The 56339-nt window shown below is 59.1% G+C and carries 55 protein-coding genes (1 of these 55 running past the window's edge); 31 read left to right on the top strand and 24 right to left on the bottom strand.

The features are described from left to right. From phbB to RMR24_RS13235, 4 genes are all read left to right on the top strand, one after another. A protein-coding gene (phbB, locus tag RMR24_RS13250; protein WP_310615554.1) for an acetoacetyl-CoA reductase crosses the window boundary here: on the top strand, nucleotides 1–650 show its 3' portion. The gene continues 88 nt to the left of window position 1, outside the view; 650 of the gene's 738 nt are visible here — the last part of the coding sequence; its start codon lies off the left edge, out of view; the stop codon is at nucleotides 648–650. Nucleotides 651–801: 151 nt separating this feature from the next. Further along, a complete protein-coding gene (locus tag RMR24_RS13245) occupies nucleotides 802–1515 on the top strand; it encodes a class I SAM-dependent methyltransferase (RefSeq protein ID WP_310615553.1) in 714 nt (237 codons plus the stop codon). Further along, a complete protein-coding gene (locus tag RMR24_RS13240; RefSeq protein WP_310615552.1) occupies nucleotides 1515–2414 on the top strand; it encodes an NAD(P)-dependent oxidoreductase in 900 nt (299 codons plus the stop codon). Before RMR24_RS13245 ends, RMR24_RS13240 begins: the two co-directional genes overlap by 1 nt. Then, nucleotides 2411–3718 carry an aminotransferase class III-fold pyridoxal phosphate-dependent enzyme gene (locus tag RMR24_RS13235; RefSeq protein ID WP_310615551.1) on the top strand — a complete coding sequence of 436 codons (1308 nt, stop codon included), beginning with the start codon at nucleotides 2411–2413 and terminating at the stop codon, nucleotides 3716–3718. Before RMR24_RS13240 ends, RMR24_RS13235 begins: the two co-directional genes overlap by 4 nt. 11 nt (nucleotides 3719–3729) lie before the next feature. Here RMR24_RS13235 and hemC read toward each other — a convergent pair whose 3' ends face one another. Genes hemC through hemF form a run of 3 tightly spaced genes read right to left on the bottom strand, consistent with a single transcriptional unit; the run spans nucleotide 3730 to nucleotide 6626 of the window. Continuing rightward, on the bottom strand, nucleotides 3730–4674 hold the full coding sequence (gene hemC, locus RMR24_RS13230) for a hydroxymethylbilane synthase (RefSeq protein ID WP_310615550.1): 945 nt from the start codon (nucleotides 4672–4674) through the stop codon (nucleotides 3730–3732). A gap of 16 nt (nucleotides 4675–4690) precedes the next feature. After that, a complete protein-coding gene (gene hemB, locus RMR24_RS13225) occupies nucleotides 4691–5692 on the bottom strand; it encodes a porphobilinogen synthase (RefSeq protein ID WP_310615549.1) in 1002 nt (333 codons plus the stop codon). Nucleotides 5693–5717: 25 nt separating this feature from the next. Continuing rightward, nucleotides 5718–6626, bottom strand: a complete 909-nt coding sequence (gene hemF / locus RMR24_RS13220) for an oxygen-dependent coproporphyrinogen oxidase (protein WP_310615548.1) — start codon at nucleotides 6624–6626, stop codon at nucleotides 5718–5720. A 241-nt stretch (nucleotides 6627–6867) separates the two neighbouring features. Here hemF and RMR24_RS13215 point away from each other — a divergent pair, with 241 nt between their 5' ends. Continuing rightward, the gene (locus tag RMR24_RS13215; protein ID WP_310615547.1) at nucleotides 6868–8619 is read left to right on the top strand and encodes an ABC transporter transmembrane domain-containing protein; all 1752 of its coding nucleotides are present in this window, start codon (nucleotides 6868–6870) and stop codon (nucleotides 8617–8619) included. Here the strand turns inward: RMR24_RS13215 and RMR24_RS13210 are convergent. After that, nucleotides 8616–8795 carry a hypothetical protein gene (locus RMR24_RS13210; RefSeq protein WP_310615546.1) on the bottom strand — a complete coding sequence of 60 codons (180 nt, stop codon included), beginning with the start codon at nucleotides 8793–8795 and terminating at the stop codon, nucleotides 8616–8618. The genes RMR24_RS13215 and RMR24_RS13210 overlap by 4 nt on opposite strands. A gap of 179 nt (nucleotides 8796–8974) precedes the next feature. Between RMR24_RS13210 and RMR24_RS13205 the strand changes: the two genes are divergently transcribed. From RMR24_RS13205 to RMR24_RS13115, 19 genes are all read left to right on the top strand, one after another. After that, on the top strand, nucleotides 8975–9889 hold the full coding sequence (locus RMR24_RS13205) for a polyprenyl synthetase family protein (protein WP_310615545.1): 915 nt from the start codon (nucleotides 8975–8977) through the stop codon (nucleotides 9887–9889). An 11-nt stretch (nucleotides 9890–9900) separates the two neighbouring features. Beyond that, nucleotides 9901–11121, top strand: a complete 1221-nt coding sequence (locus tag RMR24_RS13200; RefSeq protein ID WP_310615544.1) for a methyltransferase — start codon at nucleotides 9901–9903, stop codon at nucleotides 11119–11121. 37 nt (nucleotides 11122–11158) lie between these two features. After that, complete coding sequence (gene bchC, locus RMR24_RS13195; RefSeq protein ID WP_310615543.1) at nucleotides 11159–12112, top strand: chlorophyll synthesis pathway protein BchC; 954 nt, start codon at nucleotides 11159–11161, stop codon at nucleotides 12110–12112. Then, nucleotides 12109–13125, top strand: coding sequence for a chlorophyllide a reductase iron protein subunit X (locus RMR24_RS13190; RefSeq protein ID WP_310615542.1), 1017 nt, complete (start codon nucleotides 12109–12111; stop codon nucleotides 13123–13125). Before bchC ends, RMR24_RS13190 begins: the two co-directional genes overlap by 4 nt. A 33-nt stretch (nucleotides 13126–13158) precedes the next feature. Further along, on the top strand, nucleotides 13159–14712 hold the full coding sequence (gene bchY, locus RMR24_RS13185; protein WP_310615541.1) for a chlorophyllide a reductase subunit Y: 1554 nt from the start codon (nucleotides 13159–13161) through the stop codon (nucleotides 14710–14712). Next, a complete protein-coding gene (gene bchZ / locus RMR24_RS13180) occupies nucleotides 14709–16235 on the top strand; it encodes a chlorophyllide a reductase subunit Z (RefSeq protein ID WP_310615540.1) in 1527 nt (508 codons plus the stop codon). Before bchY ends, bchZ begins: the two co-directional genes overlap by 4 nt. A gap of 140 nt (nucleotides 16236–16375) precedes the next feature. Next, nucleotides 16376–16519, top strand: a complete 144-nt coding sequence (gene pufB, locus RMR24_RS13175; protein WP_310615539.1) for a light-harvesting antenna LH1, beta subunit — start codon at nucleotides 16376–16378, stop codon at nucleotides 16517–16519. A gap of 44 nt (nucleotides 16520–16563) precedes the next feature. Then, nucleotides 16564–16788, top strand: coding sequence for a hypothetical protein (locus tag RMR24_RS13170; protein WP_310615538.1), 225 nt, complete (start codon nucleotides 16564–16566; stop codon nucleotides 16786–16788). A gap of 10 nt (nucleotides 16789–16798) precedes the next feature. Further along, entirely contained in the window at nucleotides 16799–17008 is a 210-nt protein-coding gene (gene pufA, locus RMR24_RS13165; RefSeq protein WP_100146164.1) for a light-harvesting antenna LH1, alpha subunit, read from the top strand. 83 nt (nucleotides 17009–17091) lie between these two features. Continuing rightward, entirely contained in the window at nucleotides 17092–17928 is an 837-nt protein-coding gene (gene pufL, locus RMR24_RS13160) for a photosynthetic reaction center subunit L (RefSeq protein WP_310615537.1), read from the top strand. A 48-nt stretch (nucleotides 17929–17976) separates the two neighbouring features. Then, complete coding sequence (pufM, locus tag RMR24_RS13155) at nucleotides 17977–18954, top strand: photosynthetic reaction center subunit M (RefSeq protein WP_310615536.1); 978 nt, start codon at nucleotides 17977–17979, stop codon at nucleotides 18952–18954. Further along, entirely contained in the window at nucleotides 18951–20012 is a 1062-nt protein-coding gene (pufC, locus tag RMR24_RS13150; protein ID WP_310615535.1) for a photosynthetic reaction center cytochrome PufC, read from the top strand. The genes pufM and pufC overlap by 4 nt, the downstream gene beginning before the upstream one ends. Before the next feature lie 31 nt (nucleotides 20013–20043). After that, nucleotides 20044–20871: a hypothetical protein gene (locus RMR24_RS13145; protein WP_310615534.1), complete on the top strand. Its 828-nt coding sequence runs from the start codon at nucleotides 20044–20046 to the stop codon at nucleotides 20869–20871. Next, nucleotides 20864–22396, top strand: coding sequence for a 1-hydroxycarotenoid 3,4-desaturase CrtD (gene crtD, locus RMR24_RS13140; RefSeq protein WP_310615533.1), 1533 nt, complete (start codon nucleotides 20864–20866; stop codon nucleotides 22394–22396). The genes RMR24_RS13145 and crtD overlap by 8 nt, the downstream gene beginning before the upstream one ends. Beyond that, on the top strand, nucleotides 22393–23256 hold the full coding sequence (locus RMR24_RS13135) for a carotenoid 1,2-hydratase (RefSeq protein ID WP_310615532.1): 864 nt from the start codon (nucleotides 22393–22395) through the stop codon (nucleotides 23254–23256). Before crtD ends, RMR24_RS13135 begins: the two co-directional genes overlap by 4 nt. 104 nt (nucleotides 23257–23360) lie before the next feature. Further along, nucleotides 23361–23513, top strand: a complete 153-nt coding sequence (pufB, locus tag RMR24_RS13130; RefSeq protein WP_019429105.1) for a light-harvesting antenna LH1, beta subunit — start codon at nucleotides 23361–23363, stop codon at nucleotides 23511–23513. Between the two features lie 12 nt (nucleotides 23514–23525). Then, the gene (locus tag RMR24_RS13125) at nucleotides 23526–23723 is read left to right on the top strand and encodes a light-harvesting protein (RefSeq protein WP_310615531.1); all 198 of its coding nucleotides are present in this window, start codon (nucleotides 23526–23528) and stop codon (nucleotides 23721–23723) included. A gap of 53 nt (nucleotides 23724–23776) precedes the next feature. Beyond that, complete coding sequence (locus tag RMR24_RS13120; protein WP_310615530.1) at nucleotides 23777–25174, top strand: PucC family protein; 1398 nt, start codon at nucleotides 23777–23779, stop codon at nucleotides 25172–25174. A gap of 203 nt (nucleotides 25175–25377) precedes the next feature. Beyond that, a complete protein-coding gene (locus RMR24_RS13115; protein WP_310615529.1) occupies nucleotides 25378–25506 on the top strand; it encodes a hypothetical protein in 129 nt (42 codons plus the stop codon). Between the two features lie 57 nt (nucleotides 25507–25563). On the opposite strand, the gene RMR24_RS13110 is transcribed toward RMR24_RS13115, so the two are convergent. Genes RMR24_RS13110 through bchF form a run of 15 tightly spaced genes read right to left on the bottom strand, consistent with a single transcriptional unit; the run spans nucleotide 25564 to nucleotide 42913 of the window. Further along, nucleotides 25564–26007, bottom strand: coding sequence for a BLUF domain-containing protein (locus tag RMR24_RS13110; RefSeq protein WP_310615528.1), 444 nt, complete (start codon nucleotides 26005–26007; stop codon nucleotides 25564–25566). 17 nt (nucleotides 26008–26024) lie between these two features. Then, the gene (locus RMR24_RS13105) at nucleotides 26025–27176 is read right to left on the bottom strand and encodes a phytoene/squalene synthase family protein (protein ID WP_310615527.1); all 1152 of its coding nucleotides are present in this window, start codon (nucleotides 27174–27176) and stop codon (nucleotides 26025–26027) included. Further along, on the bottom strand, nucleotides 27163–28740 hold the full coding sequence (locus tag RMR24_RS13100; RefSeq protein WP_310615526.1) for a phytoene desaturase: 1578 nt from the start codon (nucleotides 28738–28740) through the stop codon (nucleotides 27163–27165). The genes RMR24_RS13105 and RMR24_RS13100 overlap by 14 nt, the downstream gene beginning before the upstream one ends. A gap of 8 nt (nucleotides 28741–28748) precedes the next feature. Continuing rightward, on the bottom strand, nucleotides 28749–29531 hold the full coding sequence (gene puhE, locus RMR24_RS13095; RefSeq protein WP_310615525.1) for a putative photosynthetic complex assembly protein PuhE: 783 nt from the start codon (nucleotides 29529–29531) through the stop codon (nucleotides 28749–28751). Further along, nucleotides 29525–30607, bottom strand: a complete 1083-nt coding sequence (acsF, locus tag RMR24_RS13090; protein WP_310615524.1) for a magnesium-protoporphyrin IX monomethyl ester (oxidative) cyclase — start codon at nucleotides 30605–30607, stop codon at nucleotides 29525–29527. The genes puhE and acsF overlap by 7 nt, the downstream gene beginning before the upstream one ends. Before the next feature lie 29 nt (nucleotides 30608–30636). After that, complete coding sequence (gene puhC / locus RMR24_RS13085; RefSeq protein WP_310615523.1) at nucleotides 30637–31116, bottom strand: photosynthetic complex assembly protein PuhC; 480 nt, start codon at nucleotides 31114–31116, stop codon at nucleotides 30637–30639. After that, nucleotides 31113–31805 (bottom strand): photosynthetic complex putative assembly protein PuhB, encoded by a 693-nt coding sequence (puhB, locus tag RMR24_RS13080; protein WP_310615522.1) that lies wholly within the window; start codon nucleotides 31803–31805, stop codon nucleotides 31113–31115. Before puhB ends, puhC begins: the two co-directional genes overlap by 4 nt. After that, a complete protein-coding gene (gene puhA / locus RMR24_RS13075; protein ID WP_310615521.1) occupies nucleotides 31802–32566 on the bottom strand; it encodes a photosynthetic reaction center subunit H in 765 nt (254 codons plus the stop codon). The genes puhB and puhA overlap by 4 nt, the downstream gene beginning before the upstream one ends. Nucleotides 32567–32594: 28 nt before the next feature. Next, the gene (locus RMR24_RS13070) at nucleotides 32595–34055 is read right to left on the bottom strand and encodes a BCD family MFS transporter (RefSeq protein WP_310615520.1); all 1461 of its coding nucleotides are present in this window, start codon (nucleotides 34053–34055) and stop codon (nucleotides 32595–32597) included. Next, the gene (gene bchM, locus RMR24_RS13065) at nucleotides 34052–34759 is read right to left on the bottom strand and encodes a magnesium protoporphyrin IX methyltransferase (RefSeq protein ID WP_310615519.1); all 708 of its coding nucleotides are present in this window, start codon (nucleotides 34757–34759) and stop codon (nucleotides 34052–34054) included. The genes RMR24_RS13070 and bchM overlap by 4 nt, the downstream gene beginning before the upstream one ends. A 33-nt stretch (nucleotides 34760–34792) precedes the next feature. After that, nucleotides 34793–35704: a ferredoxin:protochlorophyllide reductase (ATP-dependent) iron-sulfur ATP-binding protein gene (gene bchL, locus RMR24_RS13060; RefSeq protein WP_019429120.1), complete on the bottom strand. Its 912-nt coding sequence runs from the start codon at nucleotides 35702–35704 to the stop codon at nucleotides 34793–34795. Next, the gene (locus RMR24_RS13055) at nucleotides 35701–39543 is read right to left on the bottom strand and encodes a magnesium chelatase subunit H (RefSeq protein WP_310615518.1); all 3843 of its coding nucleotides are present in this window, start codon (nucleotides 39541–39543) and stop codon (nucleotides 35701–35703) included. Before RMR24_RS13055 ends, bchL begins: the two co-directional genes overlap by 4 nt. Continuing rightward, nucleotides 39518–41101, bottom strand: coding sequence for a ferredoxin:protochlorophyllide reductase (ATP-dependent) subunit B (gene bchB, locus RMR24_RS13050; protein WP_310615517.1), 1584 nt, complete (start codon nucleotides 41099–41101; stop codon nucleotides 39518–39520). Before bchB ends, RMR24_RS13055 begins: the two co-directional genes overlap by 26 nt. A gap of 16 nt (nucleotides 41102–41117) precedes the next feature. Further along, the gene (locus tag RMR24_RS13045; protein ID WP_310615516.1) at nucleotides 41118–42410 is read right to left on the bottom strand and encodes a ferredoxin:protochlorophyllide reductase (ATP-dependent) subunit N; all 1293 of its coding nucleotides are present in this window, start codon (nucleotides 42408–42410) and stop codon (nucleotides 41118–41120) included. Continuing rightward, nucleotides 42407–42913: a 2-vinyl bacteriochlorophyllide hydratase gene (gene bchF, locus RMR24_RS13040; RefSeq protein WP_310615515.1), complete on the bottom strand. Its 507-nt coding sequence runs from the start codon at nucleotides 42911–42913 to the stop codon at nucleotides 42407–42409. The genes RMR24_RS13045 and bchF overlap by 4 nt, the downstream gene beginning before the upstream one ends. A gap of 306 nt (nucleotides 42914–43219) precedes the next feature. On the opposite strand from bchF, the gene RMR24_RS13035 reads away from it, so the two are divergent. The 7 genes from RMR24_RS13035 (at nucleotide 43220) to RMR24_RS13005 (ending at nucleotide 50565) form a co-directional block, all read left to right on the top strand. Next, nucleotides 43220–43978: a cobalamin B12-binding domain-containing protein gene (locus tag RMR24_RS13035; protein WP_310615514.1), complete on the top strand. Its 759-nt coding sequence runs from the start codon at nucleotides 43220–43222 to the stop codon at nucleotides 43976–43978. 117 nt (nucleotides 43979–44095) lie between these two features. Continuing rightward, nucleotides 44096–45487 carry a transcriptional regulator PpsR gene (ppsR, locus tag RMR24_RS13030; RefSeq protein WP_310615513.1) on the top strand — a complete coding sequence of 464 codons (1392 nt, stop codon included), beginning with the start codon at nucleotides 44096–44098 and terminating at the stop codon, nucleotides 45485–45487. A gap of 70 nt (nucleotides 45488–45557) precedes the next feature. Next, a complete protein-coding gene (gene chlG, locus RMR24_RS13025; RefSeq protein ID WP_310615512.1) occupies nucleotides 45558–46505 on the top strand; it encodes a chlorophyll synthase ChlG in 948 nt (315 codons plus the stop codon). Next, nucleotides 46502–47857 (top strand): BCD family MFS transporter, encoded by a 1356-nt coding sequence (locus RMR24_RS13020; protein ID WP_310615511.1) that lies wholly within the window; start codon nucleotides 46502–46504, stop codon nucleotides 47855–47857. The genes chlG and RMR24_RS13020 overlap by 4 nt, the downstream gene beginning before the upstream one ends. Next, nucleotides 47854–49062 (top strand): geranylgeranyl diphosphate reductase, encoded by a 1209-nt coding sequence (locus RMR24_RS13015; RefSeq protein WP_310615510.1) that lies wholly within the window; start codon nucleotides 47854–47856, stop codon nucleotides 49060–49062. The genes RMR24_RS13020 and RMR24_RS13015 overlap by 4 nt, the downstream gene beginning before the upstream one ends. Next, nucleotides 49062–49541: a TspO/MBR family protein gene (locus RMR24_RS13010; protein ID WP_310615509.1), complete on the top strand. Its 480-nt coding sequence runs from the start codon at nucleotides 49062–49064 to the stop codon at nucleotides 49539–49541. Before RMR24_RS13015 ends, RMR24_RS13010 begins: the two co-directional genes overlap by 1 nt. Nucleotides 49542–49731: 190 nt before the next feature. Next, a complete protein-coding gene (locus RMR24_RS13005; RefSeq protein ID WP_310615508.1) occupies nucleotides 49732–50565 on the top strand; it encodes a cobalamin B12-binding domain-containing protein in 834 nt (277 codons plus the stop codon). Nucleotides 50566–50587: 22 nt separating this feature from the next. Here RMR24_RS13005 and bchO read toward each other — a convergent pair whose 3' ends face one another. The 5 genes from bchO to RMR24_RS12980 form a co-directional block, all read right to left on the bottom strand. After that, nucleotides 50588–51490 (bottom strand): alpha/beta fold hydrolase BchO, encoded by a 903-nt coding sequence (bchO, locus tag RMR24_RS13000; RefSeq protein ID WP_310615507.1) that lies wholly within the window; start codon nucleotides 51488–51490, stop codon nucleotides 50588–50590. A gap of 9 nt (nucleotides 51491–51499) precedes the next feature. Beyond that, nucleotides 51500–53410: a magnesium chelatase subunit D gene (locus RMR24_RS12995; protein WP_310615506.1), complete on the bottom strand. Its 1911-nt coding sequence runs from the start codon at nucleotides 53408–53410 to the stop codon at nucleotides 51500–51502. A 15-nt stretch (nucleotides 53411–53425) separates the two neighbouring features. Beyond that, on the bottom strand, nucleotides 53426–54451 hold the full coding sequence (gene bchI, locus RMR24_RS12990; RefSeq protein WP_310615505.1) for a magnesium chelatase ATPase subunit I: 1026 nt from the start codon (nucleotides 54449–54451) through the stop codon (nucleotides 53426–53428). Nucleotides 54452–54516: 65 nt separating this feature from the next. Next, the gene (locus RMR24_RS12985; protein WP_310615504.1) at nucleotides 54517–55761 is read right to left on the bottom strand and encodes a Coenzyme F420 hydrogenase/dehydrogenase, beta subunit C-terminal domain; all 1245 of its coding nucleotides are present in this window, start codon (nucleotides 55759–55761) and stop codon (nucleotides 54517–54519) included. A 9-nt stretch (nucleotides 55762–55770) separates the two neighbouring features. Further along, the coding region (locus tag RMR24_RS12980) for a uroporphyrinogen decarboxylase family protein (RefSeq protein ID WP_310615503.1) at nucleotides 55771–56339 on the bottom strand (569 nt) is incomplete at its 5' end.

Raw genomic sequence — 56339 nt, 5'->3', positions numbered from 1 at the left:
TCATCGCAGGTTGCGGCCCAACCCGTGACTTTGTGAAGTGGTTGGACGAGCAAAAAGCTCTGGGTTACACCTTCTACGCGTCCGTCGGCAACGTGGGCGATTGGGACTCTACGGTCGAAGCTTTCACCAAAGCCAAAGCCGAGCACGGCCCCATCGACGTGTTGGTCAACAACGCCGGTATCACCAAGGACCGTATGTTCTTGAAGATGACACGCGAAGACTGGAGCGCGGTGATGAGCACCAACCTCGACTCCATGTTCAACGTGACCAAGCAAGTGGTGCCAGATATGGTTGAGCGTGGCTGGGGCCGCATCATCAACATCTCGTCGGTGAACGGCGAAAAAGGCCAAGCGGGTCAAACCAACTACTCGGCGGCCAAAGCCGGTATGCACGGTTTCTCCATGGCTTTGGCCCAAGAGCTGGCCACCAAAGGCGTGACAGTCAACACTGTGTCGCCTGGCTATATTGGCACCGACATGGTCAACGCCATTCGTCCTGATGTGTTGGAAAAGATCGTGGCCACCGTACCCGTCAAACGTTTGGGCAAGCCCAGCGAAATCGCCTCCATCATTGCGTGGATGGCCAGCGAAGACGGTGGCTACACCACAGGTGCTGACTTTGCTGTTAACGGTGGTTTGCACATGGGTTAAGGCATCGCGCTATAGGCGTTGTGTTTTTGCTTGAAGGCCGCAGATGCATCTGCGGCCTTTTTGTTTGCCAGTTGGCTAGGTAATAACCCGTCACGCAATTTTGATAAAGTGGCCAAATTAATAACAAATGTGGCATAAGTGCCAGGGAATCATGGGCGATTACACCAACATGGCGGGTTACTACGATGTCATCATGACCTCGGGTTACTACGATTACGCAAAGATTGTGGACAGCTTGGTGGCTCATCACCCTCAGCGCAATGTTTTAGAAATTGGTTGTGGCACGGGCTTGATTTTGGAAGAGTTGGCCAAGCGCCAACCCAAGCTGCCCATCACTGGCATCGATTTGACCGCGCCCATGTTGTCGATTGCGCAAAAGCGTTTGGCCCCGTTTTCAACGGTGTCGCTCTCGCAGCAAAACATCACCGAGTTGGCGTTGGATGAAAAACACGAGTTGGCTTTTTCCTACGGCGGCGTTTGGTACTTTGTGATCGATGGCGACAAAGAGCCTTTCTTGGTCAGTCACATTGCAGACGCGCACGCCAACGAATTGGGGTTTGAGCATTTGGCCAAGCACATCGCCGTGGGCGGAACCTTGTTGTTGGGCATTCAGGGCCCGCACCATGACTACGAAACCGTCATCTCCAACGGCATGACGTATTCGCAAAAAATTGACCCCACCGACATTGGCTTTATCAAGCACTATTACCTGCAAGACGGTGACCACAAAGTGATGGACCAAACCGTGCACTACCGCACTTACACCTTTGCTGATGCCCAAGCGCTCATGGGCGCGTATGGTTTTGAATATGTGGCTGAGAAAGATGCCAACCAACTGTTCTTGCAGTTCAAAAAGGTGAACTGATGAGCGCTGCAAAACCTCGGTTGTTTTTCATTGGCGTGGGCAACATGGGCAACCCCATGGCTGCCAACTTGGTGAAGGCGGGCTACCCCGTCACGGTGTTTGATGTGTCGCGCGCCAAGGCTGAGAACTTGATCGCCTTGGGTGCCACTTGGGTGGGCAGCTTGGCCGAAGGTGCTGTACACGCCGATGTGGTGATGGCGTCCTTGCCAGGTCCTGTGCAAGTGCGCGAGGTGATGTTGGGTGAGCAAGGCGTGTTGGCTCACGTCAAAGCCGGTGCAACGGTGATTGACACCTCCACTAGCGCGGTGGAGTTGGTGCAAGAGTTAGTGGCCTTGGCCAAGAGCAAAGGCGTGGACTTTTTAGAAGCCCCGGTGACCAATGCAGTGGACATGGCAGCACTAGGCCGCTTGTCTATTTTTGTGGGCGGCGACTCAGCCACCTTTGAAAAACACAAACCCATCTTTGACGTCATCGGCGAAAAAATATTCCATGTGGGCGAGCCCGGCAACGGCGCCACCATCAAGCTGCTCACCAACTTGCTGTGGTTTGTCAGCGCTGCTGCGATAGGTGAAGGTTTGATGTTGGGTGCGAAGGCCGGCATTCCGCTGCACACGGTGTGGGAAGCCATCAAGTCGAGTGCAGGCAACAGTTGGGTGGCTGAGCACGATGTGCCGTCGATCTTTGCGGGCCACTACGACCCGAGCTTTTCGCTGGCGCTGTGTTGCAAAGATTTGGGCCTCATCAACGGCATTGCCAAATCACAAGGCTATGACTTGCCCATGGGCGGCATGGCACAACAGTTGTTTCAACAAGCCATGGCCACGTATGGCCCTGAAGCGGCAGAGTTGCATGTGGTGAAACTTTTAGAAGAGCGTGTGGGACACATGCTGCGACCATGACCCATCAATCTCGTTTACTGGCCGAAGCCCATTTGCACATGCCACAAGGCGTGGCGGAGAACTACCGCTATTGGGGCGAAAAAGACACCGTGTTCATCGCCAGCGCCAAAGGCTGCATGCTCACGGATGTGGACGGCAAAACCTATGTGGACTTCCGCTTAGGCTACGGCCCCATCATCTTGGGCTACCGCGACGAGCGTGTAGACAACGCGGTGATTGAGCAAATCACACAACGCGGCACGCTCTCAGGCTTTTCGACAGAGCTCGACACCACGGTGGTCCAGCAAATCAAAGCCATGTGCCCCAACATCGACAAGCTGCGCTTTGCCAACTCGGGCACCGAAGCTGTCATGGGCGCTGTGCGCACCGCACGCGGCTACACCCAACGTGACCGCGTGGCGATTGTGGAAGGCTCTTTCCACGGCTTGTACGACGAGATGATGTGGAAGTCCGACATCGAACATTGGCAGCCAGGCAGCAACGTGGCACCCAAGGTCATCCCGTTCGGTGGCGGCATTCCCGAGCGCAGCCGTGAATTGCTGAGCATCATCAGCCACAACGACTTTGAAGCACTTGAAAACTTGTTTGCCACGCAAGGCGACACCTTGGCCTGCGTGGTGATTGAGCCCATCATTGGCAATGCGGGTAGCGTGGCAGCTAGCCAAGAATGGTTGCAGCGTTTGCGTGACCTGTGCACACAGCACGGCACGGTGCTCATCATTGATGAAGTGAAATCAGGCTTTCGCGTCGCGAAGGGTGGGGCGCAAGAGTTGTATGGCATCCACGGCGACCTCACCACCTATGCCAAAGCCATGGGCAACGGTTACCCCGTCGCCGCCTTTGGTGGCAAAGCCCATGTGATGGATGTGGTGGGGTCACACCCCGGCGGCGTGGTGCACGGCGGCACTTACACCGCTAACTTGGTGGCGCTCAGTGCAGCACACGCCACGCTCAAAATTCTGGCTGAAACCAACGCACAGCAAACCATCAACCTCGCGGGTGAACAAATTCAAGCCGTGCTGGGTCGTGTGTTTACGGCGGCGGGCATTGAGCACGCTTTTGCTGGGCCGCCCGCGATGTTTGGCATTCACTTCAGTGCCACCGTGCCCACCAACTACCGTGATTGGCGCGTGACCAACAGTGAGTTGTATCGCAAGTTTGCGTGGGAGCTGATTGCGCGTGGTGTGATGCTAGAGCCAGACTCGCGCGAGCCTTGGTTCATTTGCGAAGCGCATCAGCACATGGATTTGGGTTGGCTCGAAGAGGTGGCCATGCAGTCCATGCGTGCTGCGCTAGCCAGCTGAGTTGGGATCCCTTATTCATGCGCCCGTTCAAGGGGAACCGCACCTTTGGCGATCAACTTTTGTGCCACCTGCTTGCCCAATTCAGTGGCTTGAGAAAGCACATCGGATGCTGACATATTGAGGGTGCACTGTTGGTGCGCGTGAATTAGCGAAGTCGCTTTGAGCTGTGGGTCTCCCCAGATCGCATGAATGGAAAGTAGCCCTGTTTCCAGCGTGGCATGCGCTGCCAAGGGCATTGAGCAACTGCCCCCCATGGTTCGGCTGACGCCTCTTTCAGCGTACACCTGCACGGCCGTTGGCAGGTGGTTTAAGTTGGAAAGCAGATGGGCAAGGTCAGGACGCTTGTCGCAAATTTCGATGCCGATGGCACCTTGACCCGCAGCAGGCGTCATGGTGTTCAAAGGAAAAGAGTACCGAATCCGATCTTTCAAACCCAGTCTTTTGAGGCCAGCACTGGCTAACACAATGCCCGCATATTGACCTTCGTCCAACTTGCGCAATCGCGTGTCCAAGTTGCCTCTCAAAGGTTCAATCTTGAGGTCGGGCCGCAGAGCTTTGAGCAGCACAGTTCTTCTCAAGCTCGACGTGCCGACTACCGCCCCTGGCGGCAAACTTTCCAGGCTCTCAAAGCGGGGGGACACCCAAGCATCGCGGGGATCTTCTCTTTCAAGAATGCACGCCAGTTCAAAGCCTTCTGGCAAATCCATCGGAACATCTTTGAGCGAGTGCACCGCCAGATGTGCTGAGCCATCGGCCAAGGCGACTTCGAGTTCTTTGATGAACAAGCCTTTGCCGCCAATTTGGCTCAAGGGTTGGTCTAAGATTTGATCGCCCAGGGTGGTCATGCCCAACAGCTCGACTTGATGGCCTTGGCATTCAAGCAGCTCTTTGACGTGATTGGCTTGCCACAAGGCCAGTCGACTTTCGCGCGTGGCAATGATGAGTTGAGAAGTCATCTAGGCTCCAAGAGTTTTAGTTTGTTTTCTTCAGTTGTTTGGCCGCATCGATCGCAAAGTAAGTCAAGATGCCATCAGAGCCTGCCCGTTTGAAGGCCAGCAGACTCTCCATCATGACCGCGTCGTGGTCCAGCCAGCCGTTTTGCGCAGCGGCCTTGAGCATGGCGTATTCGCCAGACACTTGGTAGGCGAAGGTGGGAACGCCAAACTGGTCTTTGACGCGCCGAACAATGTCCAGGTAAGGCATGCCGGGCTTGACCATCACCATGTCAGCACCCTCGGCTATGTCCAGCGCCACTTCGCGCAGGGCTTCGTCTGAATTGCCGGGGTCCATTTGGTAGGTTTTTTTATCGCTGTGACCCAGGTTGGCGGCGGAGCCCACGGCATCGCGGAAGGGGCCATAAAACGCGCTGGCATATTTGGCGCTGTAGGCCATGATGCGCGTGTGGATGTGGCCATGGTTTTCCAAGGCTTGTCGTATGGCGCCCACCCTGCCGTCCATCATGTCGCTGGGCGCCACGATGTCGACGCCTGCACCCGCATGCGCAAGGGCTTGTTGCTGCAGCACCGCCACGGTCTCGTCGTTCAAGATGTAGCCGTTCGCGTCCAGCAAGCCATCTTGGCCATGGCTGGTGTAAGGGTCGAGCGCCAGATCAGTCATGATGCCTAGCGACGGGAAGTGTTTTTTGAGGGTGGTCACTACTTGCGGAATCAAACCCTGCGGGTTGGTGGCTTCTCTGCCATCGGGTGTTTTGAGTGAGGTGCTGATGACGGGAAACAGCGCCATGACGGGAATGCCTAGCGCCACACATTCTTCGGCCACCTTCAACAGCAGATCCAAACTCATTCTGTTGACGCCGGGCATGGAGGCCACAGGCTCTAGCCTGTTGTGACCTTCCAGCACAAAGACGGGGTAAATCAAATCGTTCACGCTCAAGGTGTGTTCACGCACCAGCCTTCGGGTGAAGTCATCACGGCGCAGACGGCGAGGGCGGTTGAGGGGGAAAGGTGTGGCCATATGGGGTGAATCTGTGGAGGGTTGTTTAAAGCCAATCGCGGCGAACAATGAAGCGTTGCATCAAGTCGTGCTCGGGCGTTCCGGGTGCGGCTTCGTGTTGGTAGGACCAGCTCGCCAGAGGGGGCATGGACAACAAGATGGATTCGGTGCGCCCGCCTGACTGCAAGCCAAAGTGGGTGCCACGGTCCCACACCAAATTGAACTCCACATACCGACCGCGCCGGTACAGCTGATGGGCCCGTTCCCGCTCGCCGTAGGGTGTGTGTCTTCTTTGTTCAACCAAAGGCATATAGGCGGTGAGGAAGGCATCGCCCACACTTTTCAAAACCGCAAAACTTTTCTCGCTGCCAAATTCTGAAAAGTCATCGAAAAAAATACCGCCAATGCCGCGTTGCTCGTTGCGATGCTTCAAGCAGAAATAGTCATCGCACCAGGTTTTGAACCGGGGATACAAATCCGCACCATGGGGTGCGAGCGCATCGCGGCAGGTTTGATGGAAATGGATGGCGTCTTCTTCAAACCCGTAATACGGTGTCAAGTCCATGCCGCCCCCAAACCAAGCCACTGTCTGGCCATCTGGCGCTTGGGCAGACAGCATGCGCACATTCATGTGAACGGTTGGTGCGTAAGGGTTGCGCGGATGAAAAACCAAGGACACACCCATGGCCTCGAACGGTGCGCCCGACAGCTCGGGCCTAGCGTGTGTGGCCGATGGCGGCAGCTGTGGCCCCGTGACATGTGAGAACCCGCAGCCCGCACGTTCAAACACTTGCCCATTTTCTAGAATTTGGGTGATGCCTTGGCCTTGCAGTGGCTCGCCCTGCGGTTTTTCCCAAGCGTCCGAAAGAAAGCGGCCCCCATCCATGCGTGCAACCGCCGTTGTGATGCGGTCTTGCAAGCCGATGAGGTAGTTTTTGACGGCACCTGTCTCCATGAATCTCCTTTTCATCGCCATTCCCAAAGTAACACCAGATATTTGTCGTCAATTTAAGTTGACAATATCATATGGCTCAATTTCGTGACAATCGGGTTTGGCCCGATACAAAGAAATTGAGCCCAGCCATGGGCATCTGCTGTCGTCGTGCGCGCCTCACCCACAAAGAGGCCAGTTGTAAGATGACCACCCAGATGCCCTTGCAGCATCTCTTTTTTATTGCACACCAACCGGATTGCACATGGCCGCATCTCCTAAATCCCTGACCGGTCTTGTCCCATTTTTAAAACCTTATCGCTTGGCTTTGGTTTTTGCCGCGCTGTTCTTGCTGTTGGCTGCGGGAACCACGCTTGCGTTTCCTTGGGTCTTGCGTCAACTGATTGACCAAGGGCTGTCCTCCGGCGCTTCGGCCGAGCAGTTGACGGGTAGTTTTTTACAGCTCTTTGCTGTTGCTGCCGCTTTGGCTGTGTTTTCTTCGGGGCGTTATTACACCGTGAGCTGGTTGGGTGAACGCATCACCGGTGACTTGCGCAATGCGGTGTATGGCCATGTGCTCAAGCAAAGTCCTGCTTTCTTTGAGAACACGCAATCGGGTGAAGTGTTGTCACGTTTGACCAATGACACGACGCTGGTTCAAACCGTGGTGGGCTCTTCGTTTTCCATGGGTTTGCGTAATTTGCTCATGGGTGCTGGCGCACTGTTGATGTTGGTCTGGACCAACCCCATCCTTATGTTGCAAGTGGTGACGGTCCTGGTGGCCGTGATTTTTCCAAGCGTTTATTTGGGACGCCGCGTGCGCCGACTCTCAAGGGCCAGTCAGGATCGGGTGGCCGATTCCAGCGCCATTGCCTCAGAGGTTCTCAATGCGATTGCGGTGGTGCAAAGCTACACAGCGGAAGGACGCGAGACACGTCGCTTCATCGAATCGACAGCGCGTGCTTTGGGCACGGCCTTAGGGCGCATCCGTGCACGCGCCGTCTTGGTGGGATTCATCATCATGGCTTCCAGCGCGGTCTTGTTGTGGGGCTTGTACATGGGCACCTTGGCTGTGCGCGCAGGCACCAGCACGGCGGGCCAATTGGGCGAGACGGTGATGTATGTGATCTTGCTGGCCAGTGCGTTTGCCGTGTTGGGCGAAGTCTATGGTGACTTGCTGCGCGCAGCAGGAGCTACAGAGCGCTTGATGGAGCTTTTGCATGCCGAGTCCAATTTGAAAATTGCGGCTCAGCCTCAAACAGCGCCGTGGCCTCAAGGGGGTTCGTCCTTGCGCCTCGAGTTGGTCCAGTTCCATTACCCCTCCAGACCCGACACGTGGGCGCTCGATCAACTGAGCGGACAGATCTATCCCGGACAAAAAGTGGCAGTAGTCGGCCCCAGTGGCGCAGGCAAGACCACGCTGTTTGACTTGTTGATGCGATTTCACGACCCGCAGTCGGGGCGCATCGTGCTGGATGGCTTGCCGATTGAACAGATGAGCTTGCATGACCTGCGTGACCACATGGCCATCGTGCCCCAAGAGCCTGTGATTTTCTCGGGAACGGTGATTCAGAACATTCGTTATGGCCGCCCAGAGGCCAGCTTGGAAGAGGTGCATGCCGCCGCACAGGCTGCGTATGCGCAAGAGTTCATTGCCGAGTTGCCCGAAGGTTTTGACACGTATCTTGGCGATCGCGGTGTGCGGCTGTCTGGTGGGCAGCGCCAACGCATTGCGATAGCACGAGCGATTTTGAAAAATCCGCCTCTTTTGTTGCTCGATGAAGCAACCAGCGCACTCGACGCGCAAAGCGAAAAAATGGTGCAAGCCGCTTTAGACAAAGCCATGGTGGGGCGCACCACACTGGTGATTGCACACCGTTTGGCTACGGTGCAGCGTGCCGACGTGATCTGGGTGTTGGAGCGTGGTCGCCTGATGGAGCAGGGGACGCACGCCGAGTTACTTGCCAAAGGTGGGTTGTACGCCAGTTTGGCAGCTTTGCAGTTCAACGTCACTTAAGGCGTCTGGACACTTTCTTCCCTCTTCGCGTCTTTATTTTCAGCGGCCTCTAGGGCCGCTTTTTCTCGCGCCCGCTGCAGGCGCGTCTGTTCTTGCGCCTTGCGCACGTCGTGCATTTGCCAAAAAGCAAACACGAACACCAGCCCAAAAACTCCCAGCTCCAACCAGATTCCCATGATTCGGCTCCTGCCTACTTGAACAGACGAACCATGCTAGCGGGAATTCAACAAACAGGGCCTCTGAGCATCATCCATGGGTATGTGTGTCAATAAAGATTGACAGATCTTTTAATAAGGATATATTTACACACATGCCTGTCAACTTGGGTTGACCGGCCTTCTCCTTTGGAGGTCTTATGAGCCTGATGACACGCGCCGAGCACGCACTGAGTACCCATTTTGAGCAAGCCGCAGGCACGGGTGCGCCCCCTCGGCTGGTTGCAGCCATGCGCCACGCCGTGTTTTCTGGCGGGGCACGCATTCGACCGCAGTTGTGCATGGCTGTGGCCACCGCCTGTGGCGACAACGCCCCCCAGCTGACCAACGCAGCCGCCGTGGCCCTGGAGTTGATGCACTGCGCTTCGCTGGTGCACGACGACATGCCTGCTTTTGACAACGCCGACACCCGTAGGGGGCTACCCACGGTCCACAAAGCCTTCAGCGAGCCTCTGGCCTTGTTGGCCGGTGACGGTCTGATCGTCATGGCTTACCGCGTCTTGTTGCAAGTCGGTGTGCAGCATCCCGAGCGCTTGGTGGCACTCATGGATAACCTGACCACAGGCGTCGGTTTGCCCCACGGCATCGTCGCCGGACAAGCTTGGGAGTGCGAAACCAGCGCCGATTTGGGCCAATACCAGCGCGCCAAAACCGGGGCCTTGTTTGTGTCTGCCACCTGCGCTGGGGCGCTCAGCTGCGGCGTGACCCCTGAGCCTTGGGCTTTTCTGGGGCAGTACTTGGGCGAGGCCTACCAAGTGGCCGACGACATCCGCGATGTGATCGCCGATGCCGCCACCTTGGGCAAGCCCGCAGGACAAGACACCTTGCATGCCCGCCCCAGCTCGGCGCAAGCGCTGGGCCTGACAGGTGCCATTGCCCATTTTGACCATCTGATTGACCAAGCCGCTGCGTCGATCCCTGCCTGTTTTCACCGGGACATGTTGTGTCAATTGGTGCAACACGAGGCAGAGCGCTTGGTGCCCAAAGCCATGTGCGAAGGCTATTTCAAAGCCCATCCCAAGGTGGCCGCAGCTCCCATCAGCGCCCCGCATTAAGCGAGAGAAACATGTCTTTGCCCTTTGATCTGAACGCCAGTTCCACCCAAGACACCAAGCCCACTTTGAAAGACGTGTGGCAAGCACAGCTTGAGCGTTGGTATGCCCATCCGGGCTTGTACCGTTGGTCACTCGCCAGCCCTTTGACCCGCTGGCTCACGCGTCGCCGCACCCGCAAGCTGTTTGATTTGATGGCTGGTTTTGTACACAGCCAAGTCCTGCTGGCCTGCGTGCGTTTGGACTTGTTTTGCATACTGCACCGAGCGCCCGCTAGCCTCGCGGAGCTCGCAAACCGCACGAGCCTTGCACCGAATGTGCTGCAACGCTTGCTCCTTTCTGGTGTGGCTTTGGATTTGTTGGAGCATCGAAGTCAAGATCGCTTTGGTTTAGGCCCGCTGGGTGTTCCACTTGCTCAACATGAGGGCATTGCCCAGATGATTGAGCACAACCATTTGCTTTATCAAGACATGCAAGACCCCTTGCAGTTTTTGCGCAATGCCTGGAGCGGCGGCATGGCGCAGTACTGGCCCTATGCCCATGAAAAAAATGCGGCCGCCATGCCCGAAGCCAAGGTGGAGGTTGATCAGTTCAGCCGCTACTCGCAGCTCATGGCCGCTTCACAGGGATTTGTGGTGCAGGAGATTTTGTCCTCCTACTTTTTTGACGAGCACCGTTGCGTGCTCGATGTGGGCGCGGGCAAAGGCCGTTTTGTGAGCGAGCTCGCCGCACATGTGCCACATCTGCAATTCAAGATGTTTGACTTACCTCCAGTGCTAGCTTTGGCGCGCGAGGGGCTTCATGCCAAAGGTTTGAGTGACCGTGTCAGTTTGCACCCCGGAAGTTTTCTGCATGACCCATTGCCACAAGGTGCCGACCTGATCACGTTGGTGCGCGTTGCCCACGATCACCCCGATGCGGTGGTGCTTCAGTTGTTACAAAAAGCTTATGACGCCTTGCCATTGGGTGGCGGTATTTTGTTGGCGGAGCCGATGGCGCAATCACAGCAAGCGGCAGTGCAAGGTGACACGTCCGTAGATGCATATTTTCATTTTTACCTGCTGGCCATGGGCGATGGACGCCTGCGTACACCGCACGAACTAATGTCCATGATGAAAGCTGTGGGTTTTACGCATGTGGAGCTTGTGCCCAACGCGATGCCCATTCATGCCCAGATACTTTTGGGTCGGAAATCTAAGTGCTTACCCTCAAATTCTGAAATAAGTGTAAATTAAGTTTGACAGATATAATTGTAAGATTAAAAATACACTCATGAAATCTCAAGCCGTCGTTTTCAACAACCCCAAGCAACTCAGCTTGAAGGCCTTGGACTTGCCTGCTCTGCAAGAAGGTCAGCTGGAGATTGCCGTTGAATTCAGTGGCATCAGCACAGGCACCGAGCGCATGTTGTGGGACGGCAGCATGCCGCCGTTTCCCGGAATGGGATACCCCTTGGTGCCGGGCTACGAGACTGTGGGTCGCGTGGTGCGTTCTGCTGCGGATTCATGTGTGCAAGAAGGTCAGCGTGTTTTCGTGCCGGGTGCCAACTGTTTCTCAGGGGTGAAAAGTTTGTTTGGTGGTGCAGCCTCACGGCTTGTCGTGACGGCGCAAAAGGTCGTGCCAGTTCAAGAGCAATTGGGTGCTCAAGCTGTGTTGCTCGCTCTGGCTGCCACGGCCTACCACGCCGTGTCTGGTGGTGGGCAGCAAGAGCCCTTTGCTGCGCCTGAGTTGATCATCGGTCATGGTGTGATGGGTCGATTGCTGGCGCGTCTCACCGTCGCTTCCGGTTTGCCTGCGCCGACTGTTTGGGAAACCGATCTCACGCGTTGCGCAGGTGCTCAGGGTTATGCCGTTGTGCAGCCGCAAGATGACCCACGCCGCGACTACAACACCATTTACGACGTGAGCGGCGACGGTAGCCTGCTCAACAGCTTGATCCAGCGCCTGCGCCCCGGTGGCGAATTGGTGCTGGCTGGCTTTTACAAACAAGACCTTTCATTTGCCTACGCTCCGGCCTTCATGCGTGAAGCGCGCATGCGTATCGCCGCCGAGTGGAAGCGCCCCGATCTGTTGGCCGTCAACGAGCTGGTGAACACCGGCCGCTTGTCGCTCGACGGTTTGATCACCCACACCCAGCCATCGACACAAGCTGGTTCTGCCTACGAGACCGCCTTCGGAGATGCGAGCTGTCTCAAGATGATCCTTGATTGGAGTGCCACTGCATGACCACCACAACTGATACAGCCACCATCGCCCAACCCATCAAATTCGTGGAGTTGCTACGCCGCGAAGCTGACGTCGAACCTGACGCTGTGAGCACCACCGAGGTGACCAAAGAGACGCAAATCATTGCTATCTATGGCAAAGGCGGTATTGGTAAAAGCTTCACGTTGGCCAACCTGTCTTACATGATGGCGCAGCAGGGTAAAAAAGTGCTGCTGATTGGGTGCGACCCAAAGAGTGACACCACCAGTTTGCTGTTTGGCGGCAAAGCCTGTCCTACCATTATTGAGACTTCATCGCGCCTCAAACTTTCTGGCCAGGCCGTGAGCATTGGCGACGTTTGCTTTAAGCGCGATGGCGTGTTTGCCATGGAGTTGGGTGGCCCCGAGGTGGGTCGCGGTTGCGGCGGGCGCGGCATCATCCACGGCTTTGAAACACTCGAAAAACTCGGTTTTCACGATTGGGGTTTTGACTACGTGCTGCTCGACTTTTTGGGCGACGTGGTCTGCGGTGGCTTTGGTTTGCCGATCGCCCGTGACATGTGCCAAAAAGTGATCGTGGTCGCCAGCAACGACTTGCAGTCTCTGTACGTGGCCAACAACGTGTGCTCAGCGGTGGAGTACTTCCGCAAGCTCGGCGGCAATGTGGGCGTGGCTGGCATGGTCATCAACAAGGACGATGGCACGGGCGAAGCCCAAGCTTTTGCCGACAACGCAGGTATCCCGGTGCTGGCCGCCATCCCGGCCAACGAAGACATCCGCCGCAAGAGCGCCAGCTACGAAATCATTGGTCGCCCTGATGGCGAGTGGGGCCCACTATTTGCCGAATTGGCCAAAAACGTGGCCGAAGCCCCGCCCATGCGTCCGAAGCCTCAAACCCAGGACCAGTTGCTGGGCCTGTTCAGTGCCGATGTGGTCGGTCGTAACGTGGTGCTCGAGCCTGCCACCGTTTTTGACATGGTGGGCAAGCACGAAGACATCAAGCCTTCGTTGGAAGTCGTCTACGACGCGGCCTGATAGCCGCTGCCGACACACCCACAGGAACAGGCCATGACACGCACTATCCCGATTCATCCCAGTAAGGACGCACCTAACCCCGCAGGTTTGCAAGGTGACGGCATGGGCTGCCACGCTGGGGCGGAGGCCATGGTGGCTGCCGCCAAAGAGGCGGGCAAGTCCGAGGTGCTCGACCAATACGCTCGCGACTACCCGCGCCAGCCCGATGCTGGTCCGCACGATCAACCGCAAAGCATGTGCCCAGCCTTTGGCTCGCTGCGGGTGGGTTTGCGCATGAAGCGCACCGCCACCATCCTCTCGGGTTCGGCCTGCTGCGTTTATGGCCTGACCTTCACCTCGCATTTTTACGGTGCCCGCCGCAGCGTGGGCTATGTGCCTTTCAACTCAGAGTCGCTGGTCACCGGCAAGCTGTTTGAAGACATCCGCGAAGCGGTGCACGCCGAGGCCGACCCCGAAAAAGTCGACACCGTCGTCATCATCAACCTGTGTGTGCCCACCGCCAGTGGCGTGCCATTGCAGCTGCTACCCAAAGAGATCAACGGCGTGCGCATCATCGGCATCGACGTGCCGGGCTTTGGTGTGCCCACACATGCCGAGGCCAAAGACGTGCTGGCCGGAGCGATGCTGAAATACGCCCGCGAAGAAATCATGAGCGGCCCGGTGGCCGCGCCCCGTGCCGGCCGTGGCGACTTGCCCACCGTGGCCTTGCTGGGCGAGATGTTCCCGGCCGACCCGGTCATCATTGGCCAGATGCTGGCACCCATGGGCCTCGCCGCAGGTCCGGTGGTGCCCACCCGCGAGTGGCGCGAGTTGTATGCCGCGCTCGACTGCTCGGTGGCCGCTGCCATCCACCCGTTTTACACCGCCAGCGTGCGCGAATTCAAAGCCGCAGGCCGCCCCGTGGTGGGTTCGGCCCCAGTGGGTCTCGAAGGCACACAAGACTGGCTGCAAAACATCGGTCAGGCCGCTGGCATCGCGCAGGCGCAGATCGATGTGGCGCGCAACCAGGCCTTAACGCAAATGCGCGGTCTCTTGATGCAAAAGCCGATTTCGGGTCGCATCACCCTAAGCGGCTACGAAGGCTCTGAATTGCTGGTGGGCCGCTTGCTCATCGAGTGCGGTGCCGATGTGCGCTACGTGGGTTCGGCCTGTCCTGCGACTGAGTGGAACGCACATGACATCGAATGGCTCAAGGCCAAAGGCGTCCAAGTGCAAATGCGCGCCTCGCTGGAGCAAGACCTGAACGCTATGTACGAATACCGGCCGCAGCTGGCCATTGGCACCACCCCGGTGGTGCAGATCGCCAAGCAAAACAGCGTGCCCTCGTTGTACTTCACCAACCTGATTTCCGCCCGGCCCCTGATGGGGGTGGCGGGAGCCGGCTCCCTGGTGCAAGTGGTGCAAGCGGCGATGGGCAATCAGGCGCGCTTTGATGCGATGAAAGAATTCTTTGGCGATGTGGGCGCAGGACATGCCGCTGGTGTGTGGGAGTCGGTGCCTAAAGACCGGCCTGAGTTCAAGGCTGAGACACGCCGACAGCTTGAAAAGATTCTGAAAAAGCGCAAAGCTGAGGAGATGGGCTCATGAACCAAGTCAATCCTCCACCCAGCATCGTGGCCAAGCCCAAGTCGCCACTCATCCTCGACCATGATCGCGCAGGCGGTTACTGGGGCGCGGTGTATGTGTTCACCGCCATCAAGGGCTTGCAGGTGGTCATCGACGGTCCGGTCGGTTGCGAAAACTTGCCCGTGACTTCTGTGCTGCATTACACCGACGCTTTGCCTCCGCACGAGTTGCCGATTGTGGTGACGGGCCTGGCCGAAGAGCAACTGGGTCGCGAAGGCACTGAAGGCGCGATGAAACGCGCCCACGCCACGCTCGACCCCGAACTGCCGGCGGTGGTCGTGACCGGCTCGATCGCCGAAATGATTGGTGGTGGCGTCACGCCCGAAGGCACCAACATCGCTCGCTTTTTGCCACGCACCATCGACGAAGATCAGTGGCAGTGCGCCAACCGCGCCATGTATTGGCTGTGGAGTGAATACGGCCTGCGCAAAGTACCTGCCCGCAAGCCATTTGAAGAACGCCCCGAGGGCGAAAAACCCCGCGTCAACATCATTGGCCCCAGCTACGGGACCTTCAACAGCGCGAGCGACTTGGCCGAAATCCGTCGCCTGGTGCAAGGCATCGGCGCCGAGGTCAACATGGTCTTCCCACTCGGTAGCCACCTGGCCGATGTCTCGCGCTTGGTCGAGGCCGATGTGAACATCTGCATGTACCGCGAATTTGGCCGCATGTTGTGTGAAGCGCTGGAGCGTCCTTATTTACAAGCGCCCATCGGGCTGCACAGCACGACCAACTTCTTGCGCAAGCTGGGGCAGTTGTTGCACCTAGATCCCGAGCCTTTCATCGAGCGAGAAAAGCACACGACGTTGAAACCCATGTGGGATCTTTGGCGCTCTGTGACGCAAGACTTTTTTGCCACTGCGAGTTTTGCGGTGGTGGCGGGCGAGACGTATTCACGTGGCCTGAAAAACTTTCTGGAAATTGAGATGGGCTTGCCCTGCCGCTTCAGCGTGTCACGCACGGCAGGCACCAAGACCGACAACGCCACGGTGCGCGAACTGGTCAAAACGCAAACGCCGCTGATCATGTTCGGCAGCTACAACGAGCGCATGTACCTGAGCGAGATCTCGGGCGGCAGCCCTATGCGCGCAGCCTTCATTCCGGCTTCCTTTCCTGGGGCCATCATCCGTCGCCACACCGGCACGCCTTTCATGGGCTACAGCGGTGCAAGCTATGTGATTCAAGAGGTGTGCAACGCGCTGTTTGATGCCTTGTTTCACATCCTGCCCTTGGGTACCGAAATGGACAAAGCCCCCGCCACGCAGGCGCGTGGCGTGTTGGCCCCCAACGCCAGCTGGCAAGACCAAGCTCAACAACGCTTGCGTGATGTGGTGCAAGGTCAGCCGGTGTTGGTGCAAATTTCTGCGGCCAAGCGCTTGCGCGACCAGGCCGAACAACTCTCGCAGGCCCAAGGTCAAAGCGAGGTGACCGAAGCCCATGTGAACGCGGCCAGTCGCGAACTGGGCATGGGGGTGGCGGCATGAAGCACATCCTTCACAACACAACAGCAGGTGCCGCCGCGTGCGATGCCGCTCATCCGATGTCGTGGCCTTTGGCTGCGGATGCCCATCTGCGCGGGCTGTGCGCAACCCGGGTCGCAAGGCCTCTTTAGAAGGAGCAAAACATGTCCACCAAGACATCAATTTCCGGACTCTCCGATGAGGAAGCCCAGGAGTTCCACCATTACTGGATGCAAGGCGCCGTGGGCTTTACAGCTGTTGCTGTATTCGCTCACATCCTGGTCTGGGCGTGGCGTCCCTGGTTCTGATTCAGAGCCTGATTTTTAAACCCTAGATTGACGGAGTCACTGTCATGCAAAACACAACGTATCTCAATGAGGACCATTCGCGTGCGGATGAATCTCAAGCGTACTGGACTATTTTTTTCATCAGTTTCGGATTTCTCTTCGCGTTCGTCGTACTGGTCAAACTGGTCGGCGTTCAGTGGCGTGATCTGTTGCCCGGTGCAGAGGATGCCAAGAGCATGAGCCATGGCGTGAAAGCTGCGGTGTACACCTTCATGTCCAACATCACTTAGGAGATTCACCATGTGGAGAATTTGGCGACTTTTCGATCCTTTGCGTGCCATGGTATTGCAAGGCATTTTCTTGTTTGGTTTGGCCGCGATGATTCACCTCATCTTGCTCAGCACGAACAAATTCAATTGGCTAGACGGCGCGAAAAAACCCGTAGCAGCATCGGCGCAAAACTCGCCGCTGCCGACTTCGGTGGCTTCGCTCACCTTGCCCAAGTCCTGATCCAGGACTTGCCGTTCAGATGCCGTCATTGAACCCGTGTCAATGCGGCATCTGTTGATCCACTGAAGCAGGAGGACCCAACCATGGCCATGCTAAGTTTTGAGAAAAAGTACCGTGTCCGCGGAGGTACCCTGCTGGGTGGTGATTTGTTTGACTTCTGGGTCGGACCGTTTTACGTCGGCTTCTTCGGCGTGACAACCTTGTTCTTTTCGTTCCTGGGCACGGCGCTCATTTTGTGGGGAGCCTCACAAGGCCCGACCTGGAACCTTTGGCAGATCAGCATCGCACCGCCTGATTTGTCTTACGGCCTTCGCCTGGCGCCTCTGATGGAGGGCGGGCTTTGGCAATTCATCACCGTCTGTGCACTGGGAGCCTTTGGCTCTTGGATGTTGCGTGAGGTCGAAATCTGTCGCAAGCTGGGCATGGGCTATCACGTCCCTGTGGCTTTTGGTGTCGCTATTTCAGCGTACTTCACGTTGGTGGTGATTCGCCCTGTGCTCATGGGTGCTTGGGGCCACGGTTTCCCCTACGGCATTTACAGCCACCTCGACTGGGTGTCCAACGTGGGCTACCAGTACCTGCACTTTCATTACAACCCGGCGCACATGATCGCCGTGAGTTTCTTCTTCGCCAGTGTGTTCGCCTTGTCGCTGCACGGTGGCCTGATCCTCTCGTCCACCAACCCCACACCGGGCACCGTGGTCAAGACGCCCGAACACGAAGACACGTTCTTCCGCGACATCATCGGTTACTCCATCGGCACCCTGGGCATCCACCGCTTGGGGCTGTTCCTGGCACTGGCTGCCGTGCTGTTCAGCGCCCTGTGCATTGTGCTCAGCGGTCCCTTCTGGAGCCGTGGCTGGCCCGAGTGGTGGAGCTGGTGGTTGAACATGCCCATTTGGTCCCAGTGGCCTGTCTGAGTTGGACTGCACACACAGACCGAATCTAAAGAATTGAGGAGACAGCCCATGGCCGATTATCAAAACCTGTTCACCACGGTGCAAGCCGTGGGACCCGTACACCAAGGGGTAGCACTTGGGCATGGCAATAGCCCACGCACCGGACAACCCCTGCTGAGCTATTGGATTGGCAAGTTGGGTAACGCCCAGCTGGGGCCGATCTATTTGGGGGGCCTTGGCTTGGCTTCTCTGTTTTGCGGTCTGATCGCGTTCACCTTGATTGGCATGAACATGCTGGCCTCGGTCAACTACGACCCGATTCAGTTTGTGCGTCAGCTGTTTTGGCTGTCTCTTGAGCCACCGCCTCCGAGCTACGGGCTGAGCATTCCACCGCTCAACCAAGGCGGTTGGTTTTTGATCGTGGGCCTGTTCTTCACAGCCTCGGTCATGCTGTGGTGGGCGCGCACCTACCGCCGTGCGGTGGAGCTGGGCATGGGCACACACATCGCATGGGCCTTTGCTGCGGCCATTTGGTTGTTCTTGGTGTTGGGCTTGTTCCGCCCGATTTTGATGGGCTCTTGGGGCGAGGCCGTGCCGTACGGCATCTTTCCTCACCTGGACTGGACGGCCGCATTCTCACTGCGTTACGGCAACCTGTTTTACAACCCGTTCCATGCCTTGTCGATTGTCTTTTTGTACGGCTCAGCCTTGCTGTTTGCCATGCACGGCGCCACGATTTTGGCCGTGACCCGCTTTGGTGGTGAACGCGAAATTGAGCAAATCACCGATCGCGGCACTGCCTCGGAACGTGCTGCCTTGTTCTGGCGCTGGACCATGGGCTTCAACGCAACCATGGAATCGATTCACCGCTGGGCTTGGTGGTTTGCTGTTCTTTGTCCGATCACCGGTGGCATTGGCATTTTGCTGACCGGCACCGTGGTAGACAACTGGTACCTGTGGGCCATCAAACATGGTGTGGCGCCGCCATACCCCGAAATTTTCCCAGCGATGACAGATCCAGCGCTCAGCATCGGAGGCAAGCCATGAACACGTTTATTCTGAACACACCGCAATGGGTGGACCGTTTGGCCAAGTGCTTCGGGTTAGCCTTGATCGGTCTGGCGCTGTCAGGCTGTGAACGGCCAAGTCCCGAATCGGTACAAAGCGGCTACCGCGGTACTGGCATGGTGCAGGTCTACAACGCGCGTTTGCTAGAAGCCAAGACCGAAGTCAATCAGCCGCCTTTCGTCATTCCTTCGCCCGGTTCTGATGGCCCCAAGGCTTCGCAAGCGTACAAAAACGTGAAAGTTTTAGGCAACTTGAGCGTCGGCGAATTCAACCGCCTGATGGCCTCTATGAGCAGTTGGGTGGCGCCGCAAGAGGGCTGTGCTTATTGCCACGCTTTGCCCAATTTTGCAGACGACAGCAAGTACACCAAAGTGGTGGCGCGCAAGATGATTCAGATGACGCAACACATCAACGCCGACTGGAAACCCCACGTCGCAGAGACGGGTGTGACGTGCTACACCTGCCACCGCGGCCAGCCTGTGCCTAGTGCCGTTTGGTTTAAGTCTGATCCGCAGCCCAAAGCCGCCAACTTCATCGGGGACAAGGCGGGACAAAACACGCCTTCGCCCGTGGTGAATTTGTCTTCGCTGCCCAACGATCCGTTCACGCCATTTTTGTTGGGTGATGAAAAAATCCGCGTCAATGGGCCGACCGCGCTGCCATCGGGTAACCGCCAGTCGATCAAGCAAGCCGAGTGGACCTATGGGTTGATGACCCACATGTCAACGTCTTTGGGCGTGAATTGCACCTATTGCCACAACACACAGTCGTTCCAAAGCTGGGAGAAAAGTCCGCCTCAACGTACGACGGCTTGGCACGGCATACGCATGGCGCGTGACCTCAATACGAGCTACATGGAATCTTTGACCGACGTGTTCCCGGACCATCGCAAAGGACCCACAGGGGATGTGCCCAAGCTCAATTGCGCCACTTGCCACCAAGGTGCCTACAAGCCTCTCAACGGTGCGCAGATGGCCAAAGACTTTCCAGAGTTACAAAAGCCCGCTTTGCTGAACACCAAAGTGTCTGCCAAGTAAACCTCAGACTCGCCAAGTCGGACACCACCTCATGCCCAGTCTCCAGCCACCACATGACCCCCTCTCGGGGGTGGTGGTGGTGGTGCTTGTTGATTTTTTGCGTCAGCATCGCAGCTGGGGCTGGTTGCGGATGGTGGCTGGCGGTGCCCCCTACAAACAGGTGCCAGGCTTGACCACGGTCAAGGTCATGGGCAGCGGCCATGGCGGGGGGTTCAGCTTGCGACCCAGCCCCTCGCATCAAGGTCTGATTTGTACCTTCACACACCTCGACCTCGCTCTCCAATTTCTGGACAGCCCTGCCGTGCAGGCCTACCGCAGTCGCGCACGCGAATGCTGGACGGGCGTGATGGCGGTGCAGTCGGCCCGAGGTCATTGGGACAAACAAGCTTGGCAAACCAGCAGCGCTCAGGCCTTGGGCCAGCACAAGGGCAGTGACGATTCACAGAGTGCCCCTTTTGCCGTGCTGACACGGGCCAGCATCGTGCCCTCTAAGGCCATGGCGTTTTGGCGTTACGCACCCGCTGCACAAGCCGATTTGTCGCTGGCTCCTGGTTGCTTGCTGGCCATGGGTTTGGGCGAAGCACCGTTGGTGCGTCAATGCACCTTCAGCTTGTGGCGAGACACGGGGGCCATGGTTCAGTATGCCCAGCAGGGCGCACATCAGGTGGCCAGTGCAGCCGCGTACAAGCACCAGTTTTTTTCTGAATCACTCTTTGTGCGCATGCAAGTGCTGCAAATGGCTGGGGTGTGGCAGGGTCAGCGTTTTCAGTTGGCACATCCGTCGGCTCCCAGCGGTGCCGCGCTTGTGGGTCATCCCTCTGTTGCGGATACCTTTGTGCCCGAGGTTAGCCATGTCTGAGCACCGCGTCGTGATCGTCGGCGCTGGCATGGGTGGCTTGAGCAGCGCCATTGTGTTAGCGCATCAAGGCTTGGATGTCACGGTCGTCGAAGCCACGGGCGACCCCGGCGGCAAGGTGCACAGCCGTGAAGTCAACGGCGCGCACATCGATAGCGGTCCTACCGTGTTCACCATGCGCTGGGTGTTTGACGAATTGCTTCGCAGCGTGGGCACCAGTGTCGAAGCTGAGATGAGTATCACGCCCTTGCAGGTGCTGGCGCGGCATTTTTGGCCCGATGGCAGCTGCCTTGATTTATCGGCCGATGCGCAGATCAGCGAAGCGGCCATCGCCGCTTGGTCGGGTGGCGACGAAGCGCGACGCTTCCGAGATTTTTGTGTCACCACGCGCCAGTTGTATGCTGCCCTAGAAGGCCCGATGATTCGTGCCCAGCGCCCCAGCATGGGTGGCTTTATGGGGAACTTAGGTTTCAAAGGCTTGGGCGTGCTGGCCCAACTCGGCCCCATGCGCAGCCTGTGGCAGCAGTTGGGGCACCAATTCACCGATCCGCGTTTGCGCCAATTGTTTGCGCGATACGCCACCTATTGCGGCTCATCGCCTTGGGAGTCACCCGCCACCCTGATGCTGATTGCCCAGGTCGAGATGGACGGAGTCTGGTCGGTCAAAGGCGGCATGGTCGGCATGGCTCAGGCGCTGGCCCGCGTGGCTCGTCGCCGTGGCGCGGTATTTCGCTATCACAGTACCTGTCAGCGCATTGAAAAGCGTCAGGGCAGGGTGTGTGGCGTGCGCTTGCAGTCGGGTGAGTTTTTGCCCGCGGACCGCGTCATCTTCAATGGCGATGCCTCTGCTTTGCGGCAAGGTTTGTTGGGTGACGAGGTGCGACATGCCGTGCCTCACGATGCGCCGCCGCGGTCAATGTCTGCCTTGACGTGGTCCATGCACACCGCGACAGAAGGTGTGGCACTTGACCGCCACAACGTGTTTTTTCAGAACACTTACGCCAGTGAGTTCGAGGACATCTTCAAGCGCCAGCGCCTGCCGCAAAAACCTACCGTTTATGTCTGCGCACAAGACCGGCCTGCGTCACTGGCAGTCGGCCAAGCTGAGCGTATTTTTTGTTTGGTCAACGCCCCCGCCAGCGGTGATGGCAGCGCGATCACCGAGGAGGCTTTAGAACAATGCCAAACACACACTTTTCAACACCTGCGTCAGTTGGGCTTACACCTTCAACCCACGGCGACCCAAAGTCTGCGCACCACGCCGCAGGATTTCCATCGGCGATTTCCAGCCAGTGGGGGAGCCCTATACGGGCAGGCGACGCACGGCTGGACCAGCATCTTCAGCCGACCTGGCTCCAACACGCCCCTGCCGGGCCTCTTTCTGGCGGGGGGCAGCGTGCATCCGGGGCCGGGCGTGCCGATGGCGGCCTTGTCAGGGCAGCGTGCGGCCGAGGCCCTGATGGCGAGCCTCGCTTCGACCAAGATGTTCCAGCTGGGGGCTACCTATGGTGGTACATCGACGCCATGAGTGACGATGGCCAACACGGCATCACCCTCATTGCTTTTGTGGGCAGTGTGTTTTCGCCTTATTACGCCTGGGCGCGTCAGCGTGGCCGCATGAACCCCGACAACCATTGCGCATTGAATGTGGCCCTCTACAGCAAAGGCAAAGGCCGTTGGGCCATGACTGAGCGAGGCCACAGACATTCAGCGCGCAGTGCCCAAGCGTTCATCATTGGTCCGAGTCAGCTGGCGTGGGACGGTGATTGTTTGACCATCGACATCAACGAGGTGTGCGTCCCGCTGCCACGGCGCATCCGAGGCCGTATCAAGCTGTGGCCTCAACAACTGTGCGCCTTCTCGACGCGTCTTGATGCATTTGGCCGACACCGCTGGGGGCCTTTGGCGCCAGCGTCGCGGATCGAGGTCGAGTTGAGCTCCCCCGATCTGAAGTGGCAGGGTCATGCTTACTTGGATTCGAACGAGGGCGACGAACCCATCGACCAAGGTTTTCACACCTGGGACTGGTCGCGTGCCCGTATGCGTGATGGCAGCACCTTGGTGTTCTACGACATGCAAGCCCCACACACGCAAGACCGCGTGCTCTCGCTGCGCTTCACGCCCAAAGGCAAAGTGGAAACCATCGACACGCCACCTGTTCAACGCTTGCCCAAAACGGGTTGGCGCATCGATCGCCGTATGCGCAGTGAGCAACCTGTTCAGGTGCAAGAGCAATTGGAAGACACGCCCTTTTATCAGCGCGCCTTGCTGCAATTTGATCACGCAGGTGAGCCCTTGCTCGCCTTCCACGAAACCCTGTCGGTGCCGCGTTTGGTGTCACCGGTGGTTCAAGCCATGCTGCCTTGGCGCATGCCGAGGCGGGCTTGAGATGAACACGCTTGAACTCGCTTTCAAGGTAACCCCATTCCTGGCCATGGTGGCCTTGAATAGCCCTCGTGCGGGCCGTGCACGTCTTCTGCAAGGAGAAAACTATGTCTAATTCAGACAAAGTCTGGCCAACGGGACTGACCGAGGCCGAATCGGAAGAGATTCACCGCAATCTCATCCAGGGCACGCAGATATTCGGCATGATTGCCGCATTTGCCCATCTGCTGGCCTATATCTATTCACCCTGGCTCAAGTAAAGGAGACACCTCATGATTTACGCAAAAATGTGGTGTGTGGTGAAACCATCGGTTGGCATCCCTGTGTTCATTGCTGCTGTGGCGATCTCGTCCTTCAGCGTGCACTTGGCCCTGACCATGAACACCACCTGGGTGAAAAACTTCCTCAACGGCAGCGCCAAAGTGGCTCTGGTGGCACCTGCCGCGGCAGATGCCAAAGGGAAGACATAACGGGTGCAACCCGTCGATCGGCCAAGCGCGAAAGCGCTTGGCCTTTCCAACGTATGACCAAAACCAAAACACATGCCTCATGGGCGAATTCACTGGCCTCGATGGGTCCAAGATTCCTGCCCTTTGCAGACGCTGCCAGCGATGACTTGCCGCTGTCTCGTTTGCTGCGCTTGTCGCTGTTTCAAATTTCTGTCGGCATGGCCATGGTCATGCTGGTGGGCACCCTCAACCGCGTGATGATTGTGGAGCTGCAAGTGCCCGCCACGCTGGTGTCGTTGATGGTGGCCCTGCCTTTGCTAGTGGCGCCGTTTCGTGCGCTCATTGGATTTCGCTCAGACAACCACCGCTCGCAACTGGGCTGGCGGCGTGTGCCCTACATTTGGATGGGCAGTTTGCTGCAGTTCGGTGGTTTCTCCATCATGCCTTTTGCCCTGCTGGTGTTGGCCGGTGCAGGCCAGTCAAGTCAGGCCCCCAGCTGGGTGGGTTTGGTGGGGGCTGCTGGTGCTTTTGTGTTGGTGGGTATAGGCATGCACACGGTGCAAACTGCAGGTCTGGCGCTGGCCACTGACTTGGCCCCGCCCGAGAGTCAACCCAAGGTGGTGGGCCTCATGTATGTGATGCAACTGGTCGGCATGATCGGCAGCGCCTTGATGTTGGGCCATTTGCTTCGTGACTACAGCCCCGGTCAGCTGATCCGCGTGGTGCAAGCTGTGGCTGTGATGACGCTGGTGCTCAATGTGGTGGCCCTGTGGAAACAAGAGCCGCGCAGCCGCACACGCAAACCTGGTACGCCGCTTGAGCACACCTTCGCTCAAGCCTGGCAACTGTTTTGTCAAGGACCAAACACCCTGAGGCGCTTGCTGGCCGTGGGCTTGGGCACCATGGCCTTCACCATGGAAGATGTGTTGCTCGAGCCCTATGGCGGCGAGATTCTGGGCTTGAGCGTCTCCACCACCACCATGCTCACCGCCACGCTGGCGCTGGGTGGCTTGATTGGGTTTGCTTGGGCCTCGCGGGTGCTCAGTCGTGGTGCAGACGCTTACCGCATGGCGAGTTGGGGGGCTTGGGTGGGCGTGCCAGCGTTTGTGGCGGTGATCGCCTCGGCCCCGCTAGATTCGCCCGTTTTGTTTGCCTTGGGCATTTTCTTGATTGGCTTGGGTGGCGGTTTGTTTGCCCACGGCACGCTCACGGCCACCATGCAAATGGCGCCACCCGAGCATGTCGGTTTGGCCATGGGTGCTTGGGGCGCTGTGCAGGCCACGGCAGCCGGTGTCGGCATGGCTCTGGGCGGTTTGGTGCGCGATGGCGTGGCGCTGGGCAGCAGTTCGGTGGTGGGTTACTCAGCCGTGTATGGTGTTGAAATTGGGTTGCTGGCGCTGACGCTGTGGGCCATGCTCCCGTTGATGCGGCCTTGGCGTGCACTTGATGCAACACCAGCGTCACCTCTATAGTTCATCCATTCCCTATTTTTTGCGACTCTCTTTATCTTCACTCAACACAAGGAAAACACCATGGAAATCAAACACATCCTCATCATCATGTTTGTCGTTTTTTGCGCGTTCATGGTGGCCAATTGGTTGAATCGCCCCAAACGTCCATTCCATAAAACGCCGGATGCTTCTTGACAGAACGTTTTTAAAACAAGGTTTAAACCATGAACAAATTGACAATTTCTCAAATCCGCCAAAAGTCGGGCACCTACTACGCTGTTGGCATTGCGCTGTTTTCTTCGTTTTTCTTGGTGATCGCCGTGATCGCCAAGTTGATTTCAAGCAACAGCTAAACAGCAGCAGTTGGCCAGCGCAGAGGCTTTGCTCTGGGCACCAGCGACGGGTGACGCTCAGGAGCCCGTCATCTCAATTGGCTGACCCGTCGCCACCCAATCCAGCAGCTGCGCCATCACCTCTGGGCCAGAGGTGGCGTAGGGGTCAAACTCAGGATGCTGCCTGTTGACCATCGGGTCGTTCACGGGCAGCCGTATCAATGCCATGGACCACTGGCCAAACAAACGTTCCTTGATTTCTTCGTAATGCAGCACGTCTACGGCGTGGTGTCGCTTGTCGACACAAATGCGTCGGTACAACGCGTTCACGCGGCTGCGTTCGCCCTCCAGCACTTGAAAAAAGAAACCCTGGCCTTGACACAGCACGCCTGTGATGCCGTGCACCGCATTGTGTGTTTGCGCCTGCAGCAAGATGCTGGTGGTGACAGTGGTGGTTTGCGGCCCCACTGCGTGGCTGACATACAGCAAACGCACCTGGATGTTGTGGCGGTTGTCTTTCATCGTTGTGGCCTCGGGCGTTAGGTCGTTTGTTGCGGGTTGTTGAGGCCCAGACGCTCTGCTTCCCGGCGCTCAAGCAACTCGAACATCCAAGCGACGCGCTGTGGCATGGCGCGGTTTGGAAAAAAAGCTTTGTGGCCTGTGAACGGCGTGGCGTTGCGGCAGCCTTGCACCATGTCGACGATGGCGTCCAGCGGCTCAGGCGTGTGTTCGCTCACGCGGATCCAGTGCACTTGGGTCCAAGCGCTGGCCAGTAGCATGAGCTTGCGTGTGGTGCTCACCACCGTGCGCTTGTTGACTGAGTCCAAGCCTTCGCGGCGCAGTTGGTGGCCGATCTCGGCGTAGATCATGCTGGCCGCACAAATGGCAGCGCGGCAGTCGGGCGGCAAGGCGGCGATGCCCGAGTGTGCTTGTTTGTAGAGTCGGTCTGCTTCGCCTAGCAAGCGCGTCACCACTTGGGCAATGCTGTGTGTGAATTTAGGCTGTGCCAACCATGCGTCGGGGTCGATGCCCGCTTCGAACAACCATTGACGCGGCAGGTACAAGCGACCAATGCTGGCGTCGTGTCCCACGTCGCGGGCAATGTTGGTCAGCTGCATGGCCACGCCTAGCTCGCAGGCGCGCGCCAAGGTGTCCATGTTGTGCGTGCCCATGATCCAAGCCATCATCGCGCCCACACTGCCCGCCACGCGGGCACCGTAGGCATGCAGGTCTTCAATGCTGTCATACGTGCGCCCAGCCGCATCCCAGGCAAATCCCTCGATCAGCGCGTCCAGCAAATGGCGCGGCAGTTTGTACTGCTGCACCAGCAGGCTCAAGGCGTGGTCTTCGACGTGGTCGTGCGGTGTGCTCGCATAGATGGCATCCAGGCGCGCTTGCAACACCACCAAAGGCGTGTCGCCGGGGGCGGCTTCGTCAACCAGGTCATCAGCCACGCGGCAAAAGGCATACAGCGCGATGGCGGCGGTGCGGATGCGTGGTGGCAGCAAGCGGCTGGCTGCAAAGAAAGTTTTGGAGCCGCCTTGCATCATGGCCACACAGGCTTGCAGGTCGTGCGAGTCGAAGTCGAGTTCTTTCATCACCGCAGGCGCAGCGGGCGTGATCACGGCATACAGGTGAGGTGTTGCGCTTGGTGTGTGTGTGTGTGGGTGCGCGCGTTCAGGCATGGACATGGGGTACCACCGATTCCAAAGCTTTGGCCGACATCAACACGCCTGGCACGCCCGCGCCCGGGTGCGTGCTGGCACCCACCACAAACAGGCCTGGCACATCCTCGCTGCGGTTGTGGGGACGAAACCACGCGCTTTGCAGCAACAAGGGCTCCAGGCCAAAGCCCGCGCCTTTGTAGGACCACAAGTTGTCGTGAAAGTCCTGCGGCGTGGTGACCTTGCTGGTCACGATGCAGTCGCGCAGACCGGGCAGCACGCTAGCCTCCAGGCTCTCGGCAATCGCTGCGCGGTAGGTCTCGGCAAAGGCGGGCCAGTCGGTGCCGCTGTCCAGGTGCGGCACGGGCGAGAGCACATAAAAGGTGTCACAGCCTTCGGGTGCCATCGATGGATCGGTGGCGGTGGGGCGGTGCAAATACAGACTGAAGTCGTCGGCCAGTTGGTGCTTTTTGAAGATGTCTTGCAGCAGGCCTTTGTAGCGTGGGCCCAGCACCATCATGTGGTGTGGCACATCTTTGTACTGGCGTGAGGTGCCGAAGTACCAGACGAACAAGCCCATGGAGTATTTGCCATGGGCGATCTTGCGGTCGGTCCAAACGCGACGGTGCTCTGGGGCCACCAGATTTTTGTAGGTCCAGGCTGTGTCGCCGTTGCTGACCACGATGTCTGCGGGCACGAATTCGCCGTTTTGCAATTCAACACCGCAGGCGCGGCCACCTTCAATTCGTATCTGCGTCACGGGCGCGTTGCAGCGCAGCGGTACGCCGCGCTCTTCCAATAAACCGACGAGTCCTTTCACGATGGCCCCGGTGCCGCCCATGGCCGAGTGCACACCCCAGGTGCGCTCCAGCGAATTGATGAGCGCATAAGCGCAGGTCACGGCAAAGGGGTTGCCGCCGATCAGCAGCGGGTGAAAGCTCATCACGATACGCAGCTTGTCGTTGCGGATGTGCTTGGCTACCAGGGTGTACAGGCTGCGCCAGGCGCCCATGCGCAAGAAGTCGGGGATGGCGGCCATCAGGTCGCTGACTTTGTCAAAAGCCATGTCGCCCATGCCCTCGAAACCCAGCGTCTTGCACCGCTCGGCTTCTTCCAAGAAACGTTCATAGCCGGGCAAATCCGAGGGCTCAAAGCGAGCCACTTCGGCGCGCATGTGCTCGGCGTCGCCGTTGTAGTCAAACCAGGTGCCGTCTGAAAACCGCACGCGGTAAAACGGGTTCATGGCCACCAGCTTCACATCGTCTGCAAAGCTTTTGCCGCACAGCGCCCACAGCTCTTCGAGCAAAAACGGCGCGGTGATGATGGTGGGGCCAGCATCAAAAGTGAAGCCATCTTGGTGGTGCACATAGGCACGGCCACCGGGGGCATCGAGTTTTTCAAACACCTTGACCTCGTAGCCTTTGACGCTGAGGCGGATGGCTGCGGCCAGTCCGCCAAAGCCGCTGCCAATGACCACCGCCACGGGGCGTTGGTGTGTGCGGCTCAGCTCACCGGCACTGGGGCGTGGCGGGATGCTCGGTGTGTCAAAGCCATCGGCGCGCAGGGCAGGGGTGAGGGTCAGGGTGTTCATGGGGGCCTTCAAGGGGGTGTGGTCAAAGCCGGTTTGGCGGTCTGGCCCATGGCCCAACCCCACAGCCGCTCCAGTGGCCAAGGAAAAATCATGATGACGTGTTCAACGATGGCCAGCCCCAGCAGCGTGGCCAACATGACCCAACCGGTGGTGATGGCCACGGCACCTTGTTGGGCCAGCCAGACCAGCCAGAACCAGGTGCCCATGGCCACGCCCATTGAGAGCACGAACCACAGCGTCATGTCGCGGGTGCGGAAATAGCTGGCCAGGTACTTGAGGTGCGCGGGCAGGTATTGCGCGCCGTTTTGCGGCACGCCAAAAAACAAATTCAGTTTGGCCGACAGGCGCATGCACCACAGCAGCGCAAAGGTGCAAATGGCCACGTGGTTGTGCTGGCCTTCTTGCATCCACCACAGCACAGCGAAGTTGGCCAATAAGGCCAGCTCGTGGTAGAGCATGACCTGCACCGATTGCACAAAACGCGGCCAACCGGTGGCACCCGCATCCAATGGCGTTTTGCGCGGGCCGGTGATCCAGCCAGTCAAAAAGGCCAGCTCGTGCCAGCCCCACATGACGATCACGCTGCCAAAGGCGAGGTAGGCGTTGAACACGCTGACCTCTTGCATGCTCTGGGCCACACCCCAAAAACTCAAAGCCAAAAGCACCGTCCAGCCGCCTAAGCTAAAACGAAAGCTGCGCGCAGGCAGTCGGTCGAGCCACAAAATCACGCCCGTGCCGAGCCACCAGCACAGGGCCGTGAACACGCAGGCCCAGACGACTTCATTCACCATGCCGGTTCCATGCGGACCTGAGGCGATAGGTCTTGTTCAATCACGGGCATGAAGTAAAGGCGGGCAAAAGTGGCGGCGGCTTTGATCGCGCACACGCCTTGTTGCAGCTTGCCCACCACGCCGCCGCGCGCCTTGGCTTTTTCCATCGCTTGCGAAATGGCAAACAGGCGCTCCAGGCCCCGGCGGAAATTAGGGTGGTCGGTGTCTAGCGCCAGCGGGAAGACCTGTTGCGTGATGGCCGTGGTGATGCGGAACACCTGGTAGTCGTACTCACTCGAATCGAGGCCCATGGCTTCGTGCAGCATGGGGCGGGTGTGGTCGCGCACGTACATGGTGGCGTACACCGCCAGCAAGAAAAAGCGAATCCACAGCTTGTTGGCACCGCTGAGCAACTTGGGGTTGGCGCGCATGATCAGGGCAAAAGACTCGCCATGGCGGAACTCGTCGTTGCACCACAGATCGAACCAGCGAAAGATAGGGTGGAAGCGTTTTTCGGGGTGCTTTTCGAGCTGGCGGAAGATGGTGATGTAGCGTGCGTAACCGATCTTTTCAGACAGGTAGGTCGCGTAGTAAATGTATTTGGGCTTGAAGAAGGTGTACTTCTTGGTGCGCTTCAAGTTGCCCAGATCGATGCCGAGGTTGAAGTCACGCAGCGACAAGTTGATGAAACCCGCATGGCGCGATTCGTCACGCGCAAGATATGTCATGAGTTGCTTGATGTCGGGGTTGGTGACGTTCTTGCGAATTTCGTTGTAGAGCACGCAACCGGAAAATTCTGACGTCAATGAGCTGACCAAAAAGTCCATGAATTCCTGGCGCATCTCGGGCGAGAGGCTGGCCATGCCCGCGGCCACTTCGCCCGCAAAGGCTTCGTCGCGCTGAAAGTGGTCGTGGTTGTTGTCGCCCTCGTACTCGGCCATCATCTTGTCCCACTCGGCGCGCACCGGCTCAATGTTGATGCGGTCCATGGCGGCGAAGTCGGTGGTGTAAAAACGCGGGCTGATCATGTCGCTGTGCACGGCCTTTTTGTTGGCGTCTTCAGCGGTTTCGATGGTGTGGACAGCAGTGGCGTTCATGGGGTTCTCCGGTACGGGTTCAATCAATTTCAACGGGCTGATTTCAATGGGGTGTCGTCGGTGCCCGCCAACCTGAGGCCTGCAAACACGGCCGCGTTGCTAGGGCCAAACGACTCCAGGTCAATGCGCTGTCCGGTGCTTGGGTCTTGCAAAGTCAGGCGGCCATCGGTGCGGCCGATCAACACAAAGGGTGCATCGCCATTCAGGCCTTCACGGTGGCGCTCGCGTGCCAAGGCGCGCAGGCTGCTGCGCAAAAAACCTTGCTCGCCGCTGAACTGGGCCACTTGCTGGCCTGTGCGCACGTCTAGCACGGCGACATCGCCGCTCGGCAGATCACGAAACTGCAGATCGCGCTGCCATTGCACCGCAGCGTCAGGTGTGCGTGGATCCAGTCCCGACCAACGCGCTAAACCGACGGCGACCAAAACGGCTAGCAACACCACGCCGATCCAAGCCATGGGTCGGTTCAGACTTTCAACCTGCCACTCGTGTTTGGGTAGCGTGCTCATGCCAGCATCCCTTGTGTGTTGTTTTTGGGTGGCGCGAGGGTGGCATGGCTGACAGCGACATCACCTAACTGCAGGTGTTGGCCCGCATGTTCGGCACGCCACAGCCTCAGCAACTGCTCGCCCACTTGCTGGCTGTTGGGTAAGCAGCGTAAAGTGGGCTGCGGTTGCGTCACATGCCATGCGCGCTGGTGCGGCCACAGGTGTGCCCAACCAATGCGATCTTCAGGATGAAGAGCCAGGGCAATGTCGCCCAGCCCGTTGGCGTAGGGCTTGACTGACGCACCCGCAATGCGCTTGTAGGGCAGGTTGAAGGTCAGTGTCAGCACGATACCAATGCGCATGACCACCCGTTTGTTGGTCAAGGTGTAGAGCGTGCTGCTAGCGGACAGCCAAGCGGTGCCCAGCAGCAAACCTAAGGCAAAGGCATAAAGACTAGCTGCGACCAGCAAAGGTTTCCATTCGACGTCAGCTGCAGCTTTCCAGCCAGTGCCGCTGTCTGGGGCCGTCAGGTTGAGCACTTGCACGGCCAGCATGAACGTGAAGTACACCGCGATTTTGCGCACATGAAACGCATGCACAGCCAAATGACGCCAAGCGGGGCTGCCTTGCCAAACCACATGTTCGCCGGCAGGCAGGGCACTGGGTAAGCCGGGGGCTGCTTCCCACTCGTGTTCGTGGGTGGCTTTCACAGCATGGGCTCCTGACGCTCAGGGGTGGCGTACAAAGTGCCCGCGCCGTAGTAAGCGGTGATTTTTTCTTCTTCGAGCAAGGTGATTTGCTCGGGTGATTTCGTCTGCGGCACGTTCACAAACTGGTGCGCAAGAATAGCTTGCACATGCGACCCGTCTTTTTTGACGCGTGCAAACGTCATGGGCAACAAGACACGCTTGTCCGAGTTCACCAACTGCACTTCGGCGTAGCGAAACAGCATCTCCATGCGGTCCACCCAGAGTTCGACCACAGTACCTGCAACCACCTTGTCAGCGCCCCAGACGGGCAGACCACGCGGGTCTACATCTTGTTTGGCTACCGAGTGGTCTGCAGCGACGCGCAGGGGCACGATCTTCGGGTGACCGTGTGGATCCATGTCAGGAATGTCGGCGCGCATGGCCCAGGCGCCCGGGCCCACGCCGGCCAGCAGCGGGTCACCCAGCGGCTCTAGCGGTGCGCCGTTCCAACCGTGCATGGGCTGTGCGCTGTACTCGCCGTCGGGGCGAGCCAAATCGGGAGACAAGTAGGTGTGACCGTCTTGCGTTTTGAACACCTTAGGCTCGGGCACCGGTGGCCAGCCTTCGATTTGGGGACCGTTGTCGCGGCCCGAATCCATGGGGTAGCCCTCGCGGTGGTTTTCACGTAAGAGGTAGTAAATCAGCCCCGCAAAGAATGCCCAAAACATGTACAAAACGATTTGGGCCACATCGATGTACTGTGTGATTGCGCCTGTTTCCATGGCTGTCTCCTTCAAAAAAATCGTTGCATCAGCCTGGCAGTTGTGCCAAGCCAAAGGGGGTGACGGGTTGACCGGTGTTTTGGGCTTGAGTGCGGGCGGCCAAACGGCTGGCGCGCAACATGGGGCCCAGTGCCACCAGCACGACAAACAACAAATACATTTCAAAGTGGTAGACGAAGCTGTAAGCGGTGATGGGGGTGACCAGCACCTCGCCCAACGCGCCTGACATGGCCAGCACCGAGACCCCGTCACGCAGCGCGCCACCGAACGCCATGGCGGCACCTGCACTGGTGGCTTGCACCGCGCCCCAAGTGCCCATGACCAAACCGGCCAAGTGACCGAGCGGGCTGCCGTCTTGCGCCATGCCCATGGCCATGACCAGCATGCCCACTGAAAACAAGCCGCCGCTGAAACCGATCAGGGTCACGCCGATGCGGAACATCCAAGCCGCCTCCAGGGGGCCCGAAAAAATCACCATGGCAAATGCGGGCAAGCCCAGCAGAATGCCCAAGCTTGCCAGGCGGCAGGCATGCAAGCCACCGACAAGCCAACGCGCCGACAAGAGAAAAGCCAGCAAGGCACCGCCCGCGCTGAGCGCTGTCAAGGCGCTGGTCATGCCCACGTCGAGTTTCAAAATTTCGGCCGCATAGGGCTCGAGCACGATGTCTTGCATGTTGAAGGCAAAGGTGCCCAAGGCCAGGGTCCACAAGAAGCGCCGCATCTGTGGTTGCGCCATCAGATCGCGCCAGCTGTTGGCAAAGCCACCGGCTTCGCGTTGTCCACGCTTGGCACTTCGGGCCTCTTGCTTCCACAGCGAAGCGAGGTTCATCACCGCCACTATGACCGCACAGCCTTGCACCAGCTGGATGAGTTTTTGTGGGCTGAAGTCATTCAGCACCAGGCCAAACACCGCGCTGCTGGCGATCATGCCCACCAAGAGCATGCTGTAGAGCAAGGCCACGACGCGGGGGCGTTTGTCGTCGCTGGCCAAGTCATGCGCTAGCGCCATGCCAGCGGTTTGCGTGACCTGGATGCCCGCACCCACCAGCACAAAGGCAAGGCACGCGCCGATCTGACCGACCCAGACGTTGGCGTGGTCAGACTCGGACAAGAGCAACAAGGCAAAAGGCATGATGGACAGACCACCAAACAGCAGCAAGGTGCCGGTCCACATGTAAGGAATGCGGCGCAGACCCAGCGCTGAAGGGTGGGTGTCGCTGCGGTAACCGATCAGCGTGCGCAGCGGGGCAAACACCATGGGAATGGCGACGGCCAAAGCCACCCACCAGGCGGGCACCTGCAGCTCGACGATCATCACCCGGTTGAGCGTGCCCACCAATAGCGCCGTGACCATGCCGATCACCACCTGAAACAGCGACAGGCGTAAGAGGCGCGCCATCGGTAACTCGGGCGAGGCTGCATCGGCAAACGGCATGAAGCGTGTGCCGTAAGCGGTGAGCCAGCGGGGGACCGGGATGCGCAGTTTCATGAGCGGGTCCACTCCCAGGCTTGTGAGGTGTAAAAACCACTGGCCACACGTTGCATGCGCGCGGCCTGCCAGCTTTGCAAATCTGTGTGGTCTTGCATGCGTTGCAGCAAATCGGCGTGTGCCACGGGTGAGAGCGATGGCGAGCGGTCGCTGCGCGGAAACAAGCGGCCCGCACTGTGCATCAAGGCCAAGAGCGGCGTGCGCGGCGCAAAGGTGAAGGCCATGGAGCCGCGTGTGCGTTGCGCCAGACCGGCCAGCGCGTGGGCGATTTGGTCGCTGTCATAGTGGATCAGCGAGTCCATGCACACCACATGGTCGAAGTGGCCCAATTCGGGGCTGAGCATGTCGCCCGACAAAAACTCCACCGAGCCTGGCAGGGTAGGGTGCTCGGCGGCCATGCGTTCAGCGGCGAGCTTGACCAAGGTGGGCGAGAGGTCGATGGCCACAACGTCGGCCCCGCGCAGGGCCGCTTGCAAGGCCAGCGCGCCGGTGCCACAACCAGCGTCCAGCACGCGCAGGCCGCGCAGGTCTTGTGGCAACCACGACAGCAGGGTTTCGCGCATGGTGTCGCGCCCGGCGCGCACGGTGGCTCGGATGCGGCCCACCGGCTCGTTCGAGGTCAGGCGGGCCCAGGCATCGGCCGCAGTGCGGTCAAAGTAGTGCTCGATCTGGCTGCGGCGTTGTTCGTAGGCGGTGGTGTTCATGACGTTCTTTCGTTCTGAGTGTTGGCGTGCAGATCAGTCGAAACCCAGCAGGTCAAAAATGTCGCGGTCTTTCATCGGGATGGAGGGCAGGGGGTCGGCTCCTAGCCACAGGGCGGCGGCCAAGCGCATGTACTCGTCCTGTACGGCCTTGACGGCAGGCGTCGGCTCCAGCTCGAACAAGGTGCACTTTTGCAAACGGCTCTTGCGGATCTCGTCGAGCATCGGAAAGTGCGCCATGGTTTTCAAGCCGGTGACTGCGTTGTATTTGTCGATCTGGTCGGTCGCGTCGCTGCGGTTGGCGATCACACCACCCAAACGCACGTTGTAGTTTTTGGCCTTGGCACCAATCGCCTGCACGATGCGGTTCATCGCAAAGATGGAGTCGAAGTCGTTGGCGGTGACGATGAGCGCGCGGTCGGCATGTTGCAGTGGGGCGGCAAAACCGCCACACACCACGTCGCCCAGCACATCAAAAATCACCACATCGGTGTCTTCGAGCAGGTGGTGTTCCTTGAGCAGCTTGACGGTCTGACCGACCACATAGCCGCCGCAGCCGGTGCCAGCGGGTGGACCGCCGGCTTCGACGCACATCACGCCGTTATAGCCCTTGAAGACGAAGTCATCGAGGCGCAGCTCTTCGGCATGAAAGTCCACCGTTTCGAGGGCGTCGATCACGGTGGGCATGAGCTTTTTGGTCAGGGTGAAGGTCGAGTCGTGCTTGGGGTCGCAGCCGATTTGCAACACGCGCTTGCCCAGTTTGCTGAAGGCCACCGAGAGGTTCGACGAGGTGGTGCTTTTGCCGATGCCGCCCTTGCCGTAAACGGCAAAGACTTTGGCGGTGCCGATTTTGACGGTGGGGTCCATCTGGAACTGCACGCTGCCCTCGCCATCGGCCCCACGGACCCTCTGGATGCTGTTCACGGGGATGCTGGTGGTTTCGATCATGCTGGGAGTCCTTCTTGTATGCCTTCGAGGCGGTCTTCAAGTTCTTCACCGGCCCGCAGCAAAGCTGTCATGGTTTCGGCGTCGGGTTGCCAGTACTGGCGGCGGGTGGCCTCCAGCAGGCGGTTGGCCACTTTGGCCGATGCGGTGGGGTTGAGCTGGGCCATGCGCTCGCGCATGGCGGGGTCCAGCACAAAGGTCTGGGCCAGTTGTTGGTAGACCCAGGGCTGCACTTGCCCTGTGGTGGCCGACCAACCCATGGTGTTGGTGAGGTGGGCTTCGATCTGGCGCACGCCTTCGTAGCCGTGTTGCAGCATGCTTTCGTGCCACTTGGGGTTGAGCATGCGGCTGCGGGTTTCCAGGGCCACTTGCTCGGTCAGGCTGCGCACCACACCGTCGCCTTGCGTCTGGTCACCGATGAAAACCGGTGGGGCTTCGGCCGCGTTGCCGTCGCGCTGGTGCTTGGCTTGCAGCACGGCGCGGCTGATGCCACCCAGGGTGTCGAAATAGGTGTCGATGCTGGTCACGCCCAGCTCCACCGAGTCGAGGTTTTGGTAGGTGAGCGAGACACTGGCCAGCGCGCTTTGCAGCACGGCGGTGTTGCGCACCGGACGGCCTTCGCGGCCGTAGGCAAAGCCTTTGCGCTGGGTGAAGGCGTCGCCCAATTCGTTTTCGTTTTCCCAGCAGCTGCTGTCGATCAGGTGGTTCACATTCGCACCATACGCGCCTTCGGTGTTGCCAAACACCCGCAGCGAGGCGCATTCCAATGTGCTGCCTTCGTGCTCAGCCAAAAAAGCCAAGGCATGTTTGCGGATGAAGTTCTGCTCGGCCGGTTCGTCGGCGCTGGCGGCCAGGAAAGACGCTTCGGCCAGCAGGCGAATCTGCATGGGCAGCAGGTCGCGGAAGATGCCCGACAAGGTGATGACCACGTCGATGCGGGGGCGGCCGAGTTCGGCCAAGGGAATCAGTTGTGCACCGGCCAGGCGACCGTAGCTGTCAAAACGCGGTGCGGCACCCATCAAGGCCAAGGCCTGCGCCATCGGGCTGCCTTCGGTCTTGAGGTTGTCGGTGCCCCACAGCACCATGGCCACGGTTTCGGGCAGGGCTTGGTGGTCTTGCTGGTAACGTGCCAACAGCTTTTCGGCCTGGCGCTGGCCGTCGCGCACGGCAAAGGCGGACGGCATGCGGAAGGGGTCCAGGCCATGCAGGTTGCGGCCCGTGGGCAGCACGTTGGCGTTGCGGATCAGGTCGCCTCCGGGGGCGGGCTGCAGGTAGCGACCGTCCAGCGCACGCATCAGGCCTTGCATTTCGTGGTCTTCGCCCAGCAGGCGGTTGCTGCGCACCAGCTGGCGCAAACTTTCGGCTTGTGCCTGGGCTTGGGTTTTGTCGCCAGCGGGCAGGTCGGTGCTGAACTGCGCGTTCAGTTGCGCTTCGCTGGCACCATCGACCAAGGCTTCCATGAGGGCGGCGTTTTGCGCGGCGTTCAAACCCATGGCATCGGCCATGACCTTGAGCGTGCCCAGACGCTGCTCACGGGTAGGGGCCTGGCCCATGACGTGCAGGCCTTCGGGGATGAGGGCGTATTCGAGTTCGAGCAACTGGTTTTGGAGCTGTTCGATCCAGGCAGTGGGGTCATCAGTCAGTGAGGCTGGAACGGCCAGATCGATGCTTTGCGCTTGCTCGCGGATCAGCTCGGTCAGGCTTTCGCGGTCTTGGGCTTGATCGGGGCTCATCTGCTGCCAGCGTTCGATGGATTGCTGCAGGCTGACCAACTCTTTGTACAGACCCGAGTGCGTCAGTGAAGGCGTGAGGTAGCTGACCAACGTGGCCGCGCCGCGTCGCTTGGCCAGCGCACCTTCGGACGGGTTGTTGGCGGCGTAGAGGTAAATGTTGGGCAGCGCGCCGATCAGGCGGTCGGGCCAGCACTGGGCCGACAGACCGGTTTGTTTGCCGGGCATGAATTCGAGCGCGCCGTGCGTGCCGAAGTGCAGCACTGCATCGGCCGCGTAGTCGTCGCGCAGGTAGCGGTAAAACGCGCTGAAGGCATGGGTGGGGGCGCAGCCGGTTTCAAACAGCAGGCGCATCGGGTCGCCTTCGTAGCCAAAGCCTGGTTGCACCGTGACCACCACCTGGCCAAAGGCCGCACCCAGCACAAAGATCGACTGGCCGTTGGTCAGGTGCTTGCCGGGGGCGGGGCCCCACTGCGCTTCGATGTCACTCAGCCAGCGCTCGTTTTGCACATGGTGGCCGGTTTCGATGGCGTGCAGCACATTGGCCTGCGTGCCGAACTGGCTGGCGTTGCCTTGCAGCAGGCGGTTACGCAGATCGTCCACGCTGTCCGGCAGCTCGACGCGGTAGCCTTCAAGTGACAGGCGCTGCAAGGTGTTGAAGAGCGACTGGAACACCGACAAATACGCGGCCGTACCCACGCTGCCCGCGTTGGGCGGGAAGTTGAACAGCACAATGGCCAGCTTGCGTTCGGCACGTGACTTGTCGCGCAGGCGCACCAAGCGCTCAACTCGTGCGGTGAGCATCTCGGTGCGCTCGCTGCAGGTGAACATGTCCTGGCTGCGCGGGCCACTGGGGAAAGTGCAGCCTTTGTCGCAACCGGTGCAGGTTTGACCAGCCGGGCCAGGGCGGCCGCCGTAAACCATGGGCAAGATCGAACCGTCGAGCTCGGGGATGGCCACCATGATGGTGTTTTCCACCGGCAGCAGGCCACGTGTGGAGCCACCCCATTGCTCGATGGACTGAAACTCCAGCGGGTGCGCGGCGATGTAGGGCACATCGAGTTCGCTGAGCGCCACTTCGGCGGCGCTGGCGTCGTTGTAAGCGGGGCCGCCGACCAAGGAGAAACCGGTGAGCGAGACCAGCGACTGGATTTTCGAATCGCCGCCATTCTTGAAAAACCGGTCCATCGCCGGGCGGGCATCCAGACCGCTGGCAAAGGCCGGGATGACGCGCAGGCCGCGTGCTTGCAGCGAGGTGATGACCGCGTCGTAGTGCGCGGTGTTGCCCGCCAGCAGATACGAGCGCAGCAGCAGCAAGCCCACGGCAGGCTGGTCTTTGCGGCCGTGGCCGGGCAGGTCGCTCAGCTGTTCGCTGATGCGGTTTTTCATCTGCGGGTGGTACAGGCCCACCTCGGGGTATTCGATCGGGTCTTCCGGCTGGGCCAAAGCGCGCAGGTGTTCGCGCGGGCCTTGCGCGTAGCGGTGCACCAAAGTTTTGACCAAGTGCTCGATGTTGTGCTCTGAGCCTGCCAGCCAGTAGCGCATGGTCAGGAAAAACAGGCGCAGGTCTTGTGCTGTGCCGGGAATGAAACGCAGCAGCTTGGGCAGTCGGCGCAGCATGGCCATTTGTTTGGCCCCGGCGCTCGAGGGTGCGCCGGTCTCAGAACCCGTGTCTTTGTTTTTGGCTGTGGGGCGCAGCTTTTTGAGCAAAGCCATCAGGCCCGTGGATTCGCGGCCCATGACCAGTTTGCCCATGCGCGTGAGTTGGGTGACCTGAGGTGCCGACATGATGCAGACCATGGCGTCGCAGTGCTCGCGGCGTGCTTGCAAGGCGTCGAGCACCGGCAGGAAATGGTCTTCCATGAACAGCATGGTGACGATCACCAGATCTGCTTGCGCCACCGCGGCCAGGCAATTGGCGAGAGCCGTTTCGCTGTCGCGCCAGGCCGAGGCGCTGTGGGTTTGCAGGTGCAGGCCCGGCAGGTCGCGGGCCAGACGCTCGGCCGCGCTCTCAGCAGCGCTGGCCAGGTGGCTGTCCATGGTCAGCAACACCACGCTCATGCGCGGGTGGTTGGTGGGCGACTTTTTAACGGCTGAAGTGGGCTTTGGCATCGTAGAGCGTCTCCACGGTAATGGTCGCCACACCCTGATCTAGGGCAAATCGTTCGGTGTTGCGGCGGGCTTTGCCGCGCACAAAGAACGGGATCTTTCCAAGTTCTTTTTCGGCTTCCACACTCCAGCTGGCTTGGTGTGAAGCGGCCATGGTGGGAGACGCGATAGGCGGCGGTGTAGCGGCTGACGCAGTCGCCGAAACAGGTGCCGGTGTCAGCTCGGCCGCGGGCCGTGTGCTGCCCAGATGTGAGGGCGCGGCACCGGCATGGAACTCAAAGTCTTCACGGAACATGCCGATCAGGTGTTCTTCCAGACCCATCATCAGCGGGTGCACCCAGGTGTCGAACAAGACGTTGGCGCCTTCAAAACCCATTTGCGGTGCGTAGCGGGCCGGGAAGTCTTGTACGTGCACAGGGGCCGAAATCACCGCGCAGGGGATGCCCTGGCGCTTGGCGATGTGACGCTCCATTTGCGTGCCCAAAATCAGCTCGGGCTGCAAGGCGTTGATCTGGGTTTCGACTTCGAGGTAGTCGTCGGTGATCAGCGCTTCGACGCCGTAGCGCTTGGCGCAGTCGCGCACTTCGCGTGCAAATTCGCGGCTGTAGCTGCCCAAGCCCACCACCTCAAAACCCATCTCTTGGCTGGCGATGCGGGCGGCGGCCACCACATGCGTGGCATCGCCAAAAATGTAGACGCGCTTGCCAGTGAGGTAGGTCGAGTCAACCGACTTGGCGTACCAGTGCGCGTGTGCGTTGGCGGGGTCTTGCGCGGGTTGGGGCAGGCCGGTCAGGGTGCAGACTTCGGCGATGAAGTCACGTGTGGCGTGGCTGCCCAAGGGCACGGTCTTGGTGTAAGGCTGGTCAAACTGGCGCTGCAACCACTGCGCGGCGGCCAGACCAATTTCGGGGTAAAGCACCACGTTGAAGTCAGCCTCGGCCAGTTTTTGCACATCGGCCACGCTGGCACTCAGTGGTGCGACCACGGCCACGTCCACACCGAGTTGGTTGAGCAGTTGGGTGATTTCCTTGACGTCGTCGCGGTGGCGAAAGCCCAGGGCGCTGGGGCCCAAGATGTTGCAGGTGGGGCGGGCCTTGGTAAGTTTTTCAACGTCTTCAGGCTTGTGCACCAAGTGGCGGCACAGTTGGTAAAAGGTTTCGCTCGCGCCCCAATTTTCCTTGCGCTGGTACGAGGGCAACTCCAGGGCCACCACGGGGATGGTCAGCTGCAGCGCCTGGGCCAGACCACCGGGGTCATCCTGGATCAACTCGGCGGTGCACGACGAGCCCACCAGCATGGCCGCAGGATTGAAGCGTGCCATAGCCTGGCGAGCCGCGTCTTTGAACAGCTCGGCCGTGTCGCCGCCCAGATCACGCGCCTGGAAGGTGGTGTAGGTGACGGGGGGGCGGCGTGGCAGGCGCTCGATCATGGTGAACAGCAGGTCGGCGTAGGTGTCGCCTTGCGGGGCGTGCAGCACGTAGTGCACATCCGTCATGGCGGTGGCCACGCGCATGGCGCCCACATGGGGCGGTCCTTCGTAAGTCCAGAGCGTCAGTTGCATGGTGTGTTCCTGCGCTTTATGCAGCCAGCTTCAGGCGGCGCTTGAGGGGGCGGCTGAACAAACCGGCCAGATCGGCCGCTTGTTCGTAGCCCTGAATGGGGGTGAAGACCAACTCAATGGCCCACTTGGTGGTGATGCCTTGCGCCTCCAGCGGATTGGCCAGACCCAGGCCACACACCACCAAATCAGGAGCGTCGGCGATGCAGCGGTCGAGCTGCAGGTCCACGTCCTGGCCTTCGCTGATGCGGGTGCCTGTGGGCAAGAGCGCCAATTCGGCGGCCATGTGCTGGCGGTGTAAATAGGGCGTACCCACTTCCACCAAGTCCATGCCCAGTTCGCGGTTCACAAAGCGGGCCAGCGGAATTTCGAGCTGCGAGTCGGGGAAGAAAAAGATGCGCTGGCCTTGCAGCATCTGGCGCTGCACAGCCAGGGCTTTTTCGGCACGTTGGCGTGGCGCGGCGGTGGCTTGTTCAAACACGTCAGGGGCGACGCCAAATTCGGTGGCGGCCGCTTGCAGCCAGGCGGTCGTGCCTTCCACGCCTAGAGGGAACGGTGCGGGCAGGTGCTGTGCGCCGCGCGACTGCAGGGCTCGGGCGGTGTCTGCCAAGAAGGGCTGAGCCAACAAATAGCGGGTGTTCGGGCCGACCACAGGCATGGCCTGGCTGTTGCGCGGTGGGAAGAAGTTGACTTGCAGACCCATGCGCTCAAACAGGCTGCGCATCTGGTCTTCGACCACATCGGCCAAGGTGCCTACCACCATCAGGGCGGGGGCAGTTTCTGCGCTGGTGGGCAGGCCGGGGACCATGGCCGCTAAGCAAGCGTCCTCACCTTGGGTGAAGGTGGTTTCGATGCCGCTGCCCGAGTAGTTGAGCACGCGCACCTTGGGGTGATGAATTTGGTTTTGGCGTTCGGCTGCGCGCGACAGGTCCAATTTGATGACTTCGGACGGGCAAGAGCCCACCAAGAACAACAAGCGGATGTCGGGGCGGCGCGCCAGCAGCTGGCCGACCACGCGGTCGAGTTCTTCGTGCACATCGGCCAAACCCGCCAGATCGCGCTCGTCGATGATGGCGGTGCCAAAGCGGGGCTCGGCAAAAATCATCACGCCCGCTGCGGACTGTATCAAGTGGGCGCAGGTGCGCGAGCCCACCACCAAAAAGAAGGCATCTTGAATTTTGCGGTGTAACCAGATGATGCCGGTGAGACCACAAAACACCTCGCGCTGCCCGCGTTCAACCAAGGGCACGACGTCGGTGCAACCGGCGGTTTGAGCGGATGTATCGGCGCGGATTGGGATGACAGTGCTCATGTGCTGGCCTGTGCGCCCGTGTCGGGCATAGAGAGGGTTTCGGTTTTTTGCAGCCGCGCCATGCGCAGCTTGCGGATGTATTGCGCCGCGTTGATGGCGTAGCTGCCATATGCGGCCAGGGCCAGCAGCAGTTGGTCGTTAGCGCTCCATGCCCCAAGCCACCAGACGCAGACATAAGCGGTGTGCAGAACCATCACTCCCATGCTGACCACGTCTTCCCAAAAAAAGGCGGGGGCAAACAGGTAGCAGTCGAAGACCACTTTTTCCCAAATCGCGCCGGTGACCATGATGGCGTAGAGCACCACGGTCTTGAGTACCACCGAAGCCAGGGCCAAGTCGGTGTGTTCGCTGGTTTGCAGGCTGTTGATCACCAGGTACAGGCTGATGCCGAAAATCAAAAACTGAACCGGAGCCAGCACACCTTGCACCAGCGTCCAGGCGGTCGCGTCACGCCGGGCGCGTTGCGCTGGCGTGTACAAAACCTGTGAAGCTAATTCGGGCATGTGGACCTGACCTAATGGGTGGTGTTTGAAGCGAATGTAAGCCTCGAAATACAGTGTGTCAACTTGTATTTACATTTATTTTAATGTCTAGGGTTTACACTGAAGGCGCTTCACAGGAATCTCAGCACACTACATATGTGTTGTTCAGTGCCTTGATTGGCACTGCGCCATGCAACTCTTGCGGCAAGCCTTGGATTTATTCAGGCGGCCGTTGTAGTCTTACTCTGATGATGGGTGCGTGCTATGGCGCAATTTAATTTAGATGATCACAACTTCCTGCCTCAGGCCCTGAGGCGGCTAGCCCCTTTGCTGCAACCTCTGCGTCGTCATGTGTCTGCGGGGCCGCGCTTGGTGGGGGGGACTACTTTCTCTGGCAAATCTGCACTCGACGCAGCGCAAGTGCAGATCTTGGCGCACGCGTGTTTGCAAGGCCTTGATGCGGCACGTCAGGTGGTTTTTGGTTGGCAAAAACAAGGCCAATCGTTGGCTGATATTTATGTCCAAGGTGTCGCACCTTGCGCCCGTTTGATTGGGGAGTGGTGGTGCGCGGATAAGCTTGATTTTGCCATGACCACCATTGTTTCTAGCCACTTGCAACAACTCTTGCATGAGTTCAGTGCCGAGTTTTTGCAGGAGGCTCCTCAGGAGCGCAATGGCTGCAGCTTGCTGTTACTCACTGAGCCCGGTGCCCAGCACAGCATGGGCTTGTTCATGCTCAGCGAATTTTTCAAACAGGCGGGTTGGACCGTGACTTTGTGCGTGCCACAAGACGTTGCGGAGTTCAAGCATGTCTGCCAATCGGATTGGTTTGATGCGGTGGGTGTGTCGATCAGCACCGATCGCCATTTGCAAACCTTGAGTGCTTTGCTGCGCCAACTCAAAGACGGTTCGAGCAATCCGAATATGTGCCTTTTTCTGGGTGGGCCTATGGCGATGCGCGAACCCTTGCTGCTGTCAAGCATCCCCGCCGAAGTCGTGGCCGAGGATGCGCCAGCCACTGTTCAATGGGTGAAGCAACGTGTCTCTCAGCTGGTTTTGAGTGGCTGTGCAATATCTTCCTTTTGAACGAATGTTTGCTCGGGTATGCATGCTTTTTCGTTATGGCAAATGCAATAAGGCTTATACTTCCATGACGAATTTCAGTGTCAACTCCTCTATGCACTATCACACTTGGTTTACAACATGAAGCTTCCTGAATTGGACCCCTTGACCTTTTCCAAATTGCTGGGAGTGGTGTCGGATGTCACTTTGGTGATGGACGCACAAGGCGTGATTCTGGATGTTTCCACGGCGCGTGACAAATTGGCAACCTTGGGCTGTCAGTCTTGGATCGGACGCCGTTGGATAGACACGGTGACCAGCGAGAGTCGCAGCAAAATTGAAGACATGTTGCAGTCTCAGGGCTTGCCAGATGTGATGCGATGGCGACATGTCAACCACGTCAATGCTGTGGGCAATGAGATTGCTTTGCAGTATGTGCTGTTGCCTTTGCGTGACGGGCAATTGTTGGCTGTGGGCCGAGATTTGGAGAGTTTGGCCGAGTTGCAGCGCCGCTTGGTGGAAACTCAACAGTCCATGGAGAGAGATTATTTAAGGCTGCGTCACATCGAGGCGCGCTACCGCGTGTTGTTTGACACCTCATCCGACGCGGTGTTGATGGTTGATGCCATCAACCAGAAAGTGTTGGAGGCCAATTTGGGTGCGCAATCCTTGCTCAAAGATGCGGGTAAGCGCCTCGTTGGCCGCGACGTGCGCGAATGTTTTGAAGCTGCGAGTCAAGGCGAGGTGCAATCCTTGTTACGTATGGCCTTGGCCACAGGGCGCGTTGAGATGTGTGCAGCTCGGATCTCGGGACTTCTGCCCGAATGGACCGTCTCGGCCACTGTGTTTCGGCAAGAGGGCGGCGCTCAATTTTTAGTGCGCTTGGTCTCCCGCGATGCGGTGGGTGAGCCCTATCGGGATCCCAATGCTTCTTCAGTACTGAGTGAAGCCATGGCGCATTTTCCCGACGGATGGTTGTTGACTGACACCTCTGGCGTGATCAAAAGTGTCAATGAAGAGGGTATGGCTTTGCTGGGCTTGACGGCCACCTCGCAAGTGCTCGGTCAGAGTTTGGAGCGCTGGTTGTTGCGCGGCGCGGTGGATTGGGGGGTACTCAACACCAGTCTGCGTCAACAACAACCCGTGCGTAATTTCGCCACCGAGGTGCGCACGCTGTCGGGCATGACCTTGCCTGTGGAGGTCTCGGCTATTTACCTGGCGCGACCTGAGCCTATGTATGTGTTCTTTGTGCGGGACTTGGACCGACGCATGCAAGTCAGCGCTGGCGTGGCTCAAAACCACGTCCACCCTTTTGCCGAGCTGTCTCAGCTTGTTGGGCGTCGTCCGATCAAGGACATCGTGGGTGAAACGGTGGACACCATCGAGCGCATGTGCATCGAAGCGGCCCTCGAATTGACCCACAACAACCGCGCTTCCGCGGCTGAAATGCTGGGCTTGTCGCGACAAAGTCTGTACGTCAAACTCCGCCGTTTCAACATGGTGGCTGAAGCTGACGTAGAAACCTTGGGCTAAGTGTTAGGTTTCATTGACGGTAAGTGTCAACCCTTGTTGACATTTTAAAAGATCGCATCACAATGCGTTCATGGACTCTCCCTCCCTTGCTCTGACGCCCTATCGCACGCGCCCCACCCTGGCCACAGTGGCAGAGCTATTAAAACCGATCACATGGTTCCCGCCGATGTGGGCGTTTGCCTGCGGCGTGGTGGCTTCGGGCCAGGACATCGGTGCAAATTGGGTCTTGTTAGTTTTGGGGTTGGTGCTCACCGGCCCATTGGTGTGCGCCAGTAGCCAAGCCGTCAACGACTGGTTTGACCGTCATGTCGATGCGATCAACGAGCCGAACCGCCCTATACCCTCAGGGCGCATGCCTGGGCGTTGGGGGCTGGGCATTGCGGTGGGCTGGACCGTGCTGTCTTTGCTGTGGGCCACGCTTATGGGCCCTTGGGGTTTTGCTGCCTGCGGGCTGGCGATTGCGTTGTCTTGGGGCTACAGCGCCCCGCCTGTGCGATTTAAAAACAATGGCTGGTGGGGCAATGCCGCTTGTGCGTTGAGCTACGAAGGTTTGGCTTGGCTCACGGGCACAGCCGTCATGCTAGGTGGCGCGTGGCCAGGGCCGCATTCGTTGGCTTTGGCGCTGATTTACAGCCTTGGCGCACACGGCATCATGACGCTCAATGATTTCAAGGCCATCGACGGTGACCGTCGCATGGGTGTTGCTTCACTGCCTGTGCAGTTGGGTGCGCGTGGCGCGGCGGTGGTTGCTTGTGCACTCATGCTGTTGGCGCAAGCTGCGGTGGCGTTGCTGTTGGTGTTTTGGCAACTGCCGTGGCACGCTGCTGTGGTGCTGGCGTTGGCTGCGGCGCAGTGGCCCTTGATGGTCAAGTTTTTACGTCAACCCATTGAGCGCGCTTTGCATGTGAGCGCCTTTGGCGTGCCTTTGTTTGTCAGCGGCATGATGGTCAGTGCTTGGGGGTTGCGTCAATTGCAACTCTTGCAGCAACCCTTGCAGCAACTTTTGGAGCTCAGATGACGACACCGTTTTTTGGCTGGTTTCAAATTGTGCGGTTAGGTCTGATTCAGGCCTGTTTAGGCGCTGTGGTGGTGGTGACCACGTCCACGCTCAACCGAATCATGGTGGTGGAGTTGGCGCTGCCTGCTTTGTTACCCGGGTTTTTGGTGGCGTGGCATTACGCGGTGCAAATGGTGCGTCCACGCATGGGCTTTGGTGCCGACAAAGGTCGTCGCTGTACACCTTGGATGATGGGTGGCATGGGGGTGCTGGGCGTCGGTGGCGTGATGGCCGCGGCTGCTACGGTGTGGATGGCGACCGAGCCGGGTTATGGTGCCTTGCTGGCCATGTTGTCATTCAGTTTGATTGGCCTTGGGGTGAGCGCCTGCGGCACATCACTCTTGGCTTTGATGGCCAAGCAAGTGCCCGAGGCGCGACGCGCCCCAGCCGCCACCACAGTTTGGATGATGATGATTTTGGGTTTTGCCGTCACAGCAGGTGTGGTGGGCAAACTGATTGACCCCTACAGCCCAACTGTGTTGTTGCAGGTTTCTGTGGGCCTGAGCACCTTGACTGTATTGATCACAGCCCTTTGTTTGTGGGGCCTAGAGGGGCGTACCTCGCCCGAGAACGCTGTGCCAAACGATGACGTTCAAGCGCCTGTGAAACAACAAAATTTCAAAGTCGCCTTGCAGGATGTTTTGTCTGAGCCAGCAGCCCGAACTTTCACGGTGTTTGTGTTCACCTCCATGCTCGCTTACAGCGCGCAGGACCTGATCTTGGAGCCGTTTGCTGGCGCGGTCCATGGCTTCTCGCCAGGACAAACCACCCAGCTGTCGGGCTGGCACCACATGGGCGTGCTGATAGGCATGCTGGCAGTGGCCTTCGCTGGCTCGCGTTGGGCCGCTGGACGTTTGGGATCGGTCCAGGCATGGATGGTGGGTGGTTGCTTGGTGTCTGCTTTAGCCACCGTGGGCTTGTGCAGCTCTGCTTTGGCTGCGACTTGGCCGCTTCAGGCCAATGTGGTGTTTTTGGGTGTGGCCAATGGCGCATTTTCGATTGCGGCCATCGCCACCATGATGCGTCTGGCCGGTGAGGGTGGGGCGGGCCGCGAAGGTACGCGCATGGGCGTGTGGGGTGCTGCACAAGCGGCGGCCTTTGGTTTGGGTGGTTTGTTGGGCACAGCGGCCAGCGATTTAGCCCACGCCTTGCTGGGCGAGCAACGATTGGCCTATGCGGCGGTGTTTGTCATGCAAGCCTTGATGTTTGCTATGTCAGCGGTCTTGGCGATGCGCTTGAACCGCGCCACCGAGCGCCGCGACAACTTACCCTTTGATTCAGTTTTTTTGCTGAAAGGCGGATCTCATCCATGAACCCATCTAGTTACGATTTTGTGGTGGTGGGCGGTGGCCCATCTGGCGCAACCGCTGCACACGACTTGGTGCGCCAAGGCTGGCGCGTCTTGTTGTTGGACCGTCAGGGCCGCACCAAACCGTGTGGGGGTGCAATTCCGCCTCGCCTGATCAAAGACTTTGAGATTCCAGACCATCTTTTGGTGGCCAAGGTGCGATGCGCGCGGATGATTTCACCAGCCGACAACAAGGTGGACATTCCCATTGACAACGGTTTTGTGGGCATGGTGGACCGCGACACGTTTGATGAGTTCTTGCGTGCTCGCGCTGCCCAATCGGGTGCCGAGCGTTGCCAAGCTATTTTTGACAAGGTTGAACATGATGAAAGCGGTCAACTGTGGGTGCACTACACCCCTGTCACGTCCAAAGAACACGCGGCGGTTGAACACGCACGGCCCGTCAAAGTCAGCACGCGCATGGTGATTGGTGCCGATGGGGCGCGCTCAGAAGTTGCTCGTCAGGCCATCCCCAATGCGCACAAAACCAAATATGTGTTTGCTTATCACGAGATCATCGAGTCTCCTGTCGGGCAGCCTGGCTACGATGCGGCGCGCTGTGATGTGTATTACCAAGGTGAAGTCTCGCCAGATTTTTACGGTTGGGTCTTTCCGCACGGCAAAACCATGAGCGTCGGTATGGGCAGTGCAGACAAGGGCTATTCATTGCGCAGTGCCACGTCGCGCTTGCGTGAGATTGCAGGCTTGACCCAAGCACCCACCTTGCGTCGCGAAGGCGCACCGATACCGCTCAAGCCATTGCCGCAATGGGACAACGGTCGCGATGTGGTGGTGGTGGGTGACGCCGCAGGCGTCGTCGCTCCGTCGTCGGGCGAGGGCATTTACTACGCCATGGATTGCGCGCGGCGCGTGGCCCAAGCCGCGCACCAAGCGCTGAAAACCGGCAACAGCGCTTGCCTCAAACAAGGCCGCAAGAGCTTCATGAAACAGCACGGCCGGGTGTTTTGGATTTTGGGCGTGATGCAATATTTTTGGTACCAAAACGATCGCCGCCGAGAGAAGTTCGTCAAGATCTGTGAAGACCGCGATGTGCAGCGCCTGACCTTTGAGTCGTACATGAACAAAGAGCTCGCCCGCAAAGATCCGATGGCCCATGTGCGCATCTTCCTCAAAGATATGGCTCATTTGCTCGGTTTGGCTCGAACGTGATGGCTCGTCCCGACTTGCGGCTGGCGCTCACGCTGGTGTTGAGTTACGCCACGGCGGGTATCGGTGGGGCCTTGACCGAGATCGGGCCTTGGTATTTCTCGCTGCGTCAGCCTGCTTGGAAACCTCCTGATGCTGCGTTTGGCATTGTTTGGACAACCATCTTCACCCTCTGTGCCATCAGCGGTTGGCTGGCTTGGCGTGCCGCTGACACACGCGCACTGCGCCTGCGAGTGGCGGTGTTGTTTGGCGTCAATGCGGTGTGCAACATCGTTTGGAGTGCGCTGTACTTCAAACTTCAGCGACCCGATTGGGCTTTGGTCGAGGTAGTTTTTTTGTGGCTGTCCATCGTGGCCTTGATCGTGGGGATGTGGCGTTTGTCGCGCTGGGGCAGTGGCTTGCTCTTGCCCTATCTGGTCTGGGTGTCGATCGCTGCCATGCTGAATCTTGAAACGGTTCGGCTCAACGGGCCTTTTGTCTAAGACATATACGCCGAAAAGTGCTTGGCTGTTCTGAGCATTAACCCGTTTAGGGTTTGCGATGCTTGTCCTAGACGCTCTGCAAATTTACAAACTAGGTTGCAGCTGCGGATCGGATTGCTATTTTGCTGGCGGACTAACGCCCCGGTTTTCACCCCTCCAAGGTGATGCGCAAGTGCTGCCAGGATCTCATATGTCTCAGTTCAACGGCATGAGTGGGCACTCAAGCGGTTTCACGTCAAAGCGCACGCTGGAAGAGGATTGCAAAGAATCCATCTTGACGGTGATTGAAAAGCAGATCATTCCGCGGCTTCTCAATGTGCAGCAGTTTTTTTCGGTCAAGTCACATCCAGATGCCCAGAACGACTCGGGCGCGGAGCAGCCAGAATTTGAAGTCTTCACGCAGTTTTGCCTGAATGGCGACTCGTTAGAGGCCAACCGCATCATCGATGTTTTGATGAACAGAGGGTTACCCGCGGATCGTGTGTTCTTAGAGCTGGTCACACCAGCAGCTCGGCAAATGGGCCTGCTGTGGGAGCAAGACCTGTGTGATTTCACCCAAGTGACTTGTGGTTTGGCCATCATGCACCAGATGATTTATCGCCTCGGTTACGAGTCGCCAGCGGGCCAAAGCATGGAAGGTGAGGTTGAGCGGGTCATGTTGGCGTGCGCGCCAGGCTCGCAGCATTTTCTGGGATTGACCATCGTCGCAGACTTTTTTCGCAAAGCCGGTGCGGAGGTGGTGTTGGAAATTTCATCGACCGAGTCAGAGCTGGAACGCGCGGTGGCGAACGAGTGGTTTGATGTGTTGGGTATTTCTGTGGCGCTTGAAGCGCAGCTCACAGCTTTGCCTTCGTTGATTCAACACCTGAGAGAACGCTCTGGCAACCCCAACGTCAGAGTCGTGCTGGGCGGACCCATTTTCTTATTCCAAGAAGTCAGCCCGCAAGCTTTGGGGGCCGATGCCATCTTCACAGATGCCCGAGATGCGGTAAAGGCATTGAAACGCTTGGGTCGACAGGCCTGATGCGCATTGGCCACTCACCTTGCTAGAACGGCGTGCTTGCAGCGGTGCACCAGCGCAATATTTGCTGCGCCGTGCCTTGAGGGTCTTGCTCGTGCGCCAAATGCCCTAGTCCTTCTTGCATCACACACTGAGCCTGTGGCATGCGCAGGCAGGCCTCATGGGCCAAGGTAGGCGGAATCGTTTGGTCATGGCTGCCCACCGCCATGAACACGGGGTTGCGAATTTCACGTAGCTGTGACGCCAAGGCGTCAAGCCGCCAAGCGGCCATCATCGATAAAACGCCGTAGATATGGCCTGAGTTGCTCAGCACTCGGGTGTACAAGTCCAGCCCTTGTGCATCTAGTGTTGAACCTGTTCGCTCTAGACATCGGCGTACAACCCCAGGTTGTTTGGTCATTTTGGCCGTGGCCCAAGCTGACAAGGGATTGAGCTCAGCCAGTTTGGCTGCTGGGCCAAACAACCAAGAAGCGCCCCCAGTGAGGGGTAGCCAAGCCGGGTTCAGGCCGATCAAGGTGGCGTTAGGTGTGAGGGTGGGGTGGTGTTGCACCATGTGGGCAGCGATGGCCGCCCCTGCCGAATGGCCCACCAAGACCTGTGGCTGCAGCTTAAGTTCTGACAGCAACGCGCAAAGACTCTCAGCCATGCCGGGCAGCGACAGTGCGCCCTCGGGCCCTCGGCTGCTGAAGGCGTGGCCTGGCAGGTCGGGCGCTATCACGGTGAAGTGTTGGGCCAGTGTGAGCAACAGGTCACGCCAGCTGAAGCTGCCCGAGCCCGTGCCATGCAAGAGCAGCATGCAGGGGCCTTGGCCCAGCTGCTGTACATGCCATTGGATGCCGCCGGCCTGCACAAAACGGCTGTGCTGCGCGTGCGGCCAGTGGCTGCGGTGGTCGACCCAAGACATGCCGGGGTAAAAGCTTTCAAACATGGCGGGGGCTTAGGCGCTGGGGCTGCGCACCCGCTCAATGGCCTGCGCCATGCGCTGGGACTGCACTTGCGGCATGGGCAAATAGCTCGCGCCCATGGTGGTGGCTAGTTGCTGCGCTTGCGCGTCTGGCTGCATGGATGTGTCGATCCACAAAGCGCGATGGCCGCTGATGCGCCACTGTTGGCCCCAATTTTGCGCGTCGGTTTGCGCTTGGGCGCGCCCGCCCACGCCTTGCAGGGTCACGTTGGCACGGCCATCGCTCAGCACCACCAGGATGGGTGTGACGCCTTGACGGTGAAGCTGTGCCGCTTGTTCGTGTGCCATTTTGAGCGCCAAGGCCAGCGGTGTGCCACCGCCGCCTGGCAGGCCTGTCATGGCGCGTTTGGCGCGCACCAGCGATCGCGTCATGGGCAGCAGCAGTTGCGCTTGTGCGCCCCGAAACGCCACGATGCAGACACTGTCTCGCCTGGCATAAGACTGCTGCAGCAGCAGCTCGACCGCGCCCTTGGCCTCGGCCAGTCGTTGAAGCGCGGCTGAGCCCGAGGCGTCGAGCGCCAAGATCAGGCAACTCGATGAACGTTGTTGGTAGCGCTGGATGTGGAAGTCTTCAGCGCGAATGGCCACGCGGCCAGTGTTATGGGCTTGCCGCAGGCGCTGCTTAGGCGCGGCGGCGCGCAAGGTGGCTAAGACATGCAGGCGCGCTTGGCCGCCGGGGCGACCCGGGCGCGGGGGCAAGGGGCGACCCCGTTGCGAGCCCGCACGGGCTTGGCCACTGCGACCTGAGGTATTGCTTTGCCGCGCACCGCCTTGGGTGACCAGTGCGTCCAGCATGTGTGGCGGCAAGCTCGCTAGCGCGGCTGCAACCATCATCTCTTGCAGGTCTTGCGCGCTGGGTTCGGGCGGCGAGGTAGGGTCTTGGTCCGCGTTGGCGTTGTCCGTTTCTGCGTCGTCGGGCGCAACGTTTGGGTGTTCTGGGTCTTGGCGTTTGGGTGGCTCGGGTGCTTGCGTGTCATCTTCTGGCGCGGTCTTGGTCGCGGCATCAGCAGATGGCTCGGCCGGCCACTGCGTAGCGCGCGGGGCCAGCACACAGCGTGCGGCAAAGCCCAAGTCTTCGTCTTCTAGCACGCTGCGCCCGTTCAAGGCAGCATGGCCGCAGGCCACGCGCAAGGCTAAGCTGGGCGCACGCAAAGACCCAATACCCAAACCCATCGCGCTGGCGCACAGCGCTTGCAGCTGCGTATCGGTGGCCTCAATCTGTCTCAGTCTTTCACGGGCTTGCATCAAGGCTTGAGGGCTGAGCTGGATGTGCAGCGCGTCATCATCATCTTCAGCCTGACTGCGATGTTGACTGTCACGCCTATGGGTCGATGTTGCGTTGAAGTCCAGCGCGATGTCCGAGGGCGACAGCATCTGCAGGTCCAGCCAAATCGCCAAACGTTCTTGCAGCGCTGCTGCCAAGCCGGGTTCATCGGGCATGGATTCGTCCAAGGCGACGACCCCAAAGCGCGTGGCGCTGGCTTGGGTGCGATGGTGCGTGGCGGGCACCAGACCTGAGTCAAGGGCCTGCACCAGCGGCGCCAACAAGGCAGGGGGTAGTCGTTCGGCCATGGGCAGGCAGATCAGACCTTGATCGGCTTGCTGCAACAAACCCGCTTGCATACGCAGTTGGCCCGTTTGCAGCGTGTAGGCGAAGTCAATGCCACCCAGCAGGCGTTCAGCATCGACAGAGCCCGGCACTTTGACCAGAGGCAGACCTAGGCTGGCCAGCGCACTCAGCCAGCGCTCGCGCACTGGGCCGTGCGAAGCGCGCAGACACACCCCACCCAAGCCCTGCGGATCGAGCTGCAAGAGTTGCAAGCTCGTCAGTGCATCGTGCCACGCGTTCAGTGGCGTGTCGGCAGTTGTGTGAGGTTGCGCCATGGCCAGCCCGCAGAGTCAGGCGGCCAGCACTTCTTGCAGGCTGCGTTGCACGCGTGAGCCAGCGTCCGTGTCATCGAGTGGGTTGCGTCGAAGTCGGTGGCGCAGGGCCAAAGGTGCCATGCTTTGCAGGTGTTGGGCCTGCACGGTCAATTCACCTTGCAGCGCCGCAAAAGCGCGAGTCGCACGCAGCAACGTGAGTTCGGCACGCAGTCCATCGGTGCCGAGTTGCTGGCAAAGGCGCGCGCATAACATCAGCATGCCGTCACTGACGGTCACTTGCGCCAATTTTTCTCGTGCTTTGAGGATGCGTTTTTGCAGCTTGATATTGTCTTTATGCCATAGGGCTTTGAAAGCTGCTGGGTCTTTTTCAAAGCGGTCTCGGCGTTTGATAATTTCTACGCGCAGCGCCAGGTCTTGGGGGGTGCGCACCTGTACCGAAAGCCCAAAACGGTCTAGCAACTGGGGGCGCAGATCGCCCTCTTCGGGGTTACCGCTGCCCACCAACACAAACCGCGCAGGGTGGCGAATGCTCAGGCCTTCACGTTCAACCAGGTTTTCGCCTGAGGCGGCCACGTCGATGAGCAAGTCCACCAAGTGGTCGTCGAGCAAGTTGACTTCGTCGATGTACAAGAAACCACGGTGCGCTTGGGCCAGCAAGCCGGGAGCAAATTCTTTGACGCCTTGCGACAAGGCTTTTTCAAGGTCTAGCGCGCCGACCACGCGGTCTTCGGTGGCACCCAGCGGCAAATCCACCACGGCCACAGGTTGGCGCTCAACACCCAGTTTGGCTTTGCCGCTTTGGGTTTGGCATACCGAACAGGCTTGGGCGGGTTGGGCTGGGTCACAGCGGTAAGGGCAGCCCTTGACCACTTGGATGGGCGGCAACAAATCGGCCAACGCCCGGACGGCGGTGGATTTGCCCGTGCCGCGGTCCCCCAGCACCAACATGCCGCCAATGGAGGGGTCTACGGCTACCACTTGAATGGCGAGGGTCATTTCGTCTTGACCAACGATGGCCGCAAAAGGAAAGGTCAATGCCATAGGGCGTTCCAGGAAACTGATCTCAGGTCATCATCTAAAAGTTGCATCAAAGTGTCAAGTTAAATTTACAGTTTTTTATCATCCACGTTTTTGGCGTGTGGTGTCAGTCCATAGCGTGCTGCCAGTTGCCACACATGTTTGGGCAACATGTGCTTTAGGCGCGCGGGTGCTTCGCGGCGCAGATGCAAGATGGACTCGATGGCTTTCATCTCCACGCGGGCGCGGGCAAATTCCAAACCACGCGGTCCCACACGGGGCATCAGCCAGTTGACCAGCGGCTTGATCCAAGCGGGCATGCGGCGCAATGGCAGGCCTCCAGCGGCGCGCTCGGTGTTGGCCATGAAACCTCGAACAGCCCCTTCTCGCCGCCCCTTGCTGATCGGCTCGCTGGTGATCACGGCATCTTGGAGCCCATCCAGCATGGCTTGGCCGCGTGTGTTGCGTACCAGCAACCATTGCTGGCCATGTCCGCCCATGTAGCCCACGGTGATGTCTGACAAGACGTTGGTGTAGTCCACGCAGGTGCGGCAGGTGAGTGGAAAAAAGTCGGGGGGCAGGGTGGACAACGGCAAGTTCAAAAATGGGATCAGGCGTTTTTCGCCTTGGTCGGTGCGCACCTCGACCTTGTAGTCGGCTCTGAACTCGACGTAAGAGATATCTTGTGGCCGGTCCGAGATTAAACCCAGAAAGCGGTGGAAGTTCTCGGTGGTGGTGTTGTCTGAACAGGGGGTGCCGATGACGAAGAGCTTTTGCAAACCTTGTTCACGTTCGAGTTGGGGCTGAATGGCACGCAAGGCATAAATTTGGCAAGGAATACCGATGACAGCCAAGCGTTTGTGGCCTTGTGCCAAAGCGGGCTCAACCAGGCTGAGCAAGGGGGCATAGCCCATGCGCATGCCTCTGCACTGCTGCATGTCTTGCGCCCGCGTGACCAGCACGGGGCGAGGACGCCAGCGGTCGTGTGGATCGGCGGCCATGGCGATCACCGCATCGACCAGGCCTTGTTCCAGCAAAGTTTCTGCTAGTCGGGTGGTGATGCCAGTCCACTGCGCGCCTTGAGCTGGCGGATCCAAACGGGCACTCAAAATGTGCTGGTAAGGGCCAAAAAACAACTCATCAGGCTGCGCTTTATGTTCGGGGGTAGCTTGTTGGCGCGTACGCCCATGCACTTGGAGCTCCAGCCCGGGATAGTCGGGTTGGATAAATTGGCAGGCTTGACCGCAGCGCTTGGGGTCATCGGTGCGCGACAGGCCACAGTCGGTGCACAGCTTGCGGGTGGGCGCCATGTCGTGGCGGTCAGGTTCATCCATCGCGGGTGATCAAGCTTGGCGCATCGCACGCGAGTGGCTGTGCACCGCTTCGACCAATACGCCCACGCTCTCAGGCGGTGTGAATTGGCTGATGCCGTGGCCCAAGTTGAAGATTTGGGTCGGGCCGGTGGTTGTTTTGTCTGTGTGCGGTTTGCCAAAGGCGTCCAGCACGCGTTGGGCTTCAGCGGCGATGGCGTCGGCTGGCGCAAAGAGTGAGTTGGGGTCTAGGTTGCCTTGCAGGGCTTTGCCGGGGCCGCCCACAGCGCCGCCGACTTGTGCGCGGGCTTTGGCAAGGTTGACTGTCCAGTCCACACCCAGCACCTCGCAGTCGAGCTCGGCCATCTCTGGCAACCACAAACCGCCACCTTTGGTGAACACCAAACGGGGAATGACAGCGCCCTCGTGCGAGCGCTTGAGCTGTGCCAGCACGCGCTTGGTGTAGGTCATGCTGAACTGTTGGAACATGCCGTCGGCCAGCACGCCGCCCCAGCTGTCAAAAATCATCACGGCTTGTGCGCCGGCTTCGATTTGGGTGTTCAGGTACAGGGCCACCGCGTCGGCGTTGATTTCCAAAATGC

Origin of the sequence: Limnohabitans sp., from assembly GCF_031539105.1 — a bacterium.
Classification (GTDB): Bacteria; Pseudomonadota; Gammaproteobacteria; order Burkholderiales; family Burkholderiaceae_C; genus Limnohabitans.
This window is presented reverse-complemented; position numbering and strand designations above follow the sequence as displayed.

Bases quoted from the DNA above. Each gene is read 5' to 3' on its own strand.
- RMR24_RS13245 (WP_310615553.1), top strand. From the start codon at position 802: ATGGGCGATTACACCAACATGGCGGGTTACTACGATGTCATCATGACC.
- RMR24_RS13240 (WP_310615552.1), top strand. From the start codon at position 1,515: ATGAGCGCTGCAAAACCTCGGTTGTTTTTCATTGGCGTGGGCAACATG.
- RMR24_RS13235 (WP_310615551.1), top strand. From the start codon at position 2,411: ATGACCCATCAATCTCGTTTACTGGCCGAAGCCCATTTGCACATGCCA.
- hemC (WP_310615550.1), bottom strand. From the start codon at position 4,674: ATGACTTCTCAACTCATCATTGCCACGCGCGAAAGTCGACTGGCCTTG.
- hemB (WP_310615549.1), bottom strand. From the start codon at position 5,692: ATGGCCACACCTTTCCCCCTCAACCGCCCTCGCCGTCTGCGCCGTGAT.
- hemF (WP_310615548.1), bottom strand. From the start codon at position 6,626: ATGGAGACAGGTGCCGTCAAAAACTACCTCATCGGCTTGCAAGACCGC.
- RMR24_RS13215 (WP_310615547.1), top strand. From the start codon at position 6,868: ATGGCCGCATCTCCTAAATCCCTGACCGGTCTTGTCCCATTTTTAAAA.
- RMR24_RS13210 (WP_310615546.1), bottom strand. From the start codon at position 8,795: ATGGGAATCTGGTTGGAGCTGGGAGTTTTTGGGCTGGTGTTCGTGTTT.
- RMR24_RS13205 (WP_310615545.1), top strand. From the start codon at position 8,975: ATGAGCCTGATGACACGCGCCGAGCACGCACTGAGTACCCATTTTGAG.
- RMR24_RS13200 (WP_310615544.1), top strand. From the start codon at position 9,901: ATGTCTTTGCCCTTTGATCTGAACGCCAGTTCCACCCAAGACACCAAG.
- bchC (WP_310615543.1), top strand. From the start codon at position 11,159: ATGAAATCTCAAGCCGTCGTTTTCAACAACCCCAAGCAACTCAGCTTG.
- RMR24_RS13190 (WP_310615542.1), top strand. From the start codon at position 12,109: ATGACCACCACAACTGATACAGCCACCATCGCCCAACCCATCAAATTC.
- bchY (WP_310615541.1), top strand. From the start codon at position 13,159: ATGACACGCACTATCCCGATTCATCCCAGTAAGGACGCACCTAACCCC.
- bchZ (WP_310615540.1), top strand. From the start codon at position 14,709: ATGAACCAAGTCAATCCTCCACCCAGCATCGTGGCCAAGCCCAAGTCG.
- pufB (WP_310615539.1), top strand. From the start codon at position 16,376: ATGTCCACCAAGACATCAATTTCCGGACTCTCCGATGAGGAAGCCCAG.
- RMR24_RS13170 (WP_310615538.1), top strand. From the start codon at position 16,564: ATGCAAAACACAACGTATCTCAATGAGGACCATTCGCGTGCGGATGAA.
- pufA (WP_100146164.1), top strand. From the start codon at position 16,799: ATGTGGAGAATTTGGCGACTTTTCGATCCTTTGCGTGCCATGGTATTG.
- pufL (WP_310615537.1), top strand. From the start codon at position 17,092: ATGGCCATGCTAAGTTTTGAGAAAAAGTACCGTGTCCGCGGAGGTACC.
- pufM (WP_310615536.1), top strand. From the start codon at position 17,977: ATGGCCGATTATCAAAACCTGTTCACCACGGTGCAAGCCGTGGGACCC.
- pufC (WP_310615535.1), top strand. From the start codon at position 18,951: ATGAACACGTTTATTCTGAACACACCGCAATGGGTGGACCGTTTGGCC.
- RMR24_RS13145 (WP_310615534.1), top strand. From the start codon at position 20,044: ATGCCCAGTCTCCAGCCACCACATGACCCCCTCTCGGGGGTGGTGGTG.
- crtD (WP_310615533.1), top strand. From the start codon at position 20,864: ATGTCTGAGCACCGCGTCGTGATCGTCGGCGCTGGCATGGGTGGCTTG.
- RMR24_RS13135 (WP_310615532.1), top strand. From the start codon at position 22,393: ATGAGTGACGATGGCCAACACGGCATCACCCTCATTGCTTTTGTGGGC.
- pufB (WP_019429105.1), top strand. From the start codon at position 23,361: ATGTCTAATTCAGACAAAGTCTGGCCAACGGGACTGACCGAGGCCGAA.
- RMR24_RS13125 (WP_310615531.1), top strand. From the start codon at position 23,526: ATGATTTACGCAAAAATGTGGTGTGTGGTGAAACCATCGGTTGGCATC.
- RMR24_RS13120 (WP_310615530.1), top strand. From the start codon at position 23,777: ATGACCAAAACCAAAACACATGCCTCATGGGCGAATTCACTGGCCTCG.
- RMR24_RS13115 (WP_310615529.1), top strand. From the start codon at position 25,378: ATGAACAAATTGACAATTTCTCAAATCCGCCAAAAGTCGGGCACCTAC.
- RMR24_RS13110 (WP_310615528.1), bottom strand. From the start codon at position 26,007: ATGAAAGACAACCGCCACAACATCCAGGTGCGTTTGCTGTATGTCAGC.
- RMR24_RS13105 (WP_310615527.1), bottom strand. From the start codon at position 27,176: ATGTCCATGCCTGAACGCGCGCACCCACACACACACACACCAAGCGCA.
- RMR24_RS13100 (WP_310615526.1), bottom strand. From the start codon at position 28,740: ATGAACACCCTGACCCTCACCCCTGCCCTGCGCGCCGATGGCTTTGAC.
- puhE (WP_310615525.1), bottom strand. From the start codon at position 29,531: ATGGTGAATGAAGTCGTCTGGGCCTGCGTGTTCACGGCCCTGTGCTGG.
- acsF (WP_310615524.1), bottom strand. From the start codon at position 30,607: ATGAACGCCACTGCTGTCCACACCATCGAAACCGCTGAAGACGCCAAC.
- puhC (WP_310615523.1), bottom strand. From the start codon at position 31,116: ATGAGCACGCTACCCAAACACGAGTGGCAGGTTGAAAGTCTGAACCGA.
- puhA (WP_310615521.1), bottom strand. From the start codon at position 32,566: ATGGAAACAGGCGCAATCACACAGTACATCGATGTGGCCCAAATCGTT.
- RMR24_RS13070 (WP_310615520.1), bottom strand. From the start codon at position 34,055: ATGAAACTGCGCATCCCGGTCCCCCGCTGGCTCACCGCTTACGGCACA.
- bchM (WP_310615519.1), bottom strand. From the start codon at position 34,759: ATGAACACCACCGCCTACGAACAACGCCGCAGCCAGATCGAGCACTAC.
- bchL (WP_019429120.1), bottom strand. From the start codon at position 35,704: ATGATCGAAACCACCAGCATCCCCGTGAACAGCATCCAGAGGGTCCGT.
- RMR24_RS13055 (WP_310615518.1), bottom strand. From the start codon at position 39,543: ATGCCAAAGCCCACTTCAGCCGTTAAAAAGTCGCCCACCAACCACCCG.
- bchB (WP_310615517.1), bottom strand. From the start codon at position 41,101: ATGCAACTGACGCTCTGGACTTACGAAGGACCGCCCCATGTGGGCGCC.
- RMR24_RS13045 (WP_310615516.1), bottom strand. From the start codon at position 42,410: ATGAGCACTGTCATCCCAATCCGCGCCGATACATCCGCTCAAACCGCC.
- bchF (WP_310615515.1), bottom strand. From the start codon at position 42,913: ATGCCCGAATTAGCTTCACAGGTTTTGTACACGCCAGCGCAACGCGCC.
- ppsR (WP_310615513.1), top strand. From the start codon at position 44,096: ATGAAGCTTCCTGAATTGGACCCCTTGACCTTTTCCAAATTGCTGGGA.
- chlG (WP_310615512.1), top strand. From the start codon at position 45,558: ATGGACTCTCCCTCCCTTGCTCTGACGCCCTATCGCACGCGCCCCACC.
- RMR24_RS13020 (WP_310615511.1), top strand. From the start codon at position 46,502: ATGACGACACCGTTTTTTGGCTGGTTTCAAATTGTGCGGTTAGGTCTG.
- RMR24_RS13015 (WP_310615510.1), top strand. From the start codon at position 47,854: ATGAACCCATCTAGTTACGATTTTGTGGTGGTGGGCGGTGGCCCATCT.
- RMR24_RS13010 (WP_310615509.1), top strand. From the start codon at position 49,062: ATGGCTCGTCCCGACTTGCGGCTGGCGCTCACGCTGGTGTTGAGTTAC.
- RMR24_RS13005 (WP_310615508.1), top strand. From the start codon at position 49,732: ATGTCTCAGTTCAACGGCATGAGTGGGCACTCAAGCGGTTTCACGTCA.
- bchO (WP_310615507.1), bottom strand. From the start codon at position 51,490: ATGTTTGAAAGCTTTTACCCCGGCATGTCTTGGGTCGACCACCGCAGC.
- RMR24_RS12995 (WP_310615506.1), bottom strand. From the start codon at position 53,410: ATGGCGCAACCTCACACAACTGCCGACACGCCACTGAACGCGTGGCAC.
- bchI (WP_310615505.1), bottom strand. From the start codon at position 54,451: ATGGCATTGACCTTTCCTTTTGCGGCCATCGTTGGTCAAGACGAAATG.
- RMR24_RS12985 (WP_310615504.1), bottom strand. From the start codon at position 55,761: ATGGATGAACCTGACCGCCACGACATGGCGCCCACCCGCAAGCTGTGC.